General features: G+C 51.2%; 42 protein-coding genes and 1 pseudogene (1 of these 43 running past the window's edge). 14 read left to right on the plus strand and 29 right to left on the minus strand.

Annotated elements, in window-relative coordinates:
- The 8 genes from HRU10_01150 to HRU10_01185 form a co-directional block, all read right to left on the minus strand.
- A partial coding sequence (locus HRU10_01150; protein ID NRA25838.1) for an IPT/TIG domain-containing protein occupies positions 1–3,874 on the minus strand: 3,874 nt, incomplete at its 3' end.
- Positions 3,875–3,913: 39 nt separating this feature from the next.
- Positions 3,914–5,749 (minus strand): Ig-like domain-containing protein, encoded by a 1,836-nt coding sequence (locus HRU10_01155; protein NRA25839.1) that lies wholly within the window; start codon positions 5,747–5,749, stop codon positions 3,914–3,916.
- A 6-nt stretch (positions 5,750–5,755) separates the two neighbouring features.
- The gene (locus HRU10_01160) at positions 5,756–11,731 is read right to left on the minus strand and encodes a hypothetical protein (protein ID NRA25840.1); all 5,976 of its coding nucleotides are present in this window, start codon (positions 11,729–11,731) and stop codon (positions 5,756–5,758) included.
- Between the two features lie 218 nt (positions 11,732–11,949).
- Complete coding sequence (locus HRU10_01165; protein ID NRA25841.1) at positions 11,950–12,699, minus strand: hypothetical protein; 750 nt, start codon at positions 12,697–12,699, stop codon at positions 11,950–11,952.
- A 21-nt stretch (positions 12,700–12,720) separates the two neighbouring features.
- On the minus strand, positions 12,721–12,912 hold the full coding sequence (locus tag HRU10_01170) for a hypothetical protein (protein NRA25842.1): 192 nt from the start codon (positions 12,910–12,912) through the stop codon (positions 12,721–12,723).
- Between the two features lie 28 nt (positions 12,913–12,940).
- The gene (locus tag HRU10_01175; protein ID NRA25843.1) at positions 12,941–15,529 is read right to left on the minus strand and encodes a hypothetical protein; all 2,589 of its coding nucleotides are present in this window, start codon (positions 15,527–15,529) and stop codon (positions 12,941–12,943) included.
- Positions 15,530–15,947: 418 nt separating this feature from the next.
- Entirely contained in the window at positions 15,948–16,610 is a 663-nt protein-coding gene (locus tag HRU10_01180) for a queuosine precursor transporter (protein ID NRA25844.1), read from the minus strand.
- Positions 16,611–16,638: 28 nt separating this feature from the next.
- Positions 16,639–17,838 carry an amidohydrolase family protein gene (locus tag HRU10_01185; protein ID NRA25845.1) on the minus strand — a complete coding sequence of 400 codons (1,200 nt, stop codon included), beginning with the start codon at positions 17,836–17,838 and terminating at the stop codon, positions 16,639–16,641.
- 202 nt (positions 17,839–18,040) lie between these two features.
- Here HRU10_01185 and HRU10_01190 point away from each other — a divergent pair, with 202 nt between their 5' ends.
- The 3 genes from HRU10_01190 to psd all read left to right on the plus strand — a co-directional run bounded on the left by HRU10_01190 (position 18,041) and on the right by psd (position 21,600).
- A complete protein-coding gene (locus HRU10_01190; protein ID NRA25846.1) occupies positions 18,041–18,235 on the plus strand; it encodes a hypothetical protein in 195 nt (64 codons plus the stop codon).
- A 750-nt stretch (positions 18,236–18,985) separates the two neighbouring features.
- Positions 18,986–20,605, plus strand: a complete 1,620-nt coding sequence (locus HRU10_01195) for a cation:proton antiporter (protein ID NRA25847.1) — start codon at positions 18,986–18,988, stop codon at positions 20,603–20,605.
- 104 nt (positions 20,606–20,709) lie between these two features.
- Positions 20,710–21,600, plus strand: coding sequence for a phosphatidylserine decarboxylase (gene psd / locus HRU10_01200; GenBank protein NRA25848.1), 891 nt, complete (start codon positions 20,710–20,712; stop codon positions 21,598–21,600).
- Between the two features lie 38 nt (positions 21,601–21,638).
- Here psd and HRU10_01205 read toward each other — a convergent pair whose 3' ends face one another.
- The 3 genes from HRU10_01205 to HRU10_01215 are packed head-to-tail and all read right to left on the minus strand — an operon-like array spanning position 21,639 to position 24,143.
- Positions 21,639–22,376 (minus strand): CDP-alcohol phosphatidyltransferase family protein, encoded by a 738-nt coding sequence (locus tag HRU10_01205; GenBank protein NRA25849.1) that lies wholly within the window; start codon positions 22,374–22,376, stop codon positions 21,639–21,641.
- Positions 22,342–23,376: a fatty acid desaturase gene (locus HRU10_01210; protein NRA25850.1), complete on the minus strand. Its 1,035-nt coding sequence runs from the start codon at positions 23,374–23,376 to the stop codon at positions 22,342–22,344. Before HRU10_01210 ends, HRU10_01205 begins: the two co-directional genes overlap by 35 nt.
- Positions 23,377–23,387: 11 nt before the next feature.
- Positions 23,388–24,143, minus strand: a complete 756-nt coding sequence (locus HRU10_01215) for a phosphatidate cytidylyltransferase (GenBank protein NRA25851.1) — start codon at positions 24,141–24,143, stop codon at positions 23,388–23,390.
- Between the two features lie 158 nt (positions 24,144–24,301).
- On the opposite strand from HRU10_01215, the gene HRU10_01220 reads away from it, so the two are divergent.
- From HRU10_01220 to HRU10_01230, 3 genes are read left to right on the plus strand one after another with little or no spacing between them, the layout of a single operon-like run.
- Positions 24,302–25,744, plus strand: a complete 1,443-nt coding sequence (locus HRU10_01220; protein ID NRA25852.1) for an SDR family oxidoreductase — start codon at positions 24,302–24,304, stop codon at positions 25,742–25,744.
- Between the two features lie 51 nt (positions 25,745–25,795).
- The gene (locus HRU10_01225) at positions 25,796–26,617 is read left to right on the plus strand and encodes a methyltransferase (protein NRA25853.1); all 822 of its coding nucleotides are present in this window, start codon (positions 25,796–25,798) and stop codon (positions 26,615–26,617) included.
- A gap of 12 nt (positions 26,618–26,629) precedes the next feature.
- Positions 26,630–28,123, plus strand: a complete 1,494-nt coding sequence (locus tag HRU10_01230) for an SDR family NAD(P)-dependent oxidoreductase (protein NRA25854.1) — start codon at positions 26,630–26,632, stop codon at positions 28,121–28,123.
- On the opposite strand, the gene HRU10_01235 is transcribed toward HRU10_01230, so the two are convergent.
- The 7 genes from HRU10_01235 to HRU10_01265 form a co-directional block, all read right to left on the minus strand.
- Positions 28,074–29,084: a hypothetical protein gene (locus HRU10_01235; protein NRA25855.1), complete on the minus strand. Its 1,011-nt coding sequence runs from the start codon at positions 29,082–29,084 to the stop codon at positions 28,074–28,076. The two genes, HRU10_01230 and HRU10_01235, sit on opposite strands and share 50 nt — an antisense overlap.
- A 17-nt stretch (positions 29,085–29,101) precedes the next feature.
- Positions 29,102–29,893 carry an FAD-dependent oxidoreductase gene (locus HRU10_01240; GenBank protein NRA25856.1) on the minus strand — a complete coding sequence of 264 codons (792 nt, stop codon included), beginning with the start codon at positions 29,891–29,893 and terminating at the stop codon, positions 29,102–29,104.
- A 665-nt stretch (positions 29,894–30,558) separates the two neighbouring features.
- The gene (locus HRU10_01245) at positions 30,559–31,536 is read right to left on the minus strand and encodes a transposase (protein NRA25857.1); all 978 of its coding nucleotides are present in this window, start codon (positions 31,534–31,536) and stop codon (positions 30,559–30,561) included.
- A 107-nt stretch (positions 31,537–31,643) separates the two neighbouring features.
- A complete protein-coding gene (locus tag HRU10_01250) occupies positions 31,644–32,630 on the minus strand; it encodes a toll/interleukin-1 receptor domain-containing protein (GenBank protein ID NRA25858.1) in 987 nt (328 codons plus the stop codon).
- Positions 32,596–34,737 carry a toll/interleukin-1 receptor domain-containing protein gene (locus HRU10_01255; GenBank protein ID NRA25859.1) on the minus strand — a complete coding sequence of 714 codons (2,142 nt, stop codon included), beginning with the start codon at positions 34,735–34,737 and terminating at the stop codon, positions 32,596–32,598. The genes HRU10_01250 and HRU10_01255 overlap by 35 nt, the downstream gene beginning before the upstream one ends.
- Before the next feature lie 222 nt (positions 34,738–34,959).
- Positions 34,960–37,119 (minus strand): carbohydrate binding family 9 domain-containing protein, encoded by a 2,160-nt coding sequence (locus HRU10_01260; GenBank protein ID NRA25860.1) that lies wholly within the window; start codon positions 37,117–37,119, stop codon positions 34,960–34,962.
- Positions 37,120–37,164: 45 nt separating this feature from the next.
- Positions 37,165–39,342, minus strand: a complete 2,178-nt coding sequence (locus HRU10_01265) for a peptidase domain-containing ABC transporter (GenBank protein NRA25861.1) — start codon at positions 39,340–39,342, stop codon at positions 37,165–37,167.
- A 1,601-nt stretch (positions 39,343–40,943) separates the two neighbouring features.
- On the opposite strand from HRU10_01265, the gene rpsR reads away from it, so the two are divergent.
- Together rpsR and HRU10_01275 are read left to right on the plus strand one after the other, a co-directional pair.
- Positions 40,944–41,138, plus strand: a complete 195-nt coding sequence (gene rpsR, locus HRU10_01270; GenBank protein ID NRA25862.1) for a 30S ribosomal protein S18 — start codon at positions 40,944–40,946, stop codon at positions 41,136–41,138.
- A 21-nt stretch (positions 41,139–41,159) separates the two neighbouring features.
- Positions 41,160–42,101, plus strand: coding sequence for a threonylcarbamoyl-AMP synthase (locus HRU10_01275; protein ID NRA25863.1), 942 nt, complete (start codon positions 41,160–41,162; stop codon positions 42,099–42,101).
- Between the two features lie 7 nt (positions 42,102–42,108).
- On the opposite strand, the gene HRU10_01280 is transcribed toward HRU10_01275, so the two are convergent.
- Genes HRU10_01280 through pgsA form a run of 3 tightly spaced genes read right to left on the minus strand, consistent with a single transcriptional unit; the run spans position 42,109 to position 44,566 of the window.
- Entirely contained in the window at positions 42,109–43,461 is a 1,353-nt protein-coding gene (locus HRU10_01280) for a replication-associated recombination protein A (GenBank protein NRA25864.1), read from the minus strand.
- A gap of 2 nt (positions 43,462–43,463) precedes the next feature.
- Positions 43,464–43,916 carry a phosphatidylglycerophosphatase A gene (locus tag HRU10_01285; GenBank protein ID NRA25865.1) on the minus strand — a complete coding sequence of 151 codons (453 nt, stop codon included), beginning with the start codon at positions 43,914–43,916 and terminating at the stop codon, positions 43,464–43,466.
- Between the two features lie 59 nt (positions 43,917–43,975).
- On the minus strand, positions 43,976–44,566 hold the full coding sequence (gene pgsA / locus HRU10_01290) for a CDP-diacylglycerol--glycerol-3-phosphate 3-phosphatidyltransferase (GenBank protein ID NRA25866.1): 591 nt from the start codon (positions 44,564–44,566) through the stop codon (positions 43,976–43,978).
- Positions 44,567–44,849: 283 nt separating this feature from the next.
- Between pgsA and coaD the strand changes: the two genes are divergently transcribed.
- Both coaD and HRU10_01300 read left to right on the plus strand, forming a co-directional pair.
- Positions 44,850–45,332, plus strand: coding sequence for a pantetheine-phosphate adenylyltransferase (coaD, locus tag HRU10_01295; GenBank protein ID NRA25867.1), 483 nt, complete (start codon positions 44,850–44,852; stop codon positions 45,330–45,332).
- 4 nt (positions 45,333–45,336) lie between these two features.
- The gene (locus tag HRU10_01300; GenBank protein ID NRA25868.1) at positions 45,337–46,653 is read left to right on the plus strand and encodes an MFS transporter; all 1,317 of its coding nucleotides are present in this window, start codon (positions 45,337–45,339) and stop codon (positions 46,651–46,653) included.
- Positions 46,654–46,787: 134 nt separating this feature from the next.
- On the opposite strand, the gene HRU10_01305 is transcribed toward HRU10_01300, so the two are convergent.
- The gene (locus HRU10_01305; GenBank protein NRA25869.1) at positions 46,788–47,234 is read right to left on the minus strand and encodes an EF-hand domain-containing protein; all 447 of its coding nucleotides are present in this window, start codon (positions 47,232–47,234) and stop codon (positions 46,788–46,790) included.
- 185 nt (positions 47,235–47,419) lie between these two features.
- Between HRU10_01305 and HRU10_01310 the strand changes: the two are divergent.
- Both HRU10_01310 and HRU10_01315 read left to right on the plus strand, forming a co-directional pair.
- Positions 47,420–48,097: pseudogene (locus tag HRU10_01310) on the plus strand (response regulator transcription factor).
- Entirely contained in the window at positions 48,049–49,575 is a 1,527-nt protein-coding gene (locus HRU10_01315) for a hypothetical protein (protein ID NRA25870.1), read from the plus strand. Before HRU10_01310 ends, HRU10_01315 begins: the two are co-directional and overlap by 49 nt.
- A gap of 92 nt (positions 49,576–49,667) precedes the next feature.
- On the opposite strand, the gene HRU10_01320 is transcribed toward HRU10_01315, so the two are convergent.
- From HRU10_01320 to HRU10_01330, 3 genes are read right to left on the minus strand one after another with little or no spacing between them, the layout of a single operon-like run.
- Positions 49,668–50,153 (minus strand): NYN domain-containing protein, encoded by a 486-nt coding sequence (locus HRU10_01320; protein ID NRA25871.1) that lies wholly within the window; start codon positions 50,151–50,153, stop codon positions 49,668–49,670.
- Positions 50,153–50,932 carry a TatD family hydrolase gene (locus tag HRU10_01325; GenBank protein NRA25872.1) on the minus strand — a complete coding sequence of 260 codons (780 nt, stop codon included), beginning with the start codon at positions 50,930–50,932 and terminating at the stop codon, positions 50,153–50,155. The genes HRU10_01320 and HRU10_01325 overlap by 1 nt, the downstream gene beginning before the upstream one ends.
- A 17-nt stretch (positions 50,933–50,949) precedes the next feature.
- A complete protein-coding gene (locus tag HRU10_01330) occupies positions 50,950–51,378 on the minus strand; it encodes a SufE family protein (protein NRA25873.1) in 429 nt (142 codons plus the stop codon).
- 317 nt (positions 51,379–51,695) lie between these two features.
- Between HRU10_01330 and malQ the strand changes: the two genes are divergently transcribed.
- A complete protein-coding gene (gene malQ, locus HRU10_01335) occupies positions 51,696–53,225 on the plus strand; it encodes a 4-alpha-glucanotransferase (GenBank protein ID NRA25874.1) in 1,530 nt (509 codons plus the stop codon).
- Positions 53,226–53,279: 54 nt separating this feature from the next.
- Here the strand turns inward: malQ and HRU10_01340 are convergent, their stop codons facing one another.
- A complete protein-coding gene (locus tag HRU10_01340; protein NRA25875.1) occupies positions 53,280–54,050 on the minus strand; it encodes an ATP-binding cassette domain-containing protein in 771 nt (256 codons plus the stop codon).
- Between the two features lie 3 nt (positions 54,051–54,053).
- A complete protein-coding gene (locus HRU10_01345) occupies positions 54,054–55,202 on the minus strand; it encodes an ABC transporter permease (protein NRA25876.1) in 1,149 nt (382 codons plus the stop codon).
- A 52-nt stretch (positions 55,203–55,254) separates the two neighbouring features.
- Here HRU10_01345 and HRU10_01350 point away from each other — a divergent pair, with 52 nt between their 5' ends.
- Positions 55,255–55,908, plus strand: coding sequence for an HAD hydrolase-like protein (locus HRU10_01350; protein ID NRA25877.1), 654 nt, complete (start codon positions 55,255–55,257; stop codon positions 55,906–55,908).
- A 70-nt stretch (positions 55,909–55,978) separates the two neighbouring features.
- Here HRU10_01350 and HRU10_01355 read toward each other — a convergent pair whose 3' ends face one another.
- A complete protein-coding gene (locus HRU10_01355) occupies positions 55,979–56,848 on the minus strand; it encodes a phosphoribosylaminoimidazolesuccinocarboxamide synthase (protein ID NRA25878.1) in 870 nt (289 codons plus the stop codon).
- A 150-nt stretch (positions 56,849–56,998) separates the two neighbouring features.
- On the minus strand, positions 56,999–57,671 hold the 3' portion of the coding sequence (locus tag HRU10_01360; protein ID NRA25879.1) for a hypothetical protein. The gene runs 227 nt beyond the window's last position; only the last 673 of its 900 coding nucleotides appear in the window; its start codon lies off the right edge, out of view; it ends in the stop codon at positions 56,999–57,001.

Here is a 57,671-nt window from a genome sequence, read left to right on the forward strand (position 1 = left end):
CATCGAGGACATAGATCAAGTTCCCCTCACCATCGAGAGATGGAACGGTATCCCCCGATAGATTTACTTCTGTCTCAAACAGGTCGAACACCTCGATCAACACAAAACCTGGATCATCGTAGAGTTGATCAGGGGCGAGCAGCGGTAAGCGTTCCGTGTCAAAAGCGACGATAGCGAAACGGCCAGCGGCAAACTCGGTGTAGGCAATGTCACGCGGTATGAGCGGGAGCGGAAGATTGATCTGGTCCAGTATAAGATCGGTATCTTCGCGCACGGAGGTGGGATCTTCGGGGTCTTCGAGCAGAGTCGTCACCTCCCGAGGTAAACGCACGAGTGCAACCGAACTAGATACCGAGCCAGATTCTAACTCCCCGAGATTTTGAGCATCCGTAGCGATGCCTTCGGGATCACTGCTGAGATCACTGCTATCAATAGCCACAAACAAAACATCACCGTCCGCTGCAAGCGCACTGGGGAAGCCCGGTGCCAGTTCCCGCGTGGGATCAAAGCTTAAAGGGGGGGTGGGGTTAATGAGACTGTCAAAATCGGAATGGTTGGCCAAAAAGAAACGCTCAACAAATTGACTGTATAGGAAGCCATCTTGGAGGAAAGCCGACCGTGCCCCATCCGCTGAATAAACGGATATATCGACAAAGCCAAACAGAGCTCGCGGGGGAACGACACAACGGATGCGTGTGGGGCTGAGGACAGTCACCTCCAAGGCTGGGGTCGGCCCGAAAAAACAGGTCGCTCCTGGCATAAAGCCTTCGCCTATTATCTCGACGACATCGCCTCCATCCAGTGAGCCCACGGCAGGAGTCACCAAGGCGATAGACAACTCATTGAGATAGACGAAGGCACCGTGAATAATGCGATAAGCACCGCCGTCACTTATGATCTCTAGAGCAGCCGTGCCCGCTCCATTACGCGGTGTAAGCACAACGATCTCAGTATCGCTCGCAGATACGATCTCGGCGAGAACGCCACCGATGTAGACCGTGGGATCATCCGAAAAGCCAGAGCCAGTAATGGTAACCGTGTCTCCACCAGCTAAGTCAAGATAGCGGTCTGCTCCAGGGGCCTCCGCGTTCTCGATCTCGGCCACAAACGGATCTGATTGCAACTCGGCCTGCCCAGTTAGAAATACTGAACGATACACGCGTCCTAGCGCTCGTTGAGACAGCGCTAATACACTCGAGGAAATTTCCAGTGTATACACTGCATTGGGCTCCAATAAATCTATAGGATCGACGATTAAGCGGTTCCCATCGGCAAACACATTAACCGGAACCAAACTGCCCCCGCCCGTATCATTTTTCAGCAGGGAAATGTTTGATGCGTTCAACCCAGATATTGATAAACTATCCACAGCCTCACTGAACTCGATGGTGATGTCACTGCCGGTTCCCACGCCGCTCGCATATCCGCCCGGTTGAACCGCATCCACACTCAACACCTGCTGCGGGATGATTTGGACCCCGCCCAAACCGACCGGTATGGCAAAACTACCAGCGGTATGAGTAATCCCATATCCAGGCCCCCGTAAGTTCGCGTTCAATAACACGGCAGGCTCATCCGAGGGATCGGATAAGTCGCCGAGATCAATCAACTGCAGGAGGTCTTTAGCAAACGCCCCCTCAAATTCGGGCGTCTCTACGTCGAGGTCCCGTAATACATCGAGAGAAATCACCACGAGACTCCCCTTTACAAAGACCGAACGGACCCCACCGTTCCGAAAATCTGGCCGTGCCAATTCATAATTCAGTTCTCTTACCACCACGGGTTGAGCCGGATTCGAAACGTCGACCACTAATAAGGTGTTCTGGAAAGCGACGCGGTCATCAAGAACATCCAAGCCAAGGAATGCATAGTCATCCTGAACCTCGATGGAGACAATGGCACCCGGAGCGGTGAACGGTTGCCCCTCTAAATTAATCAATCCGTCCTGGTTGACCTGTGGGTTATCTGGCTGACTGATATCGTAAATCAGCAATCCCGCAGCGCCCGACGCGGCAAACAGAAACTGATCGTCGACAACTACATCTCGGAAATCACCGCCACCCGACACCGAAAAACCGGAGTCATCTAGAACAGTCTCTGTAGTCAAGATTTGGTCGCTCAATACCGGGTTCTCAGGCCGCGAGACATCATAGAAAATGAGCCCAAACTCACCATTGCCCACGATGGCCATATCTCCCTCGGTTGTGATCGAATGCACGCCGGCACTGGGGAAAGAAATCTGCCCCACAAATTCCAGCGCAAAAGGCAAGGAGAGATCGAGCACCGTAAGATGACCTAGAGCAGCTTCCTCGTCATAACCGATTATGTAGGCGTAATTGCGATGAATGGTAAAAGCATGGGCGCCTTCAAACAGGATGTCTTCGGGAAGCGTTTCTCGATCCGACAAGCGGTCATGCAAGAGGTATCCCTCCCCTAGCCTACGCAGGTTATGCATGCCCGAGGTGGCATCGTAGACATCAAGCCTCCACCCATCTCCAAAGTCCGACAAATGATAGAGGAATCCACCCTCTGCTTCCGCGTGCAGCACATTACCCGGAATGATCGTGTTGGGGCTCAATTCTAACTCCGGTGTCAGGATCTGCGTCGTACCCATACCGACCTCGATAGCCACCGTCTCAGACTCAGCTGTGTTACCACTAAAGTCTTCGGCAACGGCAAAAAACTCGAAAATCTCTCCGGCACTTCCGCTCGGAACGAGATAATCAAACCCAAAGGGTGCCCAGGCATTATCAACAGCGGGAGATGCGTCGGTGTAGAGCAGATCCGGCTCAGCGGCCGACCCCAAATCCCGGAAGAAACTCACCGTCTGAACGCCAGCCAGATCCAAAGCCCGTCCAGAGAAGGCAGACGCCTCATTTTCAGATAAAATATCTCCAGTCACAGGACTTAGCAAATCAACCACTGGGCTGGTAGTATCCTCAAGTTGACCCACTGTGACCGTCTCAGACCGCGCGCTCTGGCCCTTAAAATCGTAAGCAACCGCATAAATCTCAAACACATTACGCTCAGCATCTGCCGGCGTGGTAAAGAACGCCTCAAAGATATCCTCATCGTAAAAAGAGTTTTCCGATGCATTCAGCGGTAACCGCACAGTCGCCGCACGGGTCTCATTCACAAAAAATTCCACACGGTTGATCGCCAAATCGTCGATAGCATTCGCCTGAAATCTCAGCGATTGCCCCGAGAATACTAAACTGCCCTCAATCGGGCGACGCATCTCAACATAAGGAGGCTGATCTGGGATGATACTGTAAGTCAGAGTCTGCGCCGCCTGCTGACCTGCCGAATCGAAGGCATGGACGGTTAATGAGGCCACCTCTCCAGGATTCTCTCCCACGTTATACTGTGCGGTGTAAGGGGCCACCAGGTCGCTACCAACAGTCTGTCCGTCGACTAAAAATTCCACCCGAGCCACATCCACGTCGTCCTCGACCGAAGCGGTGAGCGTAACGAGCGTGTTTTCCGTAATCTCCGCACCGTCTTCAGGTGTGATGGCCGTAATCAAAGGAGGATTATCCGCATCGACGGTTACGGTGATCGATGCGGTCGCCTCATTACTTGGGAACGCCGTATCTTTAGCGCGTGCAAAAAACGTCACAGGAACGCCCACCCTGTCAGCATCGAAGGTGTAAGAGACTTCATAAGGCGGTGCGACGACCACTTGAATGAGCTCCGATTGAACGGTGCTTTCACCTTCTGGAAGAAATTCGGCGTAAAACTCTACAGAGCCGATAGACACATTATCCGTCGCTTGGGCAGCGATTCTGAAAGGCAAGCCTGCCGTAAAAGCCGAGCCATCGAGCGGAGCTATTATCTCAACTTGAGGCGGTTCATCATCCGCAATGATGACCACCTGATGTTGATCCGCTAAAGTACTTTGACCGGAAGAATCCTATGCTATAGCGCCCAGAATCAACGTATCACCTACCCGATCGAAGGGCACATTCCAGAATACCTCGAAGGGCGCGGTCAAGTCAGTGGCGATCGGCTGACCGTCGACCGTAAATGTCACAGAGCGCACTTCAATATCATCTCCCGCGGACGCCTGGATGAGCAGATCCATCCCCTCGAAGATCGCCTGACCGTTAACTGGATTAGACAGTGAAATCGAAGGCGGAAAATCGGTCCTGCTGTAAATCGTAACCGCAGGCTCATGAGTAACCTGGCCTCCCGAGTCCACCGCCGATGCCGCGATCTTCAACACGCCGCGTTCATCGCTGGTCTCCGGAATCGTAAAGCTGAATCCATACGGTGCAATGGTGTCGATGAAGGGCTCAATATCCGGGAATGGGAGCCCATCATCATCCACGACCGTAAAGACAACGCGATCCACACTGAGATCGTCTGTAGCCACTGCTTGCACACCCAGAAAAGCTCCCTGAGGCACAAACGACCCTGGTTCAGGCTGAAGGATATCCAAGGTAGGCGGTTCATCTTCAACGATATAAAATCCAACAACTCCACGCGTTTGCTGGCCATTTATATCTAACACCTCAATTCCAAAAAATCGCTCTCCGAGAGTCTCCGGCAGGCGCAAAGTCAGTTCGTATAGCGGGGTATCGATGACATTCACAGTGCCTGGCAAAGCATCGATGGGCTCGATATCCGACTCGCTTAAAAATGGGATGCCACCACTGAAATCAAGCTCCGTGCCTGAGCCTGAAACACTCACATCACTCCACACCGCGATCCGTTCCACTGCGGCATCATCCGCAGCACGCAGATTAAAGTCGACCAGCGCACCGGCGATATAGGATTGGCCTGCTACAGGTTCTCCGAGTGTGAATTGTGGCTTTTGTGTATCTTCGATCACGAGAACTTCATGGAAGTACAATCCGACATTTCCCTGATTGTCGGTGATCCGAAGACCGATTTCGACGGTTTGACCCGAAGCAAAAACGCCGACCGGCACCTGGAAATCGGTTTCAAGCAAAACCAAATCATAAGGCCCATACGCATTATCCGCAGCTCCAGGAAGGAAATCGATGCCCCTCCATCCCATAGCTTGCATGCCCGACTCGACACGGCTGTCAAAATAGGCAAGTTCTCCGTTCGAATCGAAGCCCACGACGCCAAAACCCCCATCAATCGTATCTAATATCTTTCCATCAACGAGGAATTCGACCTGAACCACCTGTGAATTATCTCGGACAAGCGCTGACAAAGATAGATACCGTAGCCCCTCAGGGATCACCTGCCCCGGTGCTGGAGCGATCACAATCCCCTCCGGCGCCGCATCGGATACTAATCGCACAATGAAAAAGCGCGTCGTCGCCTGCCCAATCGAGTCTGTGGCTGCTATCTCAAAACGGTAGGTCCCCAGCGGCAGATTAGTTGTTTCCCAACGATAGACGCTATCAACAAAGAAATCGTAGCCTTCCGCTTCCTCGCCATTGATGGAAATCGATACGGCTGCCACCGCGAGATCATCAGAAGCCTGAATCGGTATGCTCACTGCGTTTCCTCGAAGAATCTCGATTCCCAAAACGGAATTAACCGCATCCACAGGGATGCTTACTCCGGCATAGAGTAGCTGATCCGCCGAGATCTCAGGATAAGCGTTCTCACCGATGGCCACAGAGAAATTGCTACGGCCCACTTGCCCTAACACATCCTCAGCCTCGATATCAAGAATCCAGGTTTGACCCGCAGCACTGCCGGGAATCGCAAAAGTAAAGGGCTGAAAGAGCGAGGTCGTATCCAGATCGGGCGTACCTTCGAGGATCACTGAGCCCTAAAGCGTCACTGTATAGGCGCTAATGCCGGTGAGATCATCAATCTCCAGGTCGAGTTCAACTCGCTCTCCTTCGATCGCCGAGAAAAGCGATCCTGATATCTGTTCTCCATTTGAGAAGACCGCAATCTCGGGCTCTTGCTCAGGCATAACTGTTAGGCTGAGGGGCCCTGGTCTACCCTCATGGCTCTGTGGTCCGCTATCAAAAGCAATAAAAGCGAGCGACTGCTCCAATGGCTCAGAAATCTGGGGAGTCGACAGTGGATCAAACTCGTAGACAAACCCACCCGGTGTGTCCGAGCCGTCTATCGACTGAGCCCTCACCCGACTGCCGTCAGAAAAAATGAATGACCCGATCGGTCCGGATTCCGCGTCTTGGGAAAATAGCAGCCGAATCTCTGAAAGGGTAAATGCGGACTCGTCTAAATCATCACTGAAGACCAGAGCGACCTCGTCTCCATGAGCATAGCTGGTAAGATCAATCGCAATGGGCGCAAGCAGTGAAAAACTCCCCGCTTCGATTCCATTCTGAAACAGAATCAGCCGTGTATTCTCGTGAGCGGGGTCGCCAGGCAGCGCCCAATCGACCGCCACCGTGAGCGTCGTGTCGTCCGAGCGCATTAAGCCGCCATTCAGGGCGAGGACTGCAGCACCTGGCGTTGAAAAATCCCAAGACGAGACTACATCGCCAGATCCTCCCGAAGTGGTGAGTTCAAGCCCATTGAGCAGGCGTAGTTGTGCTGTATCGTCGAGCGTAAATGCCAGCTCACTGGAATTGGTATCAACGTGTGACAACGGCAGATCGCTTTCGATAAAGACGACCGATTGTATGCCCGTGTCATCAGTTACCACCACGGAGGGCACGTACGACGCCTCACTTAAAATCACTGAATCGTCCTCTGGAAATGCGTTCGTCAATACTGGCGCATTATCCTCAATCGGTGCCAGAGCCGGTGGCAGCACCGTAAAATTAACCGGGAGCGCACGCCCAATGTTTCCCGCAAGATCCTCTGCACTCACTTCGATGCGGAATTCAGTCTCCTCAAGCACCTCGGGAATCATATATGGGTAGACGTAGAGCTCATCGCCTTCGGAGAGCACGACCACACTGCCTGCATTTTCATCCCGCAAAGTTACCTGAACTAACAAATCCTCGGGAGTATCGAGATTGTCCAGGAGTTCCAAGCTTACCTCGATTTCGGCGCCTTCAGTCGCATAAAATACTTCCCCCTCGACCGGACTCAATACTTCCAAAAAAGGGGGCAAGCGATCCGGTACTACATCGAGAAAGACCGAAGCAGCCCGCCCGACATTTCCATTAATATCGATGGCCTCGACAACAAGTTCGATACGAGAATTGATCTCTGGCGAGCGAGATAAACCCCGCAAATCGACGTCCATACTCAGCGCATAGGAACAGATGACATTCTGAATAAGGCTTCCGAACCCATTAGGATCGGGCACGAAGAAGGTGCGGGTTTCGGGGACGATTTCCTGGGGATCCAGGTTTAGCTCCACCAGAAACTCGTCTTCGACCCAAACGTTGATGCTCTCAATGAGGCGATTGTCTTGCGCCTCGATTTCAAGCGATAGCTGCTCCGCCTTCAACACATCGGTGCCAGATATGGGGGCAGAAACGCTGACAATCGGAGTTTCATCATCCGCAATCACCCGTACAGGCACCCGAGTCGTGCGTACCTGGCCGACACTGTCTGTGACTTCAAAACGAAGATACCCCACTCCATCGGCATGATGTGGCTGCCACAAAACGTTGTCTGCATTTGGGAGCGGCGGGACTACAATTGCGTCTAAAAGTTGAAGTTGCCCAAATTCATCGGCCAATCCGTTGATCGCTGCTTGATCGGTGATAGAAACTTCAAACCGCTCCCCGACTTCCCAACTGCTGACACGGATACTCGATATTCCAAGATCGTCGCGAAGCACGGCACCAATAGGTAGGGTCTCTCCAGCATAAACAGGGCGGAATTCAACGGGCTCCACGATCTCAATATGCGGGAAAGCATCTCGCAAGACAGTGATCGCAACCTCCGCTTCACCCACCTGTGCCTTATGATCAAACGCCCGAGCTGTGAGCTCGAAAATCGTGGAGTCTTCAAATCCATCAACAAGCGACTCAGCATACTGAACAAGATCAAAGCGCTGGTCGGAAACCGGAGTAACTATGGGCTCTGCCCACAGCGTCTCATTCAGAATAGCTGCTAATTCCGCAGGCTCCTCTACAGATGAACGATGCTCGTCAAAGTCTCCAGCTGCACGATAGTAACGAATAGAGATCTCACCCGTGGCAAGCTCGGCAAAGACCAAAGCTGGATACGCGACAGGATCAGAGATTTCTCCAAAGTCCGCCAACCCGGCATAGGCTTCTAGGTGATAATCGTCCAAAGGGACGAGCACAGGCTGCCAAGAATCAACTGCTTCAAAAACACGTCCAAAGGCATCTGAATTGAAATCTTCCTGAGCGTCCAACCAAGTGCTGCCACCATCGATCGAAAATTCCACGGACTGGGCATCGATAGCGACATTATCCCGCACACTGACTGAGAGTGGATACTCCACTCCCTCGACTAATTGGTCGCCCGCGCGCGGAGATAAAAACTGTAATTCGGGACCTTCTGTGTCCGGTTGAACCCGCAGCTCGAAGTCAAAACTCGCCGCCGTCGGTGTTGCACGAGGGAACTCTCCCTCGGCGATCAGCGTGTATTGAAGATTGGTCGCATCGACCACCGCGGGAACGGTGTAGGCAAATTGATACGGAGCGCCATCAGTATCTGAGAAAATCTCAATGCCCTCACTATCTAGTAAGCGCACGCGATCCACGAGCGCATTTTCGGGAACCACCGCAAGGAAATCGATTACGATACCCTCAAAAACATCAAAATAGGGCAAGCCCGCTTCTCCCTCACTCAAGCGCGGATAGCTCAGAGCGATATCCAGCGGTGCTATGACGTCCTCTCGAAAAGTGAGGCTCACTGCAGCACTACGCGCCGCATTGCCTGAGGAGTCTACTGCCTGCACGAAAAAATCCAGCGCCTCTCCATCTTCCACAAAACCTGCCTCCAGCAGTGTCGACATAGCCGCCAAGAACGAACCATCTTCATTAGATGAGATTTCTTCCGCGCCCAAATTTGCCAGCGGCTCACCCGGCGCACCCGACTCGTAGACTGTGAGCGAATCTAGTCCGATATTATCGAAACCCGTCACCAAAAACCCAATCAGCGCAGTACCTGTCTCGTCTATCTGAACAATAGTGTTATGAGCAGGCTCGGCAATGACTACGGAGGGCGGAATGGTGTCCGACGTGACCCATACCTCGACCTCATCCGTCCCCACTAAACCATCAGAATCTGAAACACTTGCGACGATACTCATACGAGACCCTGCCAGTTCAGTTGGAATTGGATACTCTATACTTGAGGAACCTAACGTGACGCGCTCACCATTCACAAAGTACTGGATATCCCCCGATCTGATGGCCCCGTCATCTAAGACGCTCACCTCGATGGGTAGAGATGTTCCAGCAACCCAACTTGAAGCGTCGACCGGGGAGATGAATTCAATTTGTGGCACCTGATTCGGTTGAACAACCACTTCGATATTCTCTGTGGACACCAACCCATGATAATCTGTTACATCTAAACGCGCCTCAAAACGAGACCCAGTGGGCGATTCCGGAATAGGCACCAAAAACTCGAACTGTTCCGTTCCTGCAGAAAAGAGTCCGTTCCTCAATGCAAACAATCCAGGCTTAGACTCCTGCCTAAGCACAACACTGTCTCCGGGATTTTGCAGGTCTACAATCTCCAGAACGAGTTCGCTCCCATACACAATCAGATCGTCGGTCACACTGATCTGGAAGGAATTCAAGTCGCCGCTCCGCACAGCTCCAAGATTTGCTGGGTTCACAAAACTAATTATCGGCGGCGCATTGGCCCGAGCTTCAAGCCCGATACTCTCCGAGTAAAACTGCCTCTCTCCCTTAGTTCCGACTGCGCTGACAATCATACCACGCCCTGCCAGGTTTTCAGGGATGACGTATGAGACCCGATAAGAAAATTCTTCTGCGATAGCCTCCTCTCCCTCCTCGTTTTGATATACGATTGGCTGAGCATACCGAGTAGATCCAATCGAGCTTCCATTAATAAAAAACTCCACCGAATCGTAGGCACCATCGGAAGCGCTTAGGGTAAAATCCAATAAAGAACCCACGACAAAAGACGCGCCTTCCGCGATCAGCGTAACATCGGTGCTGTAGCCCGACCGCCCCTCTTCCAGTAGCGTACGGATAAAGGCTGCATCATCATCTTGGGTGTAAATGCTGAGCGATTGTCCAACACCCTCCCCATTTCCAAGAGGCTTGATCAGTAAGTCCAAGGGTTCAGAAGCGCCCGATACCCCATCAAAATCGGTCGCCACCGCAATGATACGGATGTAGGAATCGGCCCGATTTGCCGGAGCTTCCAGCAACACAGAAAACGGGGCCTCACTGTCGGTATAGACAACCACCCCATCCACCAAAAACGAGACCGAAGCCACGTTTTCAGACCCTCCATCATCCTCGACTGAGGCGTAGACAGTAAACGATGCCTCTTCAAACAGGTGGCGCGCGCCCGCAGTCAATTCGACGGTGGGGGGGCCATTGTCCACAATCACCTCAAACACAAGCTCCTCAAAATCCACGAGACGATTCCTCACTGTAACAGTGGTCGAACCGGCACTGAGACCTACGAGCACACCATTTGCGTCGACAGAAACAATGGCGTCGTCCCCAACCGTGTAGACAGTTCCAAAGCTTGGATTGCTCATCAGGAGTTCGTCAGGCCCACTCCAGGGGTCAAACTCTCCCACTACCTGTAGCTGAATTGGCGACCCTACTGAGTCTACGGCCAAGACGCCTTCGAATAATTCATTACGCAGAGAAAGACGGTTCAAATTCGTCTCGTCGCCCACCGAAACGGCTATAGTCCGTTCAATGCCTGCATAGGACACAACAAGCTCTGCCACTCCGGGAAGCAGGCCATAGATCGTCTCGTTTTCACCTACGACTGCGATGGTCTCATCGAGAGAACGAAGGGTGACACCATCAGACTCAAACAGACTTACTCCATAGCTACCCCCATCCGAGCCGCCGTCAAAAACCCCAACAATACCCAGTCTCCGATTTGCCCCAAAACCAGCCAAAGGCGCGGATGCCTCTAAGCCATCTTCAATGAAATCGACCTGAATATCTAACAGATCGGCAGGAAAGACATCCGAAACCCGCCACACATCTGAGTCCGTGTGCACATGACCTAATTGATCCCTGGCTGTTACCTGGAGATAAAGCAGTCCCTCTGATTGCGGAACGACACCGTTCCTCACTCCAAAAGATGCTGCAAAGCTTTGAGATATACCCGTCTCAGACGACACCTCAATCCCATCGGCTGAGCTAATCTGCTTCGAGTAAACTTCGAGGAATGAGTTCACCTCATCAATCCGTCCACCAGCATTGAGCAGTTGTCCAGGAAGTGTGCCGAGGAGCGCAATCTCGAGATCGGCCAATCCAACCTCGCCATCTGCAATCACCACAGACGGGGCGTAGCTAGCGAGTTGAGGCAGGTAGCGCACATCCATGGAGGCGATACGTGGAGCAGAATCAGGATGGAGAAAATAAAAGCGCTGAGTGGCCACATCACCCCCCGACTGTATTACCAATTCGAAGCGGAGTAACAGGGGCTTACCCGACTCTATCGAAAGTCCGCCGAGATCGAAATCCGCAAAATTATTGACCTCACCCCCTTCAGGAGAATGCAGCGTAGTACTCTCCAAACTCGTGACGCGCGTCCACAAGCGCTCGCCTCGTGCCGACACGTGGGATACGGCAAACGCATCCAAATATTCGGAAAGATCCCAATGCAACACATCCACATCGACCGATTGTAGCGATGCGCCCTCATCAAGCGAAAAAAAGTAATCCACCCTCAAGGGTCCACCGTCTCCCTCGGATGGAATGGTGACCTCGACTGAATCAAGCGCCGCGCCAGAGAGTCCTATCGCCCAAAAAAAGGCTAAGCACAACGCCCATCTACGATGGCGAATTTGGAGGAAAAAATAATGCAAAGGATACAACACCTGACAACACATAGCTACAGCGGTAAAACGCACAACGGGGGAGAAAGAGAGAGATGTATATGGGGTTAGAATCCTTGATCAGCACCCACGCCGAACTGACCCATATACACGTCACCACGGCGTGTCAGACCGTTTACAATGAGATCTCCCTCAATCACCGTAGCACCCTTCACATGCAGCGCTGCGGATTCGACTGTATCTTCGGTGCCCTCTCCGACAACTAATGTCCCTGACGCTTCCACCTTAACGACCTCGGTAGCACTGTCCCCCGGAACCGTCAATGTGGTGACCTCGGGGACTACAGGCGAGAGATCGACTGTGTCAAAAGATCCGTCTTCGTAGTTGAAAAACAAGGTATTGCCGACGAGTGACAGAGTGTCCGCTGCGATGAGTTCATTTGGATTCAGGTCCAGGCGTTTCCAAGCAGTTCCGTTATAGGCCTCGAAATAAATGTTTTGAGGGTCCGTATCATTGAAGCGAATAACACCTGCTACCTCCAGACCAGAGCCACTGCCTAAGGTAAGTCCGTTCGCGGCGACTAGACTAGTAACACTCACGGATCCTGAGAGGTTCACATTTCCTAGTGAATCACTGACGACCAAAGACTCGCCTGCAGTTGTGTCCACTCCTACGGCAGAAGTGATATCTACACTTCCCGCTAATACCGTGCCATCTGGGAGAATGAGCGACGTGGCGGTGAGTTCACCGTTCACAGTGAGGTCACTCTCAATAAGGAGTGAATCTGCGTGAGTCGTAAGCGTCCAGCCGAGCAGAGTTGCCAAAAGGATTCGAGGAGGATTCAGGGATGTGTTCATGGAGGATACTAGAAAACGAGATTAAGCAGGATCGGTATCGGTGCTCTTTTTATGAGCGGCCTGCCGGCGCACCCTTAGTGAGGCACCGATGACCATCACGAAGGTCACAATCCCGACGCTCGAAACCTGAATTAAGGTGCCGCTTGTTGGCTCGTCGGCCAGAAGCGATGCGGGTGCAGCCAAGACTAAAGACGTGATTACGCTGTATTTCATGATGTTCTTTGAGAGAGGTTTTGGTGAATCAGGGAAGATCTAAGGTGACGGTGCCCGACGGCAGGAGACGTATATCCCGGCCTGCCACATCAATGAGCGCTTCTTGATAGCCTCCTGCAGTGACTTGAATGGCGTCATTGGTTAATGCCACGACCAAGGCCGCTCCGATGGTTTGTTTCGGTCCCTGGCCATTACCTAGATTGGTAGCAATGAGGCCATCATTTGCATCGCTGCCCGTCGCTCCGTCTACATAAATTGTGATGCTGTCGTCAGCTCCGTCGAGAGGGGAAGTGCCACGTAAAAACTCCTCTAGATTATTCGCCGTACCCCCATCGAAATTGTCTCCGGGCAGGACGTCTTCAATGCCCAGTAAAGTATCTCCCAAATCAGCATCGACGATCTGCTGCTCCCAGGCATCATCCATACCATCTCCATCAAGGTCTAAGCCACGATCAGGTCGGGACGTATTTATTGAAATGTTGTCCAAATAGGTGGGAATTACTGCACCTGTCCCAAATCTGAGCTGATAAAAATAGGGAACGTTGTGCGCGAATCCACAGGCAGTGATTACCTGCACATCATCTACATAGAGATCCCATACCTGTGCGGCGTAGTCGTGTCGGAGTGTAAAACGCTGCCAAGCTGAAGGGTCGAGATCAGTCGCGACCGTGGCCCAGTTACTCGATAATCCGTCGTATGCGCGCAACTCCCCCGCTTTATTCATATAAAAAGCCGACGCCGTTTCCCGCGAGATGAGCGGTTCTCCCATCGAACTCGCAAACGGGACTGCATTCAGAGAGAAATCGATCCAGATCTCAGTCTCTGTAGGCAAGGAAAAGAGATTGCCCAGACTAAACGAATCTTCATTTGTTGCGCTCGTAATTTGCAGCCCTTGGCCGCCCAACCAGGCGGCCTCGCTAGAAATCTCAGCGGAACCATTTCCAGAAGCGTTCCACCCGTTCTGCCCACTGATTGCGTCACCGGCGCCATAACCTTCAAAATCATCAAAAAAAGGAATTGGGCTAAAAGAATAAGCATCAGGGGTCGCCGGATCCGAAAAACGGAAAAACTCGGCAGCGTCGGGTAGGCCGTCCCCGTCACTGTCTACGAGTAAAGGACTAGTTCCGGCATTGAACTCATCCAAGTTACTCAGACCGTCCGCATCAAAATCGTCCTCAGGCAGCACGTCTTCTATCGTGGTAATCGCGTCGAGTGGATCAGCGTCGACGATTTGTTGCTTCCAAACATCATCGATGTCGTCGCCGGAGGTCGTGATGATTTCCACGGAAATGTTATCCAAATAGGAAGGGTTGATAGCACCCGTTCCAAAACGAAGTTGGTAAAAATAAGGGACAGTATAAGCGAATCCGTATCCGCTAACGACTTGTATCTCATTCAAATACAGGTCCCAAGTCTGAGCCACGTAGTCTTGCCGCAAAGAAAAATGCATCCAGCCTTCGCTATCGATTCCGGAAGCAACTGTGCTCCAGCCATTTAGACTTCCATCGTAGGCACGAAGTTCGCCTGTATTGGTCACGTAGAAAGCTGACGCCGTCTCTGGTGAAAGTTCAGGATCTGGCTCAGATGCATCGAAGACAACAGGCTTCAGATTGAAATCGATCCTTACTTCATCTGCATCGGGTAGGGAAAACAGACTGCCGAATGAAAATTCCAGATCATTCATGGCACTCGCGAACCGCAGACTTTGGTCGCTCATCCAAGCGGCATCAGTAGACACTTGTGCACTACCTCCGCCTGAGTCAGACCATCCATCTTGATCCGAGATATCGGTGCCAGGTATGTAGCCTTCAAAATCTTCGAAGAATGGCGCCGAAAAGACCATGCGCGACTCCGCCGTGAGCGGATCATTACTGCGCATCAACTCAACTCGGTCTGGTAGCCCGTCTCCATCTGTATCGGCAAGATCAGCCCGTGTACCGAGAACAAACTCTTCGAGGTTGCTGAAACCATCTCGGTCGAAATCATCCGAGCGATCTTCCACATTCAGGTTGAGCGCGGACGCTATCTCATAGGCGTCACTCATACCGTCTCCATCTGCATCTGGAAATAGAGGGTTCGCAGACTGTATCCTAAAGGAATCAAACCCAGTAGGTTCGTTGGCGCCTGAGCTCAGCAGAAAACGAGATATACCCATGAGGGATGGGTCAGCGAATCCAATGTCGAACGCCAGGAGCTCTCCATCGATGAATACGTCGAAGGTCTTGCTTCCGTAATCGAGGCGCAGCGTGTAGCGAATCCAGTCCACAAACTGCGTTCCATCGAGAGCAAATAAGCGCTCAAGCGCTATCCAGTTACCTCCTCCGAACTCATCGCCATCAAATGCGTAGATCACGCCATCACCCTCCTCCAGCACGGCTCCGATCACAGCGGACTGATTGTTCAGATCAAGCGGCAATTCATCGACCGCCGTCACCACCGACGGCTTCAACATCATGTCAATGAATACTATCTGGGGCGATGATTGTTGCTCTATATCTAGTGAGATCTTTGGTCTCGTGTCGGCATCAAACAATTCCAAGTAAGCCGAAATCAACGGATCTACATCCGTAAAATAACTATAATCAGATTGATCCACTGACCATTCAATGCCGAGCACAGAATCTTCAAAATCTTCGTAAAACGGCAGAGACGCCTGGCCGGGCAAGCTAACGGCATTTATGTGCAGAAAACAATAAATGGCCGTTAAGAAAATAGAGGGAGGTCTAAACACTTGAAATGACTTTGTTAGCGTCATTAAGAATGATAAGAGGGGATTATGCGGATTTTATCTTGTCAAACATGATTAGTAAAAAAATTAATAACTTTTAAATTCAAAGTTTTTACAGGCGTCATCGGGTAATTTCAGAGCGGCACGATGCCATTTGATTATATTTGAGGTCTTATAAAGCCGAGCTGAGGCATGGTGGGTCCCAGGAACAATAACGCTGGAGTTTCGATCCGTGGATGGACGCTGATGAACGCGAGTTTTTGTAATAGATTGTGCCGAGCTGAGGCTCGGCGGTCCCAGGGATGGACTATGTTTGCTGCGCTGCGGCTTTGCTTGGGCTCCAGTGGCCAGTAAGCCAACGGTGTAGGAGGTAGACAATGGGGGTGTCGATTATAGCGATGGCGAGCTTGAGTGCCCAGAATGCAAGGGTGCTGCTAATAAATACCCCGAGAGTCCAATCACCGAAGATAAAAAAGGCGATGCCGTTGAAGACGAGCGAGTCCAGGAGTTGGGAGGTTATGGTGCTTAGGTTATTGCGGAGCCACATGTGTTTGTTGCCCGTTACTTTTTTCCAAAAATGGTAAGCCCACACGTCATGCGTTTGGGCAGCGAGATAGGCAGCTAAGGAGGCGCAGACAATAATCGGGACAGCCCCCAGTGTTGCAGCGAAACCTTCTTGGTTGGTATAGAAATCAGCTGGAGGCAGCTGGATGGCCACCTGTGAGACAAACAAGATAATGATGTTGGCCAAGAATCCCATCCAAACCAGGAACTGAGCGTGCGCCTTGCCATAGACTTCAGAAACGATGTCAGTGATAGGGAATGTGATCCAATAGCACAGTATACCGGCACTCAGGGGAAACGATAGACCTCCGATCACGAAGAGCTTGGCGCTGATCACATTAAGAATGGACAGCGCTGCGATAAAGACGGTGAGCAGGAGGACAAATTTACGTTCAAGTGCGGTCATAGGTTGGGACAGGGTATATTTAAAAGGATTAGGCAATGCGTTTTCCGAGCCGATAAGTTTCCAAAACTTCAGCGGGCGTCACACGTGTCAAAATGGAGGCTAGCAGGTGACGCGACCTTTTGAGATGGGGAGCTCCGAAATCGAGCACAACAAAAGATGCAGGGAGGCCGGTTTCCAAATATCCGTAGTGATCGCCCCCGAGAGCGGGCCGCACATTGCTCGTCGCCATTTTCAAAATCGCAGCCGGATCGGGTTTCCGCGGATCGCCAAACTGGCTTTTGGTCAATTTGTAAGTGTAGTCTAATTCAGCGAACATGTTGGGACTGTTGAGCAGTCCGTTATCCGTTCCAAGCAGCAGATTGATACCCGCGTTTAAGAGTTCATTTATGGGGGGAAGTGGCAGCGCGAGATTGGCATTCGCTCGCGGGTTGAGCACGCCGGTTTTGCCATGCTGAGCCAATAGTTCGATTTCTTCGGCGTTGGCGACAGTCAGGTGAATAATGAGATGTGGATCGAGGAGTTCAATGGCACGCATCAGGTCTCCCCTACCCGTGTGCTTGAGGCTCACATCGCGATAGCCTTCATTTTCCAGACAGTGGATCGCGCGCAGCTTTCCGAGTTCAGTCGTCAGCTCGCGAATTTGCTGCCAAGCTGGATTAGTCAGGTCGTTCATGGTGCTTTCGCTGAAGCCATTGGCCTTTTGGAGTATGTGGCGCAGCTCTGCGAGATCGGACTCGGAGAGGGGTTTGCTTGAAGCAGCAAGTTCGGCGTCATCAAAGGGCAGTTCTGCGAATTGGCCGAGGATGATGGAATCGACGCCAGTTATGTCCGATGCTTCGCGTAAAAGGTCTACGCCGTATTCGCCTTGTTCTCTGAAATCGATATGACAGACAGTGCCCGAGCTGGCCATGTAGTGTAGGTGATCGCAGATGGCTTCGAGATGGGCTGGGCGTTTGGCTGCCTTGAGTTGACGATATTTATAACCGTTGGGCCGAAAAAAACCTTCTTCGAGCGTCATGCCTGTTGTGCCATCGGGTAGAAAAGAGTCCCCCATATGGGTATGACTGTTATAAAGACCGGGGATGATGACGCGTTTTGCGCCGTCGCAGACGCTGACTGGCGTAGTCTTTTGGATGTGTTTGATGGTGTCGCCTTGAACTTCAAAGGAGGCACATTGAAAAGGTTCTAAGTCGGGGCCGCAGAGGACGATGACGTCGTCAAATCTCATAACTAATGGTCTTCCTGCTAGAAAGAGGTCGAAGCCGCAAGTGTGTTATAGGGCGAGGGGCATGGAATCCGGAGCCTCTCCAGTAAATTAGGTCCGGATTTTTGGCGTAATACCATCGCCGGATCGACAAATTTGAAAACGAATCGATGTTGCGCTCCTTATAGGGAAGAAGATTTGTCTATTTTGGGACATCGATGGCACTTTGATCTGGAGTGGAGGTGCGGGCGAACGTGCCTTTGAACATGCGACTCGCGAGGTCTATGGCATCGAAACCAGCCTGACCAAAATCGATTACTCAGGACGCACGGATCGTCTGATTGCCCCTTTAATCGCAGACTACCACGAAATCGAAGAGCATCAGCGTAAGGATACAGACATCTTGCATAGAATACTTTGAGGCTGATTATAGCGGTGGCTATGAGTGGATTGGCCCTGGGTTGATCGCAGCCAGCGGATAAGCTTCAGACATAATTGAGACCGATCAGAGGCGTTATTAAACAGGAGACTCGAGAACGCCCGTCCATGCTTTTGACAGCTTGCCCGCGCCGCCTCGTTAAGTTTGCGGCGGCGTTGGGTTTCTTTCACATCTTCTAACCCAATGGTTGCCTCCAGCAGAACCGTAAGATTATGCACCAGACAGATAAACTGCGCTTGCACCGATTTAGAGGTTTGCTAGCTCGCCCATGCCTTTGTCTCTTCTAGGCTATTTTTGAAAACATAGGCACAAAGCGCTTAGTGCTTATCGGGCTCGTTGGAGCAATCTATTAGTGCAACGCATTTTCTGATCTGTAGGTTGAGAGCAGTTGGCGTTTTCTCTTTAGATGGAGTATTCCATCATTACCGCTTTCTATAACGCGTTTGAGTTCACTCAGGCATTCATCGATTCTATCGATGCCACAATACTGGGTGAGCGAAGCGCAATAGAGTCGGCGATGGTCTTTCATTCAAGGACAAAATCTGGGTTTTAGAACTCGGTTGAGCCACACGAATTCAATGTTCAATATTCAGCTATCAAAGCTTCGAATTATATATAATAGGCTCCGCATTTCCAGACCCCCGCCATAAGGCCCAATATCGGCTTTGGGGATTCTGGATTTCCTGAGCCTTGTCATAAGCCGAAAATTAGGGCTGAACTCTTCCATCATTCATGGACGCACTCCTCATCGCCGTAGCTTTTGTTTTTGGACTCATTGCTCAACAGCTTAAATTGCCCCCGCTGGTCGGGTTTTTAGTGTCGGGCTTTGTGCTGCAGGCTATGGGCAAAGAAGGCGGACCAGCGCTACAAACCATGGCCGATTTGGGCGTTACACTCCTGCTCTTTTGCATCGGCGTGAAGCTCAAACTGCGCTCACTGGCCCGCCCAGAGATTTGGGCAGGTACCACCATGCACACCGGAGGTGTGATGCTTGCATGCATACCAGTTCTTTTGATCATCGCCGTTGGCGTGCTTGGAATCGAATGGTTCGACATCAAAGTCGCCGCGTTGATCGCCTTTGGCCTGAGCTTTTCGAGCACGGTCTTTGCAGTGAAGAGTCTTAGCGAAAATGGCGATATGGCGTCCATTCACGGACGTACGGCCATTGGCGTGCTGATCATGCAGGATATTCTGGCTGTCCTTTTCCTGACCTTCAGCACGGGAAAAATACCTGATCTCTGGGCCATTCCCCTACTCATCGCTTTGTTAGGTGGACGCTCCTTGCTCCAGCTCCTTATCGGGCGATCAGGTCACGGAGAAATGATCGCCCTTTGTGGTTTATTTCTTGCCCTAGTGGTGGGTGCTTCGGGGTTTGACTCCGTGGGATTAAAGGGAGACCTCGGGGCCTTATTTGTGGGCATCCTCGTCGGTGCCCATCCGAAAGCAGCCGAGTTGAACAAATCGCTGCTCAGCATCACTGACCTGCTGCTTGTTGCCTTCTTCCTACAGATTGGACTGCAGGGGAGCCTAAGCCTGCAAGCGGTGCTTTGGGCGCTCCTCTTCATGCTGCTGCTTCCCCTGAAGAGTATTGGCTTCTTCCTCATCTTTACTCGATTTCATCTGCGCGCGCGCACCGGATGGCTCAGCGCTCTGAGTTTGTCGACCTACAGTGAGTTTGGGCTCATCGTTCTTTCTTTGGCAGTCGCCAAAGGCTGGCTAGGCAGCGAATGGCTGGTTTCCATGGCCCTCGCCCTTTCCCTGAGTATTCTTTCCGCAGCACCCCTGACTCGCAAAGCGGACGCACTATACGAACGTATTGCCGGAAGACTGAAACGCTTTGAGACGAGTAAAGACCACCCGGATGACTTACCTATCGAAATCGGTGATCGCCGCATCGCCATCTTTGGTATGGGCCGCGTTGGCGTCGCAGCCTACACATACCTGGACGAGCGATTTCCCGGAAAGATCGTAGGATTCGACATGGACGATTACACTGTCGAACAACACCAAAAAGAAGGGCGCGCCGTTCTTCTAGCCGACGCCACCGACACCGACTTTTGGGCCAAAGTCAGCTTCCGCGAACGCCTCGACCTAGCCATCCTCGCCCTACCCAACCACAGCGCCAACGTCGTGGCGGCCGAAACACTCAAGCGCAATGCCTTTCCTGGCGTCGTGACAGCGATCGGCAAGTTTGACGACGAAGTCGAAGAACTCAGCGCCCTCGGCACGGCCACCGCATTTAATCTCTATACCGAAGCCGGAAACGGCTTCGCCGGCCACGTCTACGACGTTTTTGCGAAGGAACGGCCCGAGTTAGTAGAAAAGTGGGCAGACACTAACAGAAAAGCATAGACCCAAAAAAACACGCACTACTCCACACGCATTTGTCTCCAATTTGAGTTAGACGATTCAGGAGACTCGGGGTTTATCTTACGGTGGGAAAGTCATCCCTATTCATGGACGCGATTAAATTTTATAACCGGTATACCGGGGAGATAGAGGTCGAACAAATCTACGGCGAGCGTTCTTTGCGGTGGGCGCATGAGACGGGGTTGGGCCGACTCGCATTGAAAGCCTTTTTGACGAAGCCTTGGCTTTCAGCGCTTTATGGGAAGCGGATGAATCGTGCCCAGTCGCGCGACATGATTGCGCCCATGATCGAGGAGTATGGATTGGATGTGTCGGAGTTTCGCGATGATCCTTCCGATTTCGAACACTTCAACGCGTTCTTCTATCGCAAGCTCAAGCCGGAGGCACGACCGATTGACGACGCGGCGGACAGCGTTGTGTTTCCTGCGGATGGGCGGCACTTCCTCATTCCTGAGCTTAACAACGGCGCGAATTTTTTCCTGAAGGGGAAACGATTTGATATCGATTCCCTATTTGACGACTCGGAGTTGGCAAACCGGTTCCGAGGGGGCAGCCTCGTCATCTCACGCCTCTGCCCAGTCGACTATCACCGCTTTCATTTCCCGGTTTCGGGCATATATCAGTCTCTGAGCACGCTCCCTGGACCGCTGTATTCGGTAAATCCCATCGCGCTATTTATGAAGCCTGACAGCTTGTGGACGAATCATCGACATGTCTCTCTGGTAACGGGTAAAGATGGTCTGGATGTGGGGGTCGTAGAGATCGGAGCGACGCTCGTAGGCGGCATACACCCAACGGCCCGAACGGGAGCTGTAGAGAAGGGTGACGAGAAAGGATATTTCTCCTTTGGCGGGAGCTGCGTAGTCACCGTCTGGCCACGCGATCGAATCCACTTTGCTGACGACCTGATCAAGCAATCATCCCAAGGCGTTGAACTTTACGCAAAGATGGGAGATAAGCTGGGGATGATAAGTTGATATACACCCCAGCTGGGCTGGACAGACTCAGTCAGTGTTTATGAGCTCGGTCGTTTTGGCAAAACGACCCTACCTTTGGTCGGACTGCCTAGACTCAACAGGATGAAATAGGTAATAAAGAGAGCCACACTGCCAGATATTGAGATGAATGGCGCCGCGATGACAAAGGGGCCGACTTCCCAAACCGGACGACGTCGCCCGAGGTAGTGCTTGGGTAAGTCTGCGAAGGGAAAATTCGAAATCATCAATCCGGCAGCGGCCAAAAGGATCACCGGCGCAATCGTTTGAATAGCCGGGAAACGAAGAGCCAGCTGCATGAGAGAGACGGCAAATAATGCCGCCATCGGTGAACATAGGCCACGAAAATACATATGAGCTTGCGCTGGATCAGAGTCTTCCTGGTCGACCTGAAAACGCGCCAGACGCACGATTACTGCAAGCAGCCAAATAACACCCAAAATATAAGATATGGATCCCCACTCCGGGGAAAGCACCCGCTCGAGAAACACGATGATCGCGACCCCCACCGCCAGGCCGAAGGTCGTTGCGTCGCACAGGTTATCGAGCTGAGCCCCCATACTGCTTTGTACCCGAAGCAGCCGTGCGACAGAACCGTCGATGGTGTCGAAAAACACAGCCGCGGTGACGAGCCAAAACACCCATTGGAATTTCTGCTCAAAACTAGAGGTGCCCCAATGCCCCATGAGCACCAAGATCGAGGCCATACCCGCGACCGCACTGCTAAGCGTCAGGAGATTGGGGAGGAAGCGCTTCACGCGTCAGCTTCACTTTCTTGCCTTTGACCTCATCCCAAAACAAATGGGTGAAGGAATTGCGTAAATCGTCGAAGCTCAGCGGCTGGACACGAGCGAGTTCAGGAACCAGATTTCGGGCCAGGTCTAACTTATAGTTGGGGATTTGCATGTTGAGATGATGCACGTGATGCAGCCCAATATGCGCTGTAAAATAGCTCAATGGAAATGGGAGCTTCAGGTAGCTCGAACCATCGGTTCCGACTTTGTAAAAGTCCCACTCATCCTCCCAGGCAAAATAAGAGTCCTCAAAGTTATGCTGGATCCAAAACAAGAGACTACCGAAGCCACCGGCGAGGAGATAGGCGGGCACCAACACGAATGCATATTTCTGCCAGCCCAGCATCAAGAATAGGGATATATGCACCACAATCGCTCCGATGTGTGTCACCCAAATACCTCGCCTGAGCTTCGCGGCATTCTTCGCATCTTCTAAGTAAGCCTGTCGAAACATAAAAAATTCGTTCACCGATTTCCGCGCCACCAGGAGGCTCCAAGCTCCCGCAAAAAAGACTCCCATCGATGAGACTTTAGCGTTCCAGTCATCAGCCTTCTCGGGCTCATTTTTTAGCTCATCGACGGTGGGCGGACTGTTCATCATATCTACACCTCGGCTGGATAGATTACCCTGATTCAAATGATGCCAACGATGCTCACTTCGCCAAAGTTCATAAGGTACCGTGGTAAACCAGGCCAAGACCTGGCCAGCGATATCATTGGACGCCTTACGCTGGTAGAGGCTGAGGTGACCACAATCGTGTTGCAGCACAAACAACCGAATACCGATCAGAGCCAGGAGCGGCAGGAAACAAAAGCCAATCAGCCAAACACTGCTCACCACACTCAGCCCATAAATCGTGGCGACGAAAAAGACTAAGGTGCTCACAACCTGCCATGTAGAAATCGAAGGCGAGGGCTGAACCTGGTCTCGAATGCTGCGGATATTCTCTTTCGCGGAACTCATGATCTACGGAATCAAATCAATCCCGAAACTATCATTAGCAAGAAGAGTGCAGGAACTACCAGGGTCAAGCTATCCAAGCGATCCAGCAAGCCACCTTGGCCTGGCAGCAAGCTCCCGAAGTCTTTAATGCCCCGGCGCCGTTTCACGACTGAATAGGCCAAGTCTCCACAGATCCCCAATACCCCGACTCCGATACCTAGACTGATCGCTAAAAAGGACTCTCTTTGCGTGACCAACGGCGCTACACAAAGACTCGTCACAGCGGTTAATAAAATGCCTCCCATAGCACCTTCGATTGTTTTAGACGGACTGATTCTTGGCGCCAATGCACGTCTACCTAACGCTCTCCCTACACAATATTGATAGATATCGTTAAGCTGAGTAAGCAGGATCGCAAGGCACAAAAGAGCGCGTTCAAACGTTTCCCCTCGAAACAAAATAATACACACCGGTGCGAAGGCAGAAGCCACGATCAGGGACAACGCAGCCGAACCCATCAAGCTGCTGTCGTTCGGTCGAGTTTTCCAGATTTCGAGGATGCTGATGACGAGCAATACGGCAAAGATGAGACACCCCATGCGATCTCTGGAGATGAGGATAAATCCAATCGTAGTATTCACACACCACCAGGATTTCAGTCGTTCACCAAAATCATGGACCCATGCTTGCTGAGCATTCTTTATGTGCACAACCCACAAGCCAAAGGTCACCGCCACCAGCACCCCATAGACTCCCACAACCAGTTTTAATGCTGGCTCAACACCCATGATCTGAATTCAAAAGTGTCATAGATATCACGCCTCAAAGAACTTCGCTGCAGATCGATACCGTATCCATTCAGAATTTTGAAGCCCTATGGTTCTTTTAATGGCAATCCAAAGATTGCTTTCTGGATCGATCCCCCTTTCCGAAAATCTAACAAAAATTGGTTTCTATAAAACAGTCTCTACACGGCGCAGCTATTTTCCTCACAGGAGTGACTGGATATTTCGGCCGCGCGCTGCTGTATCGCTTATTAAGCGATTTGGGTCCCAAACGAATTTACGTCCTGGTCCGAAGCTCGGGTAAACGAAGCGCACAGGAACGCTGGGAAGCGGAGATTCTGTCTGACCCCAACTGGCAAAAACTCCTCCCCAACGGTCTCACGGAGGCACTCAAGAAGAAACTGATTCTAATCGAAGGCGATGTGGCCTGCCCGAAACTGGGAATGTCGCCACAGCAACTTGACCAACTCGCAAGGAAACTGGACTTCATCATCAATTCCGCCGCGAGTATCAGCTTCGAGCCGCCCTTAGACGAAGTACTCAGCCTCAATATAAATGGCCCGCTGCATCTACTCAGGCTAGCTCAACCCGCAGGCTGCCCGTTTCTGCAGGTCTCCACTGCCTTCGTTTGCGGCAATCAAGACGGGATTATTGCTGAGTCCATCGAGAATAAATCCACGGCATGGATTCAAGAACGTATCGGCTCGATCGCTCAAATAATCGAAGAAGCTGAGGAGCGCTTTCCAGACCCAACACGTCCAAACCAACGTCTGGAATGGACGAAAACAGCGGCGGGCACGCTAGCTCGCCAGGAAGGCTGGCCCAACACCTACACCTTTTCAAAATTCCTAGCAGAGCAGCGACTGGTCTCAGAGCGCGGTGATGTTCCGCTCATTTTATTTCGCCCCACCATAATTAGCTCTGCTTGGCGGTCTCCCTACCCGGGCTGGATCGATGGCATAAAAGGAATGGATGCCCTGGTCATCGCCTTCGGCCAAGGACAGTTATCCCAGTTCCCGGCCAACAAAGACTTACCGCTCGATTTAATTCCTGTCGACCTTGCGGCCAATGCCTGCCTGACGAGTTTGGTCGCCGGCATGCAGCTTGATGTTTCAGTGTTTCAATACGGCACCTCTCACGCCCATCCCCTCACCTTCTATCGCCTGGCAGAGCTCACACTTCAGCATTACTTGGCACACCCCAACAGCGACTCGGCAGGGAATGACATCCAGGTGAAACCTCTCAACATTCCAGATTATGACTACAGCATCCGGCGTATCAGAAGACTCAACCGGTTGCGGGAACGCATACATCGCGGACTCAAACACCTCTCTGCTATCAAACCCCTAGGCAGATTCAGACGACGCTTGGCTGCAAACATACGTCTAGACCTGCGCAACATGACCTACATGAAGCTATACTCAAACTTTACCACGACTCATAGAGAATTCTCGACCGGTGCAACAGACGCTGCCCGCGCTAGCCTTCCAGAAGACGAGCAGCATGCCTTCTATTCCTCCTATCATTCCATCGACTGGGATACCTACATTCGAGACATACATGTTCCTGGTTTACGCAGAATCAAAGAGCACACTGCCCAATAGCCAACCCTTTCCTATTAACCCATTGCCATAGATCCCCCACCGTCCAATCCGTTGACTATCGAAAAGCTATACGACTCGACCATAGCGGAGCACTATGGGGCTGTCACCGCCACTGCACTAGAGCCGATGCACGACCTGTGTCTACAGCAGATCGCCAATTTTCTTCCCGCGGATCGGAGCTATCGGATCGTTGAGTCTTCGGTCGGCACCGGCGAGTTCTTGGCAAAATTTATTCATTACATCGAAGATCAAAACTCTGGAACAGATTTGGATATCATTGGCTTCGACGTGTCGCGAGCGATGCTCGACCAGGCCAAGCAAAAGGTAGCGTTCAATGGACATGTGCTCCCTTTCCAAAGAGCAGTCGAAATCCTCGACACACAGACAGTCGACTTGATATGCGCTCATTATGTATTGAGCTATGTCCCCCTCAAAGAACTCACACGTACCGCTTCTAGACTTCTCAAAAAAGGAGGGCTCATCTCTATCGCATCGACTTTATTCGACCCATCTTATCCGGCTATGAAACGGTTGCATTCCAATCCAATAGCGACGCTCATTGGGGCAAAAAAAACACCCATGCGCGATCTCGTGAATATACCGGGTGATCGAACTCTACTGGAAAACGAGCTGCACGACTTAGGATTTGAGGTCTTGAAATCGGAAGAAATACCGAAGGACTACAGCTTCGCTTCCCTGAAGGATTACCTAGTTTGGGCTTATTACGGGGGCTGGGCAACGCACGCCATCGATGCCCTCGGGGTGCGACCAAATATGCTTTCTAGATGGATCCACTTTATCTGTAACCGGCTCTATTTCCCAATTGAAGAGTCTCAGACACATCTGTGTTTGTTAGCGCGCAAAGTGGCATAGCTTAAGTCCGCAATGAACCCCATTCGCACATTCGCATTTAAATCAGCCCACGCCGTTTTTGGCTGGATACTGACAGCGCGTTTAAGACTGAGGATCTATGGCCAAGAACATATCCCGCAAACAGGACCGTTCATCTTAGTCTCTAACCACTGTAGCCACGCAGATTCTGTTATTCATTTCAAAGCTATGGGAGAACGAGCTGTGGATCTACACTCGCTCGCTGCTGAAGACTACTTTTTCAAAAACCGAGGTCTCCGGCTCGTTGCCGAGTGGATTTTCAATGCGCTACCCATCGGTCGAGAGCGCATCCAACAGAGTCTGTTGAAACGCTGTAGTGAGGTAGTCGAGAATGGCCAAGCCTTCCTCATTTTCCCAGAAGGGACCCGTCAGCTCTTCCCTCATATCGCCCCATTTAAACGGGTATCGGGTATGTTGGCAGTTCAATGCGGTGTCCCCATCATACCCGCACGCATCTTCGGCAGCCATCGCGTACTCCCCAAAGGACAGCGTCACCTCACTCGCTACCCGATCGATGTGGTATACGGCAAGGCCATAACTCCTATGGCATTGCCCGAAGGTGAAGAATCCGCGAGAAAAGGTCTCTATATCGACGCCAACGATAAGATTGAACACGCGCTACGAGCATTGCGTCGGCCGACTCTTGGCACGGCCTTAATCACTGGCGCATCGTCCGGAATCGGAACAGCCTTGGCCACGGAATTCGCCGCAGCAGGCTATGACCTGATCATCTTGGGAAGAGATACCCAGCGCCTGAATACGGTGGCTGAGCAGTGCCGACAACGCTACGGAGTGACTTGCATAACGCATTGTGTCGATTTTGCGGACATCGATAGCTTCGACCGATGGATGGATGCTTTTCGCCCCGAGATGCCACCGGTTGATATTTTGGTAAACAATGCTGGCCTCGGTAACTTTGGACCTGTCGCAGACGCAGATCCCCAAGCGCTCGATACTCTGTTAAACGTGAATATGCGCGCAGTGCTGCTGATAACCCGCGCGCTACTTCCTGGAATGAAAGCGCGCGGCCAGGGCCGGATTTTGAACATTGGATCCGTCTACAGTGTCGCTCCTGTAATGAACCAAGCCGTTTATGGTGCGACAAAAGCCTTTGTCCATTCGTTGAGCCTGTCGCTGCGAGCCGAGCTTAAAGGGAGCGGCGTATACGTGACCTCTGCCCTACCCGGATCGACCGCAACCGCATTTCACTCACGCTTTGATGCCACGGTTAAACGAAATAGCGTGGCCCGCTCAGCAGAGCGGGTTGCTCAAGATTTATACAGGGCGACCATGCGTAAAAAAGCGGTGTGTACCAGCGGCGCACACAACGCATTGTTTAAATGGGCAGCACTACACCTACCCACAACCTGGGTGATCGCATTTCTAAAAAGATTCAATGCCTATCGGGGGATTCAATCGGTTGGCCCAGCCAGTAGCGTCACTGATTCCCCACCCCAAACGAATTCTTCGGGTCAATCCACTCCTTGATCCCCGACTTCAGCGATAAAGCTGAAGTCGACTGGATTCGGGGTAGAAAGTCGGACCGGAGTTTCCCGATCCCATGATGATGGGATAAGGACCCCCCCGCTCCGAGGATGGCCTCGCGGACCCGGTGTTCGATCTCCGAGTAGATAGCATCTGGCTCCTCGACATCCTTAAGGTACAGCGCCAGATAAAAGTAGAGACAGGCGCAGTCGTCGTAGGACTGGGTGAGGCGGTAGGACACAAAGGGAATGCCCGGCAGGCCCTTCTCCTGATGCGATGCCTGAGCCACAGCATTCACAGACCGAGTCAGCTCATCCAAACGCGACCACGGCACCGTCGTCTCGAAGGATTCTGCCAACACATGGCGCGTCAGGAGAAAATCTCGCAGATAGGCGACACTATAAGTAAGCAGGTAACCTTGACGACCATGCCCCGGCCCGGTGAGCAGCCCACCGTGCTTTTTTGCAATACGATCTATGATTCCTTTCTGAAACCGGATATCGTTCTCAGATCCCTCATAAACCGCCGTGCAAGCGGCGACCTCACGGAGATCGTATTGTTTGATCTTCTCTAAAAACGCCTTCTGGAGCTTCCGCTTTACAGCAGCCAAACCCGTAGGTGTCGACTTGAAACACTGTCCCAGTGTAAACTGATTATTATCCATCAGACGGAGGCTTGCCGGCAGCGTGCCGCCGCGCCGCACCTCGTGGAAGAAGCTGACACCCGAGGCAAAATCTGGAAACAGAATAGAGTCGTAGCGACTCGAATCAGGCAGCTTATGAATATTAACGAGGGCGCTGGTGATTACCCCGAGTCGCCCCTCCGAACCCAGGAAGACCGGTTTGTAATCGAACCCAATTGATTCGCGCGAAGCGGCATTCTCTCTCTTAAAAATGCCCTGGGGGGTAACGACCCGAAAATCGATCACGATGTCCTCAATATTTCCATAGCGGTTCTTCTTCATCCCACTCGCTTTCGTCGCTATCCAGCCACCCAGGGTCGACAACTCCTACTGTCCGGCTCATGCCCCAGCGTAAATCCATGCACCGCAAGCACCCGCTCGATACACCCTCCCGTTGCCCCTGCCTCAATACAGGCGACGCCGTTATTTGCATCGATCCAGCGCACCCGATTCATACGCGATAGATCGACCACAACAATGGCGCGCGCTTCATCTTCAGGGCAGCGCGTTGCCTGGGTAACATTGGTCCCTCCACCATACGGAATGAGGCACAGATCCCATTTAGCCGCAGATGTCACAAGCTTCTCGATGCCAGCTTCAGACTCCGGCTGAGCCACCGCATCAGGCACCCGAAAAGTCCGACCAAAATTAACATCAAAGACGTCTTGGAGGGCATGCCCATGGCCGCGTCGCAAGCGTTGTGCTTTATCCAAACACAACCCCTCAGAACCCAGGATTTCATCTAACGCAGCTTTCTGTTGATCCGTCAGGCGCGACTCAGGCACCGCGTCGGCATTATACCGAAAATCCCTCGGTATATCGCCCCGCATATCCACCCCTACACGGCTATCGGCCCAGGCGAAAAACTGGTCGAAGGTCTGACCGCTGTGCGCATAGCGCTCTCCAGCCAAACGCACCCATTCCGCTTCACTCTCAAAATAAGTGTCCTCAAACCCCCAACGGTTCAGGCTCAGTGCGCCATCGGGCTCCATCGACTGCTGGGGAACGATAGCCCCCGCAGGCACAGCATAGCCCTGAGCCTTGCCCGCCCCCTCAGCATCTGAATCTTCCTTCATCTCCACGCTAAGCATACAGCATGGATCAACCCGGATTGCCTACAAATTGCAAGTAACTCTGCGCCTGGCGCGATGGTCCGATTGAATACAGTATTGGTTGGGCTCCATTTTTTTGAATCCGCTAGTGGACGCGAATGTTGTGTCTTTATGATGGTGGCTGCTTAGCGCAGAGATCTGCTTTAGATGTCTATATATATATTTCCGTCCCTTTATTATTTATTAAAAAGCAGTAGATGCGGGCTGCGGGGCTCTGTGCCAATCAGCGAGCCGACAGAGCGGCTCGAATATAACGGGTGCTACCGACGAGTGACGCGAGTAACCGCGACATCCGTTGTAGATTCAATCTAAACAACAACCTGAAAACATCCCCATCATCTCAATTCCACCCCGTGCGCGATCTATTTTCTAGCTCTTCAACCCGGATTGTGCGATCGGAGCGTGCAAGGAGGTGCAAGATGTTGATGCGAAATGGATTGAAGAAGACTGAAGACGCACCCGTTTGTTGCGCCGAAGGTTTCTGCAAGACTTTGTAGTGCAGCAGATTGTGCCTCAGTTGCCGCGATTTATTGCATAATATAGGTCTAAATCTCGAGACAGCTCTCCCTAGGAGCTCCAGCTCCGCTCCTTTCTCTGCGTCCACAACGACTTTGGTGAAGCACAAAGAACGCACCATCCCCAATCTACTGTTTTCGCAAACCTCTAAAACTCGTTAAACCACACATCGCTGCACCCTCAATAGACTTGGGTAATCGCCTCCGACGATCACCAATACGTTCCGTCCAGTCTTGGATATGCTTCTCCACAAAATGGCACGAACCGATCACAGCACCCTGAGTGAAATAGCGAATCCGTTGACGCAGCAACACGGGCAAAGGCAGCGCCCCTTCAGCATCCATTACCTCACGAAAAGCCTCATCGCTTATCCCGGCCCCTTCACCATTGCGTTTCGGCCCCACCCCTTTCGCAAAGATCACAGTGCGATACAGCGCCAAGGCCTTGGATAAATCATCATGCAGGGTCATCGCACATAAAGCTTCCCGCAACTGGCCTTGTCCCGACAAGGCCTCAGCATAGCCACAGAAACGATATTCCTTTGGATCATCCACCAGCTTCGCTCGCACTGGATTCAAGTCGATATACGCAGCGACCGTCCGCAGCACCGCCGGATCGTCTTCGACAACAGTGCTTTTAAAGCGATCGCACCACACCGGACCATAGCGTCCGCGACTGCGATTAAACCAAATCGAAAAACGCTGCTTCAGTGTCTTCATAAACTCCGACACATCGCCCATGCGCGCCCGAAGCACCTGACGTATCCGTTGCCCCTCCTCAGAATTCGTCTTCAGCGCCTCCTCCAGCACCGCCAAATCCATCGGCTGATGATCCGTGGGCTTCGGATACAACAAAGCATACCGCCGCACCAACTCCACATCCGACACCTCCTTCGCTGCACCACACACCCGCACCAATACGTGCAGATGATTCGACATAACCACATACGCCAACACCTCCACCCCAGAAAACCCAGCCACCTGCCACAACATCTTCCGCATCATCTCCTTTTCCCGATCCTCAAAGAAAAACTCCCCATTCACCGTCCGCGTCATGCAGTGATACACAGCACTCTCAGGCTCTCCATAAATTCGTCGCGTTCGCATATTTCAGAAAAGATCGAAAGTTAACCTAAATGTCCATAAAAATATTCACGTCCCTGTTTAAGAGGATTCCGGTATCTCAATTTCACCCCTTGTCTCCTTCTAGCTCTTCACTCTGCGATGTCTTCCACCTGCGCTAAATCTGCTCGAAATGCCTCTAGGAGTTCAGTCAGGCGCGCGCGGCTGAAGGGGTCTAGGCTCGCGGAGACGTCGCGCTCGAAGGTTTCGGCCTTTTCCAGGATCTCGGCCAATAAATCGTAGCGCTTTGCTTCGACCAGAGTGTCTTTATAATCGCTGAGAAGGAACTCGATGAGCTTATCTGCTTGTTCTTGGCGCTGGGTAATGCGGGCCTCCAATTCGGCGGATTCTTTGGCCTCGTCGAAAGCCCATACTGCAATACCGAGGGCCACGACTGACGCGATAGAGAAGCCAACTGTCAGCCCTTGCAAGATACGCGCGCGTCGACGCATCGTAGCGTCATAGGCGTCGCGCGAAGCCTTGAGGAAAGCTTGTTGAAAGGGAACGATGGGCGGATCGACGCCGATGTGCTCGGCGCGCCAGCGCTCCGTCTCTTCGAGTATTTTCCCCTTGAGCAGCCAATTGGGGGCGCGGTCATCACGCTCCCAGGCAACAGTGAGTTTCAGGAGTTCGGTATGCTGCCTCACATAGGCGAAGTCAGTCTCAAGAGCCGCGATCAAGCGTTGCACACGCTTAACATAATCTGTCCCAGGATGAATACCAATCCACTGGATCGGCATCAAGGGTTCGGGCATGTGAGACATATCGATCTCGGGGTCGATCACCAGCGGGATCAGGCGTTTACCCCGGCTCACCGCATAAGCTAACTCAGCCTGACAGGCATCAGAATCCAGCCATGCTGGGGTGACTACGGCTGCAAACCCATCCGTCTCCTCGATAGCGCGCTCGATCCGACTCCACCAAGCATCGCCGAGCGCAATACCCTCCCAATCGACCCAAGAGCCACAGCCAAAATCTTTGAGGGTGTTCTGAAGTGTCCGAACCGCTGCTTGATCGGTGCGGGAGTAAGAAATAAAAACTTCCTTACTCTCCGACATCAGCAATCTCCTCTTCGGCATACAGCGCTACGATCTCTTCTAAGATACGCTGCTTCACCTCCAAACCCTGCGCATCCGGCGCTATCACCGCATCATAGGCAGCCGCACGCGGATCGTTGAGCTCCCGTAACACAAAGCGCGTGGCTACATTGGCAAAATAGTAATTGGGATCGAGTTCAGGATAGCCGGTCAGTTTCAACAGATCATCGAGTGCCATTTGAGCCTGCTCTGGATCACCCAGCTTTCTGCCCTCGGCCCACAGATGGACGGCAGCTTGGGCGAATTCTGGAGAGAACGTAAAATTTGGCATTAAATCAGAAGCAAACATCTCTTTTCTAGCCTCCTCATAAACATGCCTAATAGTCTCTGTTCCTTTGCCTAAGCGTAATGAAATCAACTGTCTGTAAATCGAATCTCTGAAATCTTGAGTGTCGATTCTTCTGATAATTGAAAAATAATCGTCCACAGATTCTTTATGAGATTCGGCGTCGATAAAAAGTTCTATTTCAGCCTTCAGAGAAAGTAACCTAACCACAATTCCCACATGTTCTGGATGCTTTAGATAAACTTCAGAGATTCTATCAACCAAAAGATCGACATAGATTTTAGTTTGATTAGCTCTTTCTTGATCATTCAAGTATTTTAATGCAGTAAAATCAGCACGAAGAAGAAAGTATATGTAGCGTAAATGCTCATCCGGAAATGAAGCAATTAAGGAATCAATCTTAACATTTTCCAAAACCTCTGATCGCCTTTCTAGATATTGATTATAATTTCCTCTTACGTTTTCATATGTGCCCAAAACAGACACGATATCTACCCAGAAATCCTCAAAATCTTGAAAAATAGACCTGTCGTCTTTGGCTAGAGAGCTAATTTCATCATAAAGTGTATAAGCCTCTTTGAATCTATTGAACGCCAAGCTCGCGCTAATCACATTAAACACAGCATTTAGGTATTCATATTTCCATTCCAAACTAACGTCCTTAAATTGAACGGCTATATCATAATAAGACTGATTATGCTCTAACCAGAGTTCAAATTTATTTTGCTCATAATAAATCTGTGCGATATAAAAATGTGAAAAACCGAGATTCCAAGCCAACTGCGAGTTAGCCTCATCCTGACGCCAAAGAAGACGATCTTGATTTAAAACTGATTCCATCAGAGCCAATGCTTCCCCCGCCTTATTATTCAGGAATTTGAGCTCAGCATACAAATGTCCAAAACGACTATAGGCCACACGCTCCTCTATAGACCAAAGATTCTCATCAACTGCCTGATAGTAGTTAGCAGCTGCATCCGCAATCGGTATCGCAACACTGTAGTCTCCATAGACCGACAACTCAGGAAGAAAACCATTGAGTAAGAAATCGATAAGTTGCGATGACTGCGTCTGCCTATCTTCAGCCACTTCGAGGGCTGCTGTATTTTCACCTGACAATCGCACGCCCACGAAACTGGCGATCAATGCTACTGAAAATAAGAATCCAGCAGCGCCCAAAAATCCACGACGGCGTGCTCGTTTTCGACGCCGCTGTTTCTCAGAATGAGTTTTTGAGGCGGCGAGAAATTCTGAAAACAATTCGGTGGTATGAATCGCAGCGGTCTGAGAGCCCAGCCAATGCATGGCTCGTAAAACGACCTCCTCATTCCAAAGGAGATCTTTGGAATGGCCGGACTTTGACCACAGGCGTGCCTGGCGCTGATAATCATCTAGCTGATCTAGGACGGCCCGGTCCGTATGAATGGCTTCAAAAATCGCATCGCCCAAGGATTCTTCGCCATCCCAGACGATCCATTGTATGTTGCGAATCACCGGAAAAACTAATCCGGTGTCAATATCGCCGAGCAGGATCGGAATGATGCGTTTTCCCTGCGTGGAGGCATAGTCGACCTCCTTGCGGCAAAAGGGGGAGTTGAGCGATGCTTGGGTAACGAGGAAGACAACGGCATTTGAATCGTCGACCGCTTCAAATAGAGATTCCAACCATTCCTGGGTAGGCTCAATACCATGCAAATCCACCCAGACGGGCTGACCAGCGGCCTCGATTTGCTTGCATAGGCGCTTCGCGGCATACAAATCGGAACGTGCGTACGAGAAAAAGGCTGACTGGATGTCGTCCACTTAGACATATCCAGTCAGCCTGATGTAAATTATCAAGAGTCTAAATCAATACCTTCGTCTCAACGACCGCCTTTACCTCGCGGACCGCCTTTGATTTGGGAGAGTTTTGTTTCATTCAGTGGTTTTGGTTTCATTATTTTTCTTTCTATTTAGGGTTGAGTGACATCAAATAACCATGGGCTTTTGAAAACAGGATTCATACCGTATCGACGGCAAGATTTCTCAAAATGAAAGGGTTGCGCTTAATTTTGCATTCAATCGACTCCCGATGCTATCCCATCCCTGGTCGACGTCGTTGAGCCATCGATGATTGACTACGAGATATATGTCGGAGCCAGGGCGAAAGTTCCAACGTAAACGGCTGTTGAAACCCATCTCCCTGGAGATCGAGTCGTATTGGATAATGTTAGTCCAAGTCACGTTTTGAAGAACATAGGTTTTGAATTCAGACCGCCACAGATATAACCAGTTTTCGCTGTCTAGCAAATCGATTTTGTTGACTTCTAATTCTGTGGTGCACTCGAAGATGCTACCGCCTCGCCAAGATAGCGATCCTTCAATGGAATCTATTGTCCCGCCATAAAACGGAGCGTGTTCATACTCCAAAAAACCGGACACCGAGGGCGCTTTGGAAGTCTCGTAACGGATAAATAGCCCCGCTCCGGAAAAGCTTCCTGGCTGGGCCAGCAAGCCAGGAACAGGCTCGAAAGCCTCGCGGAGCTCTTCGTGTTCCAAACGACTCCCCAAGCTGAGGATGGCTCCCGACATGCGGTAAGCCCAAAGTTCGAGTGAGGCATTTACATACTCGAGGTAGCGTCCCCCCATCTCATATCTGGCGAAGACGCTCGCATCTAACTCAATACTGTCCCAGTTTTCTGGAAAAAAGGCTCTCACCACTCGGAAGTCCCCTTGGGCGATATCATTCTGACGGACAAAGCCTAGGGCGGGAAAATACCCGGGCCCCACATACTCGGCAAAATGCGAATAAAGCCAGTAGCGGCTGTTATAAAACACGTCCCATCCCGTGGCGATGGAGAGCTGATCTTGATCTTCTGTGTCTGTGTATTGGAGCCAGGCTGAGGCTGTGATCTCTCCGGCGTCAGGCCCAAAATCGGAATCGCGGTAGCGAAAATCGGCACCGATGAGATAATTGTCTGAAACTCCTTGAGGATTCCCCCGCGTCCCAATGATACCGACGTAAGACTCCTCCAGTATATCGACCGTCGCTCGAGCTACAGATAAATGCTGCGCGTCGGTCTCGTTACCTTCTTCGACATATACGTTCAATGCACCCAGCTGAACATTCCCCGTGCGCGCGGCGAGCTTGAAGCCATAGGGTATATCAACCGGGATTCCGTCGGGTCCCACCCCAATGCGCCGCGAAAAAAAAGGCAGCGGACTTTGTTCGATACCTCCAAAAGAAAAGATCCCAGAATCCTCCAGGAAGAACCCTCGCTTCTCGGGAAAGAAAGTGGGGAAACGAGATAGTTCAATGACCCGGTCATCCACCTCAGTCTCAGCAAAATCGGTATTTACTGTCAGCGTCGCAGTAATGGACGGGATCGGGCGGTAATAAAGCTCAAATCCGCTCTTGATATCGAAGTCGTCCTGTTCCGAGCCTGTGCTTGCATCATTCGTAGAAAATTCTGCTAGGACATAAGGTTCAAAGCGCAGCCCCAGTCCTTGCCTCAAATCCATTAAACCCACAATGGAGCCAATATCCGCCAACGACTCTGCTGACAGGCTGCGTTCAACCGCAGTCCAACGCGACTGCTCATTACGCTTCGCCAACACTTGCTCCACATTGAATCCCCAACGATCTATTTGGGGATTAAATCCAATCGATTGGAGTGGGATGCGCCCTTCTGCCGTCCATCCCTGCGCAGAGACTACGGTCTCTACCCACCAAACGCAGTCCCACTCTGCGTTGACACGGTTCACTTCTTCGATGAGGGCATCTTCTTTAGTGCCAATTGGGTTGAAACGGAAGCGGTAGCCATCCCGTTGTGAGCCAAAGGGATCAAATATCAGGGAGATATAATCGTCCCCCTCAAGGTCGGCATCACGCCCACGGCGCGAGGCGGTGAGATCGCTGATCGGCATGGCCACCTCGACGGCGAAATATATATTTTCGGCATCATGGCCCAAAAACACCTCAATCGGCACGCTGGGTGGATTGCCTTCGGCTGGAAATACCTGCGTCAGGGCAACACCCATCTGAGCTTGCATCCAGATAGTTTCGTCTAAACGCCCATCGATAACGGGAGGCGCATTGAAAACAGGGATCGACACTGCCTTATTGGTTGAGGCCAGAGCCGGAATGCACACCAGTGCGATAAACGGATACAGGCATAACAGCCGCCCATTACAACGCACTGTCATTGAAAGTGAGCTAGCCGCTTGCATCCTATTACACATCACCCCCCCCTATCGACCTAGTGCCGCTTGGTAGAAACTGTTTCGATCTGAAATCAATTCTGAATGACTTCCCGTCTCCACCAGCTTTCCGTCCTCGAACACGAATATTTTGTTGGCAAAGTCTAGGGTTTCGATCCGGTGGGCGATGGAGAAAACGATTTTTTCGGAGAATTTCTTGCGGACCTGCTTAAAGAGCATGCGCTCCGCTGCAGGATCTAGAGCGCTACTAGCCTCATCCAACACGATCAGGTCGGGATTGGCGCAGAACAAACGAGCAAATTCTATGCGGAGCGCCATACCACCGGAGAGGCGGATCCCGTTATCTCCAATCCTGGTCTGATACCCCAAATACATACTTTCCGCAAAGGCGTCTACTCCGGCAAAACGCGCCGCTTCTATCACCTCGTCGTCCGTTGCGTCCGAACGCCCATACCGTATGTTTTCCAGGAGGGTATCGTCGAACAAATAGACCTCCTGCGGAAAAACATAGACCTTTTCATTTAACAGACGCAGTGGGATTTTTTTGAGATCATGGTTTCCCAAAACGATATCCCCGGCGTAGTCCCGATAAATCCCGGACAATAGTTGGGCGAGGGTTGTTTTCCCGGAACCATTGCGGCCTACGATACCAATAAAATCTCCTGAACACGCCTCGAAAGAGACCTCATTAAGCACATGTTCTTTGCCCGCGTACCCAAAACTGAGTCCCGACACCATGAGCTTGGGAATTGCGAGCGCCGTGGTCTCTTGGGTCTCCTCAGGCTCGGCGTATTGATCCTTGCGAAAAATCTCAATCACTCGATCCAGAGCAAGAGACACTTCAGCAAATACAAATAACCCACCGGAGAGGCGATCCAGTGCTTGCAACGCCATCATGAAAACAGCAAAAAAACCAATGACTCGACCCAGGCTAAGATACCCATTAAATACCAACACCGCGCCGGCACCTGCCACCGAGATATAAGCCGCGCCACTGATCAACCTAAAAATGGCTTCGATAACCGCTGAAGTTTTCTCGGCATCCAGGACAGAAGATGAGACTTGAGCATAGCGATTTCTCCATCTTTCCAAAACTTTATGTTGATTATTGCCCCGTCTCACGGCGGCTATGCCGAGTAGACTATCTATGAAAATAGCTAAGACACCGACCGTCTCCAAGTGGGCGACGAGGTAGCTATTTTTCAAAAGCGGAAAGCAATGGACAAAGGCGAGGGTATAAAGGAAGAAGAACACCGCCGCGATACATACGAGCGTCGGCGAGAAATAAGCCATTGCCAGAGCAAAGATAAATATAAAGAAGACGTCAGTCAGCGAATCAAAGACTCGGGGATTTAAGGCTTCTCGAATTCTGAGATTTTCCTGAAAGCGGCTAATGAAATCTTCCTTTTTTAGGCTATCGAAATATCTCTGTTCGAGACTGATGAAGTGCTTAAAAAACCTCTCAAAGAAATCTCTTTCAAAGCCTACTTTAAACTTAGCAACCGCATAGTCTCTCAGAAAGCCTAGAAACACAATACACAGTAGCAATACACTGAGGGCGACAAGTAAACCTACCAGCTGTTTAAGACTTTGATAAGGGAGGACCTGATCGAAATAGTATTGAATCGAAAACGGAACACCCAAGCTCAGGAGCTGGAAGGCTGCAGCACAGATAAAGACCGTGAGACACTCACGCCATAAATTCTGCATCGTCTCCAACAGAGTGGTCTTCAATAGTCCGCTTGAACGTTGATTAAAGTCGCGGGCTGTTTCGCTAATTGGAGAGACCTCGACGTTGAGCTCCGGTGTGGGGTCGATTGCGAGTACGACACCATTCCATCTCTCAACAAAGTCTGCGACACGTAGCTTCTTTTTTCCGATAGCCGGATCAGCAATATAAACTGACCGTTGGTCGCATGCGTAGACTACTACGAAGTGGTTTCCGTCAAAGTGAACAATGCACGGGTTTTCCAAACTTTGGAGGTAGTCAAGGTCAGCACTGTAACCGTTTGAATCAAATCCAAACGCCTCAGCAGTTTTGCTTAAGGATAAGAGATCTACTCCATCAGGACAGACCCCGATCGTCTCAGCAATGAACGAACGACAGTCATCCAAGCCATGGTAACGCAGGATCATCGCCAAGCTTGCGACCCCACATTCCATCATGCCACTTTGTTCAATGAAGGGAAATCGTTTGGTATGGGCCATCTACTTTAACACTAAAACTCGTTCTACTGTAATGAACTTCATCAGTTTTGGGCACTGCTCTCAGGACAAAATTAACAACTTCTTCTAATTGATAAATAAAACCTCGGCATGTCAGTTTCGGCAATGATCTTAGTAATCTTGGTGAGAGAATCTGAGAGGAGAATTGAAGTCTTTCGGAATCGCCTTCCAAGAATTTGTAACTGCGAACAGGAAATAGATCATTATCAACTAATCGGGATAATCTAATGAAAATATACAGCAAGGCCGTGACTAAATTGAAAAGATTCTCAACATAAGAATTTAAGTCGCCAATAAAGATCCTTTCAAGCCGCGAGCTTACTTTATAAGAGTCCGCCTCAAGCAGGCTAAAATGTAAAAATTCGTAAGAGTTCACAGATCCGTCATGGATAGCATAACACTTGAGCAGTGTTTAAGGATAATGGAGATGAAACTACATATCTCATAGAGCAACTAAGCAGATCACACCCACGGCACCCCTGAGAGCCCCGCTCTTTAAGGATTTGCTCCGATAGTTTACTTATTGGATGGAGCTGAGCAGGGAGCAGAAGCCATTGCATTGGCTCCAATATTTGGCAGGTAATCGCTGATAGACCGATCGAATAAAGTTCTTACAGCAGAAACAGATCGACTGATGAGGTTTCGGGAAGTCGAGAGAAAATTAGACGACTCGAATGAGAGGAATTGGAGTGGGTTAGTAAGGCGGCTAAAACTAGCCATAATCACCATGTAAGATTATTGTTCTCAAAGAGAACGGGATCGGCACGCATGCTCATAAAATTAGAAATGGGTAAGCTAAATACAGGATTCAAATAGCTGAAATCCCGAATTTCGATGACCTAACAAAGTTGATTAAGAGTGTTTTGCTCACCTGCTTCTGAATTTATAAGCGCAGTAAATCGAAAGGCTACTGGCCAAAAAATTTAATATAAGAGACGACCGATTATTTGTAAGCTTCAACCTATGTGGCCGTTGCATACTTCGTGGCTTTGGATGCCGCATTCGATTTGAACAAAGGATTCTTTACTGAGTGACTTTGTATTCATCTTTTATTTATATTTTGATTTATTGGATCTTTAGGAGGCAGATATGATCCTCACGTGGTAATAACGCCCAAAAGGGCCTTATTCTGACAGAGAAGATCTGGTGCGCAGGCTTGTTGACATAGCACCAGACAAATAAACGTCTCAGTTACCAAGTTTTTCGAAATTTCCTGGTGGTTAATGCATTCATGCACCGAAAACTTCGTATTTGATCCGCGTTGATCCCCAGCTCAGCGAATTTTGCCTGCTCACACCGCTATCGACAGGAATGAAATAAGACGTCCTACAGAAACGAACCATTGGGCACTCCGAAAGTGTTCCACCCGATGGGTGTAGCAAAGTCGCTCTGTCGACGTAAGGGGGCCGTTGTTTCCAATCGAAACCTAACCTAGCGAGCCGACTGAGCCGCTTGGCTACAACGACTGGAGCCGAGGAGCGACAACCCGAAAAACTCACCGTCCTTTCAATTGCACCCGATCCTTGATACTTTAGGAATTAAGACTTGATCGTCATGGGCGGATTTGTTTTTCTCCTCCGCTTATGACCACAGAGGAACAGCACACGTCTTCACGCACTCCCCTCGACTACACTTTCCGAGATGTAGAGCTTTTGAGCCGCTTTGTCACCGACACAGGTAAGATCCTGCCACGTCGGATCACCGGCTTGACAGCGAAACAACAACGGCATGTTGCACGCATCATCAAGCAAGCGCGCAACATGCTGCTCATGAAGTAGTCGAGTGCTCACGTCGGCATCGTGATCACACGAGTCCTTTCAGGTTCAGATGAAAATCTGGACCTTTTTGTTTGTACGCTTCGGAGCGGCCAACCCATCGCGCTCCCCACCGAGACGGTTTACGGATTGGCGGCACCGGTCACTAACGAACAAGCGCTCAGAGCGATCTTTGAAATCAAGGGTCGACCGCTGCACGACCCATTAATCGTCCACCTGCATGAATTTGAGGAACTCGACAAATGGGCGGAAATGAGCGATGTCGATAAGCCACTGTTGGAGCGATTGACCACAAAATTCTGGCCTGGTCCTCTCACGATCATCCTTCCCAAGAAAACCGGAATCCCTGACCTCGTTACCGCAGGTTTAAAGACGGCGGCTTTTCGCGTCCCCGCTCACCCAGTATTTCGTGAGATTATCCGGCGAGTGGGTTTGCCCCTCGCGGCTCCCAGTGCCAACCCATTTCAATACATCAGTCCGACTCGCCCAGCACATGTCCTGAGCACCTTGTCCGGCAAGATTCCTTACATTGTCGACGGCGGAAGCTGCGATGAAGGCCTCGAATCCACCATCATCGACCTCTCAACATCCCCTCCGATCGTGCGGCGACCTGGCCCGATCGATAGAAAGGCAATCGAGGCAGTTCTTGGACAAGGGATTAAACTAGAGACCGAGCAAGCAGATGGGAGTCCAACCAAAGCAGTCTCAGCCCCAGGAAACTTCACCAAACACTATGCCCCGCGTAAACCCGTTCTACGGCTTAATTCATCGGAAGATAAGAAGGGCTGTGATCACGTTATCGACTTCCTAGAGCTGCCTAGTAACCCAAAGGAACTCAGGCGCCAATTTTATGATCGGCTCATAGCCGCAGATCAATCTGCGTGCGAGCGCATTGCACTCATCAATTGGCCTGAAAATCTCGCTGATGAAGCGCTTTCTGACAGACTGGACCGGGCCTTGGGTTAAACTCGGATCATGCCTTTTCAGTCCGTTGCATTTCCTCTTTCAGTGCTTTCCAGCGAGCTAAACGCTCTGCCAGCCCAGCTTCGCTTCCGGCAGCTCCGGGTAGATAGAACTCCTGCGGATCGTTCATATATTCCTGCCCACTGATGCCTTCTGAATAGTCGTGACTGTAGCGATACCCCTTGCCCTGCCCCATCGCCTTATTCGTCACCGTATGACTATCCTGAAGCCAAAGCGGCACCTGTTGAACTGGCCCTTTTCGCAGTGCCGATTTAGCATGGCTTAGAGCGAGAGTCGTTGAATTACTCTTGGGGCACAGAGCCAGAAAAGTCGTCGTGTGAGCGAGATTGAGCTCACATTCAGGTAGGCCAACAAATTCACAAGCCTGCATACAAGCCACCGCGACGCCCAAGGCACGTGAGTCAGCAAGCCCCACATCCTCACTCGCAAAAATAATCAAACGGCGCGCGATGAAACGTGGATCCTCTCCGCCGACCAACATTTTGGCTAACCAATAGAGTGCCGCATCAGGGTCCCCGCCCCGTATGCTCTTTATGAATGCACTTGCCGTATTGTAGTGTTCATCCTCGTTTGCATCGTAGCGGATTTGCCGCTCCTGAGCAAAGACCCTCACCGCCTCTTGGTCTAATTTACCTCGCAGTGGCAACGCGAGCACCATGGTCTCCAGAGCATTCAGGGCACGCCGCATATCCCCATCAGCCATACGTGCAAGATCCTTCAGAGCTTCCGCATCCCAATGCATACCCCGGCCTGCCAAACCTCGCTGATCGTCCTCCAATGCCCGTACTAAGATGGTCACCAAATTCTCTAGACTCAACGGCTCGAGCCGAAAAAGGTGACTTCGACTCAAAAGAGGCTGATTAATATAGAAGCCCGGATTATGCGTGGTAGCTCCGATGAGTCGAATATTGCCAGCCTCCACATCAGGCAAAAGCAGGTCCTGCTGAGATTTATTAAAACGGTGGATCTCATCGATAAAGAGTATCGTCTGCCCCGGCTCATAGCGCGCTAGCTTCAGGACATCGCGCAGCTCCGCCACGTTGGACATGACTGCGTTGATGCGCACACACTTGGCCTGAGTTTCCAAGGCGATGACCTCTGCCAAGGTCGTCTTTCCACACCCTGGAGGGCCATAGAAAAAGATACTCCCAAACTGGTTGCTACGAATCAGGCGCGGCAACAACGCATCCTCTTTCAGCAGATGCTCTTGACCCACCACGTCATCCAGCTTCATGGGCCGCATCCGTGCCGCCAGGGGTTGATAACCCTCTCGCGAATTGGATGTTCCAGATTGCGCATTCGGCACGCCAAAGAGATCTCCCTGCCCGTCCAGTCCGCTCATTGCTAAATAAAGCCAAAAACGATCTGGAGGATCACATTGGTTAATAATGCTGCCACCACATCGTCAGCCACACATCCAATCCCCCCCGGAAGCGATTGCATCCTTCCGACGATCCATGGCTTGGTGATGTCGAGCAGGCGGAAAAGGGCAAATCCAGGCAGCATAACCACCCACCCACTCTTTTCCATCATCACTGGCGTGAGCCCTATAAAACAGAGCGGCATCGCCACAAACTCATCCAAAATAATTTTTCCCGGATCCTTCAGCCTCAACCGCTCCTCGGCTTCGTCAGTAAAAGCCATCGCGATATAGATTAAGACCAAGTTCAAGAGAATCGCAGTGATCGGATGCTGTCCGTAAAATAGCACTGCAAACAAAGCTAAGCCCGCAAGACTACCCCATGTGCCGGGAGCGCGCATCCGTTCTCCAAGAGGGCCCAATGTACTTGCACCCACCACTACGTGCGTCGGGAGTACTCGCACCCAAAGGAAGGACCTACGCAAACGGAGCCAATTCATTCGGGATCAGGATCATTAAAGACCGAAGCGTATTTGAACATATATATTATTCCCGATGCGGCAGTCAAAACGACGGCTACCCAAAAGAAAGCAAAGCCAGTCCAATAGACGGCTCCAGCCCAATCCACAGGCAGACCAATATCTCTGAAAAGTGCCTCGCTCATCATCAGCAAAACAATCGCGCCCATCTGGCTGGCAGTTTTATACTTACCTACTTTCTCAGAAGCCAAAACGAGGCCGCGCGTCGCCGCCACGAGGCGGAGGCCCGTGATCATAAACTCACGCGTGATGATCAAGATCACACCCACCACACAGTATTTTGGCAATTCAGGAAATGGTGAGACTAACAACCCCACAAACATCCCGATCACAAAAACCTTGTCGATCAGCGCATCCATGAGCTTACCAAAGGTAGACACCTGATCCAGCTTACGAGCCAAGTAGCCATCCAGCCAGTCTGTCAAAGCGCCCAGTCCAAACATCAGCACCGCCAAAGACATAGCCCAACGGCCATCAGAAAACAGCAGTGCCAGAATGACAAAAAGCAAGGGAATGCGAGTAAGGGTGAGTATGTTTGGAATAGTCAGCATAAAACTGAGGATGGGGAAGCTGGATCAAAAGCGCCCAATCGACAAGGGTCATTTTGAGAGGTATTTCATATATGATAGCCACCCAGACATCTACATCAACTCGTTGATTCGCGGCGGTAGCCGTACCGATCTTGTTTCTCCCTCCCGTTCTCTAGCTCTCTATCGTTAACCAATCAGGAACACAGCCATTCTCATTATCCTCACAACAGGGCACCATCCTTGACACGCCACAAGCCGAGTACGATTGTCACTGAAATCGAATTCTCATCCTCTGCCTAACATGAAACGCGCTATCTATCCCGGATCCTTCGATCCGATCACCTACGGCCATCTCGATGTTCTGTCGCGTGCCGTGCGTATGTTTGACGAGGTAGTCATTGCCGTAGCTAACAACCAGGGCAAAACCCAATTGTTTACAGTCGAAGAGCGCCTTCAGTTGATCCAGGAAAACATCGAGGACATTCCCAACACCCGAGTTGAAAGCTTCAGTGGCTTGGTTGTCGACTATGCCCGAAGAGTCGGTGCGGTCGCCCTGGTCCGCGGCATGCGGGCCATCTCTGACTTCGAGTATGAATTCCAGATGGCTCAGATGAATCGGCACCTCGATGCAGACATCGAAACGATCTTTCTCATGCCCAGCCCGGAGTATTTCTTCACCAGTAGCACACTAGTAAAACAAGTGTTTCAGTATACCGATCGCGACACCCACTTCGTACCCCCTTCGGTACATGCAGCGCTCAAAGAGCGTTTGACGTCCCAATAAATCCATGTCCCAAAAATCAGGCTCCTCGAGCACCAAGAGCACGCTCGGTATTCTCTTTCTGACCATCTTTCTCGATTTGGTTGGTTTCTCCATCATCTTTCCACTCTTCCCGGCGATGTTGGAGTATTATCTGGATCTGGAAAGCGGAGAGCCGGGTTTCGTGTCACGCCTACACAGCTTTTTGTTATCCATTTCTGGCGATAACGCAGACCCTTTTCGGGCTACTGTTTTTTTTGGCGGGGCGCTCGGCTCCCTGTATGCCTTCATCCAGTTTTTCGCCTCACCGCTCTGGGGCGCTCTGTCCGACAAAATCGGTCGCCGTCCCGTTTTATTGATAACTGTAGGCGGGCTCTTCTTAAGCTATCTCCTATGGATATTTAGTGCGCGCTTTGAGCTGCTCCTGATCGCCCGCATATTGGGTGGACTGGCCGCCGGAAATATATCTGTCGCGACCGCGGTCGTGGCCGACGTGACAACCGCAGAAAATCGTTCTAAGGGCATGGCGCTTATCGGCGTAGCCTTTGGCTTAGGTTTCATTATTGGGCCTGCCATCGGTGGCTTGAGTAGCCAATGGGTCCTATCAGAAGGCTCCGATGCTTGGTTCGGCCTCCACCCCTTTTCTGTCCCGGCCATCATCAGCGCCGGACTGGCTGCAGTGAATCTGTTATGGATCGCAACAAAACTCCCAGAGACCTTACCTACAGAGGGTGAGCTGAACAAGGAACACGCATCTTCGCCTCCCATTTTTCAGCTCTTCCAAATAAAAACACCCGGCGTCGCATCCCTCATACTCTTTTATTTCTTCTACCTGCTGGCTTTCAGCGGAATGGAATTCACCCTCACCTTTTTTGCAGTCGATTCATTTGCCTACACTCCCATGCAGAATGGTTGGATGTTTGTCTTTATCGGAGTCGTATTGATCCTCTGTCAAGGAGGGCTCGTGAGACGCCTTGCACCAAAACTTGGGGATAAAAAACTTGGCTTTTCCGGCATGATTATCGGTATTGCCGGCTTTGCGCTATTAGCCTTCAGTGGAGGTAGCCAGGGCATATTCTTCTCTGCACTCACGCTCATCACTATCGGGATTAGCTTCGTCAACCCCACCCTATCTGCTCTTGTATCCAATGCCAGCGAAGCCGCCGAACAAGGCCGCGCGCTCGGCATCTTTCGCTCCGCGGGGAGCCTGGCTCGCGCCGTGGGTCCGATCGTAGCAAGCATACTCTATTTTCTCGGCGCTCCACTCTGGGCTTATCTTTTTTGCGCACTCCTCGGGCTCATTGCAGCCGTGGGCATGAAGCGTATCCAAATCGGAGCCGCTTGATCCGGTTTTATGAGCAAAAAAATGGGGCGGACCCCCTCCCAAGGGTCCACCCCGATGTGTCTGCATCACCTGGTAAAGATTAATTGAGATGTAGCTTACAGAAACCGCTGTTCATCATAGCCGTCCAGTATCACTCATTCACTACCCCCGCGTTTCTCGCGACGGTCGCGGGCGCGCTCGCCCATCTTGTGGAACACATCGAAAAATTCGCTTTTGGCGATGAGACCATCCCCGTCTTGATCTACACGATTCATGATGCGGGCTGCGACATCTGCAGGCGAGCGGGGCTGCCGTTCACCACCCCGTTGCTTAGCTCCGTCTGGGTTTTTGGCTGCCATCTTCGCCCGCCTTTCATCACGAGCTGCTTTCATCTCTTCAAACACAGCTGTAAGCTCCAATTCCGATAGATAGCCGTCGCCATCGAGATCTTGTGCATCGACAATACCCTGGAGTTCGGCCTTGCGTTGTTCCTTGCGCTCAGCGCGTTCCTCTTCACTTAACTTTTCGGACTTAGCATAGGAAACGCCGGTCGTTATGATGGCTAAAGCTGCAATGATAACTGTGGTTGTTTTGTTGGTCATGAATGATCCCTTTCTTGTAATTTAGATTCTATGTTAGGTTTTAAACTGTTCCGTTTGGGAACTTACCCATAATGAACCATGGAAAAGTGAACGTCGCCCGTGCTACTCCATGACAGAATTGTCATTTTACAAAGAGTGACATTTGACTCAAACCACCGAATACTACGGACTTACAACAATAAGGCATGAAAATCCTCATTGCAGAAGATGAAATAAAAATCGCGGACTTCGTCGTAAAAGGCCTCAACACCCAGGGATTTAACACCGACCATTTTGAAAATGGCCGTGATGCGCTCCAAGCAGCTCAGCTCAATACCTATGACGCGCTTGTCCTAGACATCATGCTGCCTGGGATGGATGGCCTCGCCGTTCTCAAAGAGCTACGTGCAAAGAAAAACTTCACCCCAGTTATCCTCCTCACTGCCCGATCTGGCCTGGAAGATCGCCTCACTGGACTCAATGCAGGCGCCGACGACTACCTCCCCAAACCCTTTTATGTCGATGAGTTGATCGCTCGCCTTTACGCTGTGACACGCCGCTCCACCGGCGAAACGATGACACGGCGCAGCATCGGCCCCCTCAACCTCGATATCGCACAACGCACCATCCAAGTCGGTGAAGCCATAGCAGAACTCACGACCCGGGAATTCAACCTCCTCTAATACCTGACGCGGCAACCCGGACGCGTATTTACGCGCGTTCAGATATTAGAACACGTCTGGAACTACGACTTCGATCCCAATACCAACATCGTCGACGTCTATATTCGTCGCATTCGCAAAAAACTCGAAGAGCACGACACAAAAGCGCCCGAATGGATCGAATCGGTGCGCGGAGTGGGCTACCGGTTCCGCGCCTTATGAGCCCACTGCGCTCATTTAGATTTCGCCTAGGCCTGTGGGTAGCTGGACTCACGACATGCATCCTCGTCGGCGCCACCTTCTTCCTCCTACGTAATGTCTTTGATGCAAAGCTCAACCAGACGGATCAAGAACTTCGATCGACCGCACTATCTGTCATCCCTCGCCTTGCCGACCTGGGAAGGCCCGCCCCCGACCTACGCCGTCTCCAGCGCAATGTGGATCGTATCAGCGAAAAAAGCCTCTCCTGGGTTGCCTTCAGTCGACCCGATGGCTCCGCACTCTATGCCTCGCCCACCGCACCCCAGACATATCAGCCTGCAGACGCATCAAAAGACGCCGCGCAGGATCGCCCACAAATGCCCCTGAATCCTAGAGAAAGAGCCACAAACATACGGCGCTTTCTTGATTCAGACAGAAACGGCCGTAACGGAGCATTGAGAAATTTCCTCGACCGCATTGATGACGCGATCACCTATCAATTCGCGAGTCACTCAGAGTTAGAATTCCGAACTTTAGAGCTTAATTTCCCAGACGGCTCCCTACTCACTGTGGGTCGAAATATGGATAGATTACGTAGTGAAATGCTCAGTATACGGCGGCAAGCATTACGGCTCTACCCCATCGTATTGTTAGCGGTCGTCGGGATGAGTGTCTGGCTGGCCCACCGTGCATTCTGCCCTTTCCAAAAACTCGCTGGCGATGTAGAAAACGTGCGTAGCGACGATCTCAGCCAGCGCCTGTCTGATACCCGATTACCCACTGAATTCCATTCCTTCATCGCTGCCATCAATCAAATGCTGGGACGCCTGGAACAATCATTCAGCCAAGCAAATCGGTTTACAGCTGACGCCGCTCACGAACTCCGTACGCCGCTCACCATCCTCCAAGGAAATATCGAACAACAACTCCATACGGCAGATGAACAGACGCTCCCCACCTATTCCCGTCTCCTGGATGAAGTAAAAAGTCTCCAGATCCTCGTAGATCGACTCCTCACCCTCTCACGGGGCGATGCTGGGTCCTTGCTGCGCGACAAGGCTTCAGTTTCCATCAACGCCCTGATCCGAGAGATCGTGGAAGACCTCGAAATCCTCTACGAAGACCGTCCATTTCAATTAGAAGCGCCATCGGAACATATAGTCTCAGGAGATCCTCAATTATTGAGACAACTTTTCCTCAACCTCCTCACCAACGCCCTCAAATACGGTGCCACTGGCGGCACCATTCACATCTCGATCAGGTCCAAAAACTCCGAGATACACATTATAGAAATAGCTAACGACGGCCGCAACATTTCCACCGAAGTGAGAGAAAAACTCTTCGACCGCTTCTACCGCGCAGAAGATGCTCGCACCAGCACCGGCTTCGGTCTCGGACTCCCCCTTGCCCAAGAAATCGCACGCGCCCACGGGGGAAGCCTCATCTACGCAGGGCACCAAGCAGGTCGAAACATCTTCCGCATCACTCTCCAAGCCTAAGAAAACCGACGCGCCCCTAACCTGGGAACAGCCGAGCCACAGATCGGCTCAATAGATTAGCGTCCATTCGTGTTCATTGGCGGACCGAAAAATCAAAACTCTAACCGGTTCCCAAACTCAGCACCCGCCGTCTTACTTCGCTGATTTATCGCCCGTGACTGACGCGCCTCGATCTGGGCCAGCTCACGCACGAAACCTTCAACTGATACCGCCTCGGCCCCTGCCGCCTCAACAGCATAGCGAATCATGCGGTCATTCGTTACCACGCGGTAAGACTCAGGGGAATCTGACGCCACAACCCGCTGCTCAATAATCGAGTCAGCCTGCGTGTCCGCTGACCCATAAGTCACCTCAATCCCCTTCACACCTTGACGCTCCTGCCACCGATCACGGTGCGATTTCTCATGCCGGCTATCAAACACAACTTCCACGGATCCACCCCCGAAGTCTTTGAGCACAGACACACGATGAATCAATGCCCGTTGAGCCGACGTCGCTGACGAATCAGCAGATAACAAACCCCTGAGTTCACTCGAAGCATGAAGCACATTATGACCATCTATGATCCAACGCTTCATCACCCCGCACAAAATCGACAAAAATTGTCCTCAACGATCTGATGCAATTCAACCACACCTAGACCCCTAAATTCAGCCAATCCCGCGTAGGCTAAGTCAAGATTCCCGGGATGGTTATGCCCCCCACTGACTACCTGTCGCCCGCTCACCTCCACCTTCGGGCACATCGACGGCGCGTCAGTCTCTACCAGAATGCGTTCGATGGGGATATGCTCAAACACTGCCCGTTTCTTAACTTGCGACTCCCCCAGAAAATAAGTCGAAAACGAAAAGTAGGCTCCCACATCGACCAAGGTTCGAATCAACTCCCGAGGCCCTGAGTATGCGTGAATGAGGAAAGTCTTTGGAAGATCTGCCGATGCGAGCACCTTCCGCAGTTGGCCCCATGCCTTCAGGCAGTGAATCGTCGCTGGTCTTTTCAGTTCAGCAGCCAACGCCAACTGCGCTATAAACCACTGGATCTGTAGATCGATATCGTAACCCTCGATCCATCGATCCAGCCCGATCTCTCCTACCTGAGCACTGGGATGGCGCTTCAGCGTTTCCCTAAGCAGTTCCATCGTCCCCTCAATCTCCGCAGCATCCTTTACTTGCCATGGATGCACACCAAAAGCAGGTGTCACTCCTTCAAAACGATCCGCGAGCTCAGCTACATCCTCCCAGTCTTCCGGCTGCGTCCCGTTGCACACGCATTGATACTCAGCACTTTGTTCTTCCAAAAACTCGACAGCCGCCTCAAGGACCTCAGGGAAGTGGAAATGGCAGTGCGCGTCGATCATTCCCAACTACAATTTAACTAGCTCGCTTGCTCCTCAAGGCAGGCCTCAGCGAAGTTCTTGATCTTCTCACGTATCAGCCCCAACCCATTCCGACGACTAGGCGAAAGATGCTGAGTGATCCCCAAATCCGCCATAAAATCAGGCTCCACTTCAATCACATCCCGCGGAGCCTCATGTGAGTAGAACTGGCACAACACCGCAGCGATCCCCTTCACAATTTGCGCATCTGCATCACAATGGTAGATACATTGCCCCTCCTTAAATTCAGGAACCAGAAACAGCTGCGACGAACACCCCTCGACCTCAAACATGGGTTGCTTAAATTCCCCATCCACGGATGGATGTTGCTTCCCGATATCGATAATATAGGCGAAGCGCTCGTAGGGATCCTCAATAAATGACAACTGATCAGCCAGCTCCTGCCGTTTTTGGTCCATAGAACTCATGAAAACAGTCTCCGAGGAAGCTCTAAGGAATCAAGACACGAAAACACTTTAAGAAACCCAAACCACCGAGGCCTTCCAGGACAAGCTCTCAGCAACGCTAATATTAAGATGGGTGAGGGCTACAGGCTACAACGGAATAATTGCTGAGGACCCGCCTGCCGTTTATGCCGAATGTAGGTCTGAAAACCAAGGCCGCGTGGACAAATTAGCTTGGTCCGTAATTTGTCCACGCGGACTAAATGGTTTTGTATTTGAATCGTTGGTATAACTTAACGTTCACCGTCCCATCCAGTAAATCGACTTCATAATTATATTCGATGCCCGCACCTCTTTTCAATTGGTTACATCAACGCCACAGTGGCTGTTTGGCTCATATCTCCGCGCTGCCCAGCAACTATGGGATTGGGAATTTGGGACGGGGTGCCCGCGCCTTTGTCGACCTTCTAGCCGATTGCTCGATCTCGCAGTGGCAGATTTGCCCGCTAGGGCCAACCGGATTCGGTGATTCTCCCTACTCTGCTTTCAGCGCATTTGCGGGGAACCCTTACTTCATAGACTGGAGTGAGCTCATTGATAACAACTTACTGAGTAAACATGAGCTTTTGCCACTGACGCTCCTACCTCATGATTATGTATCCTATGGAGATCTTTATCATCAATTCTGGCCCATAGCCTACCGAGTTGCCCAGCGCTGGGTGAAGGATCCTTTCGATTTGGACGAGGATTACACTTACAGTCGCTTCCAAAAAGAAGAGTCGGATTGGCTAGAAGACTTTGCCCTGTTTCGGGGCCTGAAATCGGCTTTTAATGGAATCGATTGGACTCAGTGGCCCAGAAAATACCGGATTTATGCCTCGGCAAAAAAACAGAAGCTGCCCAAAGGTGTCACAGTTGCGGATATAGAAGCCGAGAAATTCCTCCAATATATATTTTTTCATCAATGGCGAAAGCTGAAGGTATATGCCAAAGAGGTGGGCGTGCAGATTGTTGGCGATCTGCCCATCTTTATTTCTAAAGATTCAGCGGAAGCCTGGGCCCGGCCCGATTTATTCATCACTGACGCAAAGACAGGATGCCCGTCCGTCATGGCGGGTGTCCCTCCCGACTATTTCTCTGAACTGGGCCAACTCTGGGGCAACCCTCTCTATGACTGGGCAACGCATGCCTCCGACGGGTATGCATGGTGGTTGAGGCGCTTCGACTCTGCTTTTAATTTTTTCGACATCGTCCGGCTCGACCATTTTCGAGGATTTGAAGCCTATTGGGAGGTCCCGGCGGGTGCAAAAGACGCACGCGCAGGCACCTGGAAACCCGGCCCTGGAATTGAGTTATTCCAAGCCCTAAGAAAGCGGAAGCCCGATGCGCGCATTATCGCAGAAGATCTAGGTACAATAACAGATGAAGTAAATGCTCTGCGCGAGGATTCGGGTATACCAGGCATGGCTATTCTCCAATTCGGCTTCGGAGGCTCCTCCGACAATTGGTATCTTCCTCATAATCACGAGGCCAATCAAGCAGTCTATACCGGCTCGCATGATAATAATACCTCGCTCGGGTGGTACCGCGAAGTTGACGATACCACACGTGATCACCTGCGACGTTATTTCAGAGTAAGCGGAGAAACCCCAGGTTGGGACCTGATCCGGGCCGCTTACGCCTCACCCTGCCGTATCAGCTTTGTTATGCTACAGGACTTTCTTTCGCTCGGAACGGAGGCCCGTTTCAATCTACCCGGCTCCTCGCAAGGTAACTGGAAGTGGCGGGCCACAGCCCGTCAACTCGAGGGTTTCTATCATAACAGCCATCATTACGTCCGTGGGCTCAGCGAACTGTATGGGCGGCACTAGTAGCTGTTTTGTTTGGATAGGTTGAGTAATGAATCTGTTTGGGAACTAAGACACTTAACCCTCGCGACGCAAAAACGCACCCACGCGTTCATGGGGAGGATTGTCGCGAAGGGATTTGGGATTGCCTTTTGCAGTGATGGTACGGTGCTCGACATCGAGATAAACCGCTTCATCTCCTATGGCGAAAATGCTGTCTAATTCGTGAGTCACAATAACCACAGTTGCCCCTAGGTGATCACGAAGTTTCAAGATCAGATCATCTAAGCGATGACTACTGAGCGGATCTAGGCCTGCAGACGGCTCATCGAAAAAAAGCACCGTAGGATCCAAGGCAATGGCACGAGCCATACCTGCTCGTTTACGCATACCGCCACTAATCTCTGACGGATAATAATCCTCGAAGCCATTCAATCCCACGAGGGCAAGCTTAGATACTACTAATTCTCTGATTTCATTGGGTTTGAGCGAGGTATATTGTTCCAACGGCAAAGCCACGTTTTCCGCGAGAGTAAGCGCACTCCAGAGAGCTCCTGATTGAAAGGTCACGCCAAATTTGCGGAGCATAACCTCGCGCGCCTCCATATCGGCAGCAGTAAAACTAGCCCCATCATAAACAACTTCTCCCTCAGCCGGTTCGTGAATACCAATCATATGGCGCAGCAACGTACTTTTTCCGCACCCGCTCAACCCCATAATTATCACAATTTCTCGATTCTGAATTTGAAAATTGAGATCACGCATTACCACAAAAGAGCCATAAGCCATCGTAAGGCCTTTGACTTCGATCCTTGGCACCCTGCCCGACTCATTACTCCTACTTTCCATCGATCAAAAACCAAATGTTGCCGCGAGATAATCAATAAATGCGTTTGCGGCGACGATCAGTGTGATCGCTGTGACGACAGCAGAAGTCGTGGCCTTTCCAACTGCATCAGCACTACTGCCACTCTCCATGCCCCGCATACATCCAGAAGCCGCGACGATCATACCAAATACCGTGCCCTTGATCAGCCCGAGGTTTAGATCGGCGATCGAAACTGCCTCCAAAAATCCCTTCAAAAAGATCTGAGAGTCTAGCGACAGCATTGATTCGGAGACTAACATACCTGCCAGAACGCCGATCAAATCTGCATAAAGCGTGAGCAATGGCATCATCAAAACGAGTGCAAACATCCTGGGAAAAACAATGAACACGATCGGGTTGATTCCCAGAGTCTCAAGAGCTCGGATCTCTTCATTTACTTTCATGCTACCGATTTCAGCGGCAAATGCGGCTCCCGTTCTCCCCGCCATGATGATACCGACCATCAAAGCACCCATCTCACGCAACATCCCATACCCGACCAGATAGCTGACATAGTAGGAGGCACCAAACTCCACGAGCACCACAGCACCCAGAAAGGCGACGATTAGACCGACGAGGAAACTGATTAGCGTGACAATGGGTAAGGCATCTGGACCAACCTGCTGCAGAGTCATCAGGAAATCGCGCCAGCGAAAACGCATTTTACCCCGAGCCAAATCCAAGCCGCCCAAAATTAAGTCACCGATGAATTTGAGCCATTGATCTGCATCGGCGCGCAGCTTCACGGTCGCCAAACCTACCTGTTTCAAAAGGCCAGTTTTAGAGACCTGTCTCTGTGAGCCCTCTTTCTCAGGAACCGCGACCGCCAGCTCGAGAAGGCCACGCATCCCCTCATCTAAGCCAGCGTCTGACCAAGCCAAACCTTGTGCCTGAGAAAATCTTTTCAACTGCATGAGCGCCGGGAGAATCGCCGAATCCCATGCGATTACATCGGACGTGTTTATCTCAATGCGCTCGGGTTTCGCCTCGCTCACATTCGCCCAAGTCTCTTCTAAAGGCTCGCTGAGCGACGTAATGCCAGCCTCCAGTGTCCAGTGCCCAGCCAGAGCAACACGAAATACATTCGCCTCCGTGTGAATCGCATACTCGGACTTTTGCGCTTGTGCTGCCATCAGCAAGAGTTGTTATGCGCGACTCCCTCCCCTTGTCACGAATAGAAATGTCATGACCCCTATACTCTTCGATCTTGATGGCACGCTCATCGATCACTTTACGACGATTCATAAAGCCTACGCTCATACGCAACGTAAGCTGGGTCTACCGGAAGCCGACTACGATAAGGTGAGACGCACCGTCGGAGGAAGTATTCAGCTTACCATGCGGCGGCTTATCGGTGACGACCCCCGCTACGATGAGGCGATTCAAATATTTAAAGAACATTTTGCTGAAATCATGTTTGACGATGTCATCGTCTTGCCGGGAACGCTCGAGCTGTGCCGAGCATTAAAGGAAGCTGGCAATCGCCTCGCAGTCTTCACAAATAAGTATGGGCCCCATGCACGATCAATCTGCGAACATCTCGGCTACAGCCAATATATGGATCTCGTCATTGGCGCTGAAGATACTCCATACCGAAAACCCCACTTAGAATACTCGAAAATAGTGCTCGAGAAACTCGGCGTTAAAGCAGAAGAAACGATCTTGGTAGGTGACTCACCGTTTGATGTGGATGCCGCGCGTGTGGTCCAAATGCAGGCAGCCTATGTTGTATCTACTGGAAGTCATACAGCCCATCAACTTGAAGAAGAGACAGATGCCAACGGGGTATTTCAGAGCATGCAGGACCTTGCGAAGGAAGTATTCAGCATAGAGATCTAAGACAGCTCCCTAGCGGGTCGTATCGTAATTCTCGTGTGAATTCCGATCCACGAGCTTGCGCAATATCCCCTCAAGAGCTCTCAAGCAGAGCCTTGAGTGCTTGGAGGTATTTTTCTCGTGTCTCGCTCAATACCTCCAGTGGAATTTCGGGTGGGGGGGGCAGCTTATCCCAGCCAGTATTTTCGAGAAAATCGCGGATATATTGTTTATCAAAAGCGTGCTGCGGACGGCCTGGCTCGAACTTATCCTCAGGCCAGTATCGAGAAGAATCCGGAGTAAGAATCTCGTCCATCAATTTCACCTTACCGTCGGAAGTAAGCCCAAATTCGAATTTCGTATCCGCCAAAATCAATCCAGCTTGTGCCGCGTATTTAACCCCAAATTCGTATATCCGAAAACTTGCTTCTTCAACTACTTCATAATACTCATCGCCCAACAGCTCTTGAGCAGCCTTACAGGTAATCGGCATGTCATGTCCGTCGGCCTTCGCCTTCGTTGACGGAGTAAAAAGCGGTTCCGGTAACTTGGAGCCTTCAACCAGTCCATCTGGTAAAAGGTGTCCCTGAAGCTGACCCGTTTCTTTATATATCTTTAGACCACTGCCCGCCAGATGACCTCTCACGATCGCCTCGATCGGCAATGGAGTGAGACGATCAACCAGCATCGATCGGCCAACCAACTCTGGAAAGTCAACCAGGAGCTGCTCGACCCGACTTGCATGATCATCGACCAGATGGTGGTCCACAAAGCCCTGAACCCGGTCAAACCAGGCCAAGCTAAGCTGATTGAGGATGATCCCCTTGCCCGGAATACCCTGCTTCATGATAACATCGAATGCAGACAGTCGATCTGTCGCAATGATCAGCAGAGTCCTTTCGTCTACTTCATAAATTTCTCTCACCTTGCCAGAAGCAATGTGCACAAATGGCAAGTCAGGCATCGCCAGCACTGCCTCGCTGGGGAGAGATGCCTCCACGGTCTCGTAGTCATTCAGCATAGATCGCCGTAGCGGATAAAAAGAAAGGCCCCATGTCAAATCTCTCAACAATGGGGCCCGAATTGGGATCAAGTGTAATCTGATTCAGTCGCTCTAGGCAGGCACCTCTTCATCAGTCTGAATGGTGATATACTTCATAAGATTGAAGAAAATAATTCCGACCAACGCGAAAGAAAGCACTTCGTCTGCGAGCAATAGAATACTTATAGGCAGCTGTAAAAGCATCAATCCACCAGTGATAATTTGTGCAAGGGATATGCCTACGACCATAGTACCCATCTGGCTTATTTTATTCTTAGCTGCCTCGGATAGATTACCCGGCAGGCGACGTAATGCCTTGAGCAGGGGTAACGCAAAAAAGACGCCGAGCCCCAACGAAACGGCACCGAACGCCCCAGCTATTGTGGTGTTCAAATCTAAAAAGCCTCCTACTCCCAAAATTACAAAAGCCACAAATATCTTTGCTGCTGAGATCATAAAGAATTTTTGCGCCTTGGGATTTTCAGTGACCAAACTGGGAATCATCATCACCAACACTGGAGCGATCACAGCCCAGCACAAAGGTTTCAACATGAGAGGATATTGAGCAATTTCTTGATTTAGAAACTGGGAAAAAATTGATTTAGAAGCGAATGCACAACCGGCCAGGAGGAACATACCCATGCCGCCGAGAAGCAGCGCTTTTTTGGGGGCACTCGAACTCACTCGGGTGCGGCGCGCTAAAATCGCAATTCCCGCAACTAGAAAGAAAACGAATAACGAAATC

The sequence above is a fragment of the Opitutales bacterium genome (assembly GCA_013215165.1).
Taxonomy (GTDB): Bacteria; Verrucomicrobiota; Verrucomicrobiia; order Opitutales; family JABSRG01; genus JABSRG01.

Bases quoted from the DNA above. Each gene is read 5' to 3' on its own strand.
- HRU10_01165 (NRA25841.1), bottom strand. From the start codon at position 12,699: ATGAACACATCCCTGAATCCTCCTCGAATCCTTTTGGCAACTCTGCTC.
- HRU10_01170 (NRA25842.1), bottom strand. From the start codon at position 12,912: ATGAAATACAGCGTAATCACGTCTTTAGTCTTGGCTGCACCCGCATCG.
- HRU10_01180 (NRA25844.1), bottom strand. From the start codon at position 16,610: ATGACCGCACTTGAACGTAAATTTGTCCTCCTGCTCACCGTCTTTATC.
- HRU10_01185 (NRA25845.1), bottom strand. From the start codon at position 17,838: ATGAGATTTGACGACGTCATCGTCCTCTGCGGCCCCGACTTAGAACCT.
- HRU10_01195 (NRA25847.1), top strand. From the start codon at position 18,986: ATGGACGCACTCCTCATCGCCGTAGCTTTTGTTTTTGGACTCATTGCT.
- psd (NRA25848.1), top strand. From the start codon at position 20,710: ATGGACGCGATTAAATTTTATAACCGGTATACCGGGGAGATAGAGGTC.
- HRU10_01210 (NRA25850.1), bottom strand. From the start codon at position 23,376: ATGAGTTCCGCGAAAGAGAATATCCGCAGCATTCGAGACCAGGTTCAG.
- HRU10_01215 (NRA25851.1), bottom strand. From the start codon at position 24,143: ATGGGTGTTGAGCCAGCATTAAAACTGGTTGTGGGAGTCTATGGGGTG.
- HRU10_01230 (NRA25854.1), top strand. From the start codon at position 26,630: ATGAACCCCATTCGCACATTCGCATTTAAATCAGCCCACGCCGTTTTT.
- HRU10_01235 (NRA25855.1), bottom strand. From the start codon at position 29,084: ATGAAGAAGAACCGCTATGGAAATATTGAGGACATCGTGATCGATTTT.
- HRU10_01240 (NRA25856.1), bottom strand. From the start codon at position 29,893: ATGCTTAGCGTGGAGATGAAGGAAGATTCAGATGCTGAGGGGGCGGGC.
- HRU10_01245 (NRA25857.1), bottom strand. From the start codon at position 31,536: ATGCGAACGCGACGAATTTATGGAGAGCCTGAGAGTGCTGTGTATCAC.
- HRU10_01250 (NRA25858.1), bottom strand. From the start codon at position 32,630: ATGCCGAAGAGGAGATTGCTGATGTCGGAGAGTAAGGAAGTTTTTATT.
- HRU10_01260 (NRA25860.1), bottom strand. From the start codon at position 37,119: ATGACAGTGCGTTGTAATGGGCGGCTGTTATGCCTGTATCCGTTTATC.
- HRU10_01265 (NRA25861.1), bottom strand. From the start codon at position 39,342: ATGGCCCATACCAAACGATTTCCCTTCATTGAACAAAGTGGCATGATG.
- rpsR (NRA25862.1), top strand. From the start codon at position 40,944: ATGACCACAGAGGAACAGCACACGTCTTCACGCACTCCCCTCGACTAC.
- HRU10_01280 (NRA25864.1), bottom strand. From the start codon at position 43,461: ATGAGCGGACTGGACGGGCAGGGAGATCTCTTTGGCGTGCCGAATGCG.
- coaD (NRA25867.1), top strand. From the start codon at position 44,850: ATGAAACGCGCTATCTATCCCGGATCCTTCGATCCGATCACCTACGGC.
- HRU10_01300 (NRA25868.1), top strand. From the start codon at position 45,337: ATGTCCCAAAAATCAGGCTCCTCGAGCACCAAGAGCACGCTCGGTATT.
- HRU10_01305 (NRA25869.1), bottom strand. From the start codon at position 47,234: ATGACCAACAAAACAACCACAGTTATCATTGCAGCTTTAGCCATCATA.
- HRU10_01315 (NRA25870.1), top strand. From the start codon at position 48,049: ATGGATCGAATCGGTGCGCGGAGTGGGCTACCGGTTCCGCGCCTTATG.
- HRU10_01320 (NRA25871.1), bottom strand. From the start codon at position 50,153: ATGAAGCGTTGGATCATAGATGGTCATAATGTGCTTCATGCTTCGAGT.
- HRU10_01325 (NRA25872.1), bottom strand. From the start codon at position 50,932: ATGATCGACGCGCACTGCCATTTCCACTTCCCTGAGGTCCTTGAGGCG.
- HRU10_01330 (NRA25873.1), bottom strand. From the start codon at position 51,378: ATGAGTTCTATGGACCAAAAACGGCAGGAGCTGGCTGATCAGTTGTCA.
- malQ (NRA25874.1), top strand. From the start codon at position 51,696: ATGCCCGCACCTCTTTTCAATTGGTTACATCAACGCCACAGTGGCTGT.
- HRU10_01340 (NRA25875.1), bottom strand. From the start codon at position 54,050: ATGGAAAGTAGGAGTAATGAGTCGGGCAGGGTGCCAAGGATCGAAGTC.
- HRU10_01345 (NRA25876.1), bottom strand. From the start codon at position 55,202: ATGGCAGCACAAGCGCAAAAGTCCGAGTATGCGATTCACACGGAGGCG.
- HRU10_01350 (NRA25877.1), top strand. From the start codon at position 55,255: ATGACCCCTATACTCTTCGATCTTGATGGCACGCTCATCGATCACTTT.
- HRU10_01355 (NRA25878.1), bottom strand. From the start codon at position 56,848: ATGCCTGACTTGCCATTTGTGCACATTGCTTCTGGCAAGGTGAGAGAA.